Annotated in this window: 56 protein-coding genes and 2 pseudogenes (1 of these 58 cut by a window edge); 38 read left to right on the top strand and 20 right to left on the bottom strand. The window is 68.4% G+C overall.

Annotated elements, in window-relative coordinates:
- On the top strand, positions 1 to 387 hold the end of the coding sequence (locus ABZ412_RS31695) for an oxygenase MpaB family protein (RefSeq protein ID WP_357287617.1). It extends 900 nt beyond the left edge of the window; only the last 387 of its 1287 coding nucleotides appear in the window; its start codon lies beyond the left edge, outside the window; it ends in the stop codon at positions 385 to 387.
- A gap of 13 nt (positions 388 to 400) precedes the next feature.
- Entirely contained in the window at positions 401 to 1465 is a 1065-nt protein-coding gene (locus ABZ412_RS31690) for a lipocalin-like domain-containing protein (protein WP_357287615.1), read from the top strand.
- A gap of 31 nt (positions 1466 to 1496) precedes the next feature.
- Here ABZ412_RS31690 and ABZ412_RS31685 read toward each other — a convergent pair whose 3' ends face one another.
- From ABZ412_RS31685 to mptB, 4 genes are all read right to left on the bottom strand, one after another.
- Positions 1497 to 2432: a heme A synthase gene (locus ABZ412_RS31685; RefSeq protein ID WP_357287701.1), complete on the bottom strand. Its 936-nt coding sequence runs from the start codon at positions 2430 to 2432 to the stop codon at positions 1497 to 1499.
- A gap of 138 nt (positions 2433 to 2570) precedes the next feature.
- The gene (locus tag ABZ412_RS31680) at positions 2571 to 3353 is read right to left on the bottom strand and encodes an ABC transporter permease (protein ID WP_357287613.1); all 783 of its coding nucleotides are present in this window, start codon (positions 3351 to 3353) and stop codon (positions 2571 to 2573) included.
- Complete coding sequence (locus ABZ412_RS31675; protein ID WP_357287611.1) at positions 3350 to 4282, bottom strand: ABC transporter ATP-binding protein; 933 nt, start codon at positions 4280 to 4282, stop codon at positions 3350 to 3352. Before ABZ412_RS31675 ends, ABZ412_RS31680 begins: the two co-directional genes overlap by 4 nt.
- A complete protein-coding gene (mptB, locus tag ABZ412_RS31670) occupies positions 4279 to 5961 on the bottom strand; it encodes a polyprenol phosphomannose-dependent alpha 1,6 mannosyltransferase MptB (protein WP_357287607.1) in 1683 nt (560 codons plus the stop codon). Before mptB ends, ABZ412_RS31675 begins: the two co-directional genes overlap by 4 nt.
- 165 nt (positions 5962 to 6126) lie before the next feature.
- Here mptB and ABZ412_RS31665 point away from each other — a divergent pair, with 165 nt between their 5' ends.
- The 5 genes from ABZ412_RS31665 (at position 6127) to ABZ412_RS31645 (ending at position 10012) form a co-directional block, all read left to right on the top strand.
- Positions 6127 to 8280 carry an MMPL family transporter gene (locus ABZ412_RS31665; protein ID WP_357287605.1) on the top strand — a complete coding sequence of 718 codons (2154 nt, stop codon included), beginning with the start codon at positions 6127 to 6129 and terminating at the stop codon, positions 8278 to 8280.
- Between the two features lie 118 nt (positions 8281 to 8398).
- Positions 8399 to 8668, top strand: coding sequence for a metal-sensitive transcriptional regulator (locus ABZ412_RS31660; RefSeq protein ID WP_357287602.1), 270 nt, complete (start codon positions 8399 to 8401; stop codon positions 8666 to 8668).
- A gap of 24 nt (positions 8669 to 8692) precedes the next feature.
- Entirely contained in the window at positions 8693 to 8929 is a 237-nt protein-coding gene (locus ABZ412_RS31655) for a DUF2892 domain-containing protein (protein ID WP_357287599.1), read from the top strand.
- Positions 8929 to 9324 (top strand): DUF302 domain-containing protein, encoded by a 396-nt coding sequence (locus tag ABZ412_RS31650; protein ID WP_357287597.1) that lies wholly within the window; start codon positions 8929 to 8931, stop codon positions 9322 to 9324. Before ABZ412_RS31655 ends, ABZ412_RS31650 begins: the two co-directional genes overlap by 1 nt.
- 94 nt (positions 9325 to 9418) lie before the next feature.
- A complete protein-coding gene (locus tag ABZ412_RS31645) occupies positions 9419 to 10012 on the top strand; it encodes a TetR/AcrR family transcriptional regulator (RefSeq protein ID WP_357287594.1) in 594 nt (197 codons plus the stop codon).
- 12 nt (positions 10013 to 10024) lie between these two features.
- Here the strand turns inward: ABZ412_RS31645 and ABZ412_RS31640 are convergent, their stop codons facing one another.
- A complete protein-coding gene (locus ABZ412_RS31640; RefSeq protein ID WP_357287591.1) occupies positions 10025 to 10921 on the bottom strand; it encodes a sigma-70 family RNA polymerase sigma factor in 897 nt (298 codons plus the stop codon).
- Between the two features lie 29 nt (positions 10922 to 10950).
- Between ABZ412_RS31640 and ABZ412_RS31635 the strand changes: the two genes are divergently transcribed.
- Both ABZ412_RS31635 and ABZ412_RS31630 read left to right on the top strand, forming a co-directional pair.
- Positions 10951 to 11388 carry a DoxX family protein gene (locus tag ABZ412_RS31635; RefSeq protein ID WP_357287588.1) on the top strand — a complete coding sequence of 146 codons (438 nt, stop codon included), beginning with the start codon at positions 10951 to 10953 and terminating at the stop codon, positions 11386 to 11388.
- Between the two features lie 73 nt (positions 11389 to 11461).
- Positions 11462 to 13204 carry a pyruvate dehydrogenase gene (locus ABZ412_RS31630; RefSeq protein ID WP_357287586.1) on the top strand — a complete coding sequence of 581 codons (1743 nt, stop codon included), beginning with the start codon at positions 11462 to 11464 and terminating at the stop codon, positions 13202 to 13204.
- A 13-nt stretch (positions 13205 to 13217) separates the two neighbouring features.
- Here the strand turns inward: ABZ412_RS31630 and ABZ412_RS31625 are convergent, their stop codons facing one another.
- Both ABZ412_RS31625 and ABZ412_RS31620 read right to left on the bottom strand, forming a co-directional pair.
- The gene (locus tag ABZ412_RS31625; protein ID WP_357287583.1) at positions 13218 to 14231 is read right to left on the bottom strand and encodes an LLM class flavin-dependent oxidoreductase; all 1014 of its coding nucleotides are present in this window, start codon (positions 14229 to 14231) and stop codon (positions 13218 to 13220) included.
- Between the two features lie 152 nt (positions 14232 to 14383).
- On the bottom strand, positions 14384 to 14719 hold the full coding sequence (locus ABZ412_RS31620; RefSeq protein ID WP_357287580.1) for an NAD(P)H-binding protein: 336 nt from the start codon (positions 14717 to 14719) through the stop codon (positions 14384 to 14386).
- A gap of 149 nt (positions 14720 to 14868) precedes the next feature.
- Here ABZ412_RS31620 and ABZ412_RS31615 point away from each other — a divergent pair, with 149 nt between their 5' ends.
- The 7 genes from ABZ412_RS31615 to ABZ412_RS31585 are packed head-to-tail and all read left to right on the top strand — an operon-like array spanning position 14869 to position 21244.
- Positions 14869 to 15711, top strand: a complete 843-nt coding sequence (locus tag ABZ412_RS31615; RefSeq protein ID WP_357287577.1) for a metalloregulator ArsR/SmtB family transcription factor — start codon at positions 14869 to 14871, stop codon at positions 15709 to 15711.
- The gene (sufB, locus tag ABZ412_RS31610) at positions 15708 to 17144 is read left to right on the top strand and encodes a Fe-S cluster assembly protein SufB (RefSeq protein ID WP_357287575.1); all 1437 of its coding nucleotides are present in this window, start codon (positions 15708 to 15710) and stop codon (positions 17142 to 17144) included. The genes ABZ412_RS31615 and sufB overlap by 4 nt, the downstream gene beginning before the upstream one ends.
- Positions 17144 to 18322: a Fe-S cluster assembly protein SufD gene (gene sufD / locus ABZ412_RS31605; protein ID WP_357287573.1), complete on the top strand. Its 1179-nt coding sequence runs from the start codon at positions 17144 to 17146 to the stop codon at positions 18320 to 18322. Before sufB ends, sufD begins: the two co-directional genes overlap by 1 nt.
- Positions 18323 to 18378: 56 nt before the next feature.
- Positions 18379 to 19152, top strand: coding sequence for a Fe-S cluster assembly ATPase SufC (gene sufC, locus ABZ412_RS31600; protein WP_357287570.1), 774 nt, complete (start codon positions 18379 to 18381; stop codon positions 19150 to 19152).
- A 2-nt stretch (positions 19153 to 19154) separates the two neighbouring features.
- Positions 19155 to 20408 (top strand): cysteine desulfurase, encoded by a 1254-nt coding sequence (locus tag ABZ412_RS31595; protein ID WP_357287567.1) that lies wholly within the window; start codon positions 19155 to 19157, stop codon positions 20406 to 20408.
- Between the two features lie 3 nt (positions 20409 to 20411).
- Positions 20412 to 20885, top strand: coding sequence for a Fe-S cluster assembly sulfur transfer protein SufU (sufU, locus tag ABZ412_RS31590; RefSeq protein ID WP_357287565.1), 474 nt, complete (start codon positions 20412 to 20414; stop codon positions 20883 to 20885).
- 2 nt (positions 20886 to 20887) lie between these two features.
- The gene (locus ABZ412_RS31585) at positions 20888 to 21244 is read left to right on the top strand and encodes a metal-sulfur cluster assembly factor (protein ID WP_357082950.1); all 357 of its coding nucleotides are present in this window, start codon (positions 20888 to 20890) and stop codon (positions 21242 to 21244) included.
- A 58-nt stretch (positions 21245 to 21302) separates the two neighbouring features.
- Here the strand turns inward: ABZ412_RS31585 and ABZ412_RS31580 are convergent, their stop codons facing one another.
- The gene (locus ABZ412_RS31580) at positions 21303 to 21893 is read right to left on the bottom strand and encodes a TetR/AcrR family transcriptional regulator (RefSeq protein WP_357287562.1); all 591 of its coding nucleotides are present in this window, start codon (positions 21891 to 21893) and stop codon (positions 21303 to 21305) included.
- A gap of 46 nt (positions 21894 to 21939) precedes the next feature.
- Between ABZ412_RS31580 and ABZ412_RS31575 the strand changes: the two genes are divergently transcribed.
- From ABZ412_RS31575 to ABZ412_RS31560, 4 genes are all read left to right on the top strand, one after another.
- A complete protein-coding gene (locus ABZ412_RS31575) occupies positions 21940 to 22281 on the top strand; it encodes a cytoplasmic protein (protein ID WP_357287559.1) in 342 nt (113 codons plus the stop codon).
- Between the two features lie 64 nt (positions 22282 to 22345).
- Positions 22346 to 23008, top strand: a complete 663-nt coding sequence (lexA, locus tag ABZ412_RS31570; RefSeq protein WP_357287556.1) for a transcriptional repressor LexA — start codon at positions 22346 to 22348, stop codon at positions 23006 to 23008.
- Between the two features lie 52 nt (positions 23009 to 23060).
- Entirely contained in the window at positions 23061 to 23519 is a 459-nt protein-coding gene (locus tag ABZ412_RS31565; RefSeq protein ID WP_357287554.1) for a DUF4189 domain-containing protein, read from the top strand.
- Between the two features lie 111 nt (positions 23520 to 23630).
- A complete protein-coding gene (locus tag ABZ412_RS31560; RefSeq protein ID WP_357287551.1) occupies positions 23631 to 24257 on the top strand; it encodes a hypothetical protein in 627 nt (208 codons plus the stop codon).
- A 2-nt stretch (positions 24258 to 24259) separates the two neighbouring features.
- On the opposite strand, the gene ABZ412_RS31555 is transcribed toward ABZ412_RS31560, so the two are convergent.
- From ABZ412_RS31555 to ABZ412_RS31540, 4 genes are all read right to left on the bottom strand, one after another.
- Entirely contained in the window at positions 24260 to 25261 is a 1002-nt protein-coding gene (locus ABZ412_RS31555) for a hypothetical protein (RefSeq protein WP_357287549.1), read from the bottom strand.
- A gap of 276 nt (positions 25262 to 25537) precedes the next feature.
- Positions 25538 to 26029 (bottom strand): hypothetical protein, encoded by a 492-nt coding sequence (locus ABZ412_RS31550; RefSeq protein WP_357287547.1) that lies wholly within the window; start codon positions 26027 to 26029, stop codon positions 25538 to 25540.
- 30 nt (positions 26030 to 26059) lie between these two features.
- Complete coding sequence (locus tag ABZ412_RS31545; protein WP_357287544.1) at positions 26060 to 26638, bottom strand: GNAT family N-acetyltransferase; 579 nt, start codon at positions 26636 to 26638, stop codon at positions 26060 to 26062.
- A 31-nt stretch (positions 26639 to 26669) separates the two neighbouring features.
- The gene (locus ABZ412_RS31540) at positions 26670 to 27569 is read right to left on the bottom strand and encodes a Ku protein (protein WP_357287541.1); all 900 of its coding nucleotides are present in this window, start codon (positions 27567 to 27569) and stop codon (positions 26670 to 26672) included.
- A gap of 89 nt (positions 27570 to 27658) precedes the next feature.
- Here ABZ412_RS31540 and ABZ412_RS31535 point away from each other — a divergent pair, with 89 nt between their 5' ends.
- Positions 27659 to 28783, top strand: coding sequence for a sulfite oxidase (locus tag ABZ412_RS31535; protein ID WP_357287538.1), 1125 nt, complete (start codon positions 27659 to 27661; stop codon positions 28781 to 28783).
- A 16-nt stretch (positions 28784 to 28799) separates the two neighbouring features.
- Here ABZ412_RS31535 and ABZ412_RS31530 read toward each other — a convergent pair whose 3' ends face one another.
- Complete coding sequence (locus tag ABZ412_RS31530; protein ID WP_357287535.1) at positions 28800 to 29789, bottom strand: diiron oxygenase; 990 nt, start codon at positions 29787 to 29789, stop codon at positions 28800 to 28802.
- A gap of 292 nt (positions 29790 to 30081) precedes the next feature.
- Here ABZ412_RS31530 and ABZ412_RS31525 point away from each other — a divergent pair, with 292 nt between their 5' ends.
- Positions 30082 to 31677 (top strand): FAD-binding protein, encoded by a 1596-nt coding sequence (locus ABZ412_RS31525; RefSeq protein WP_357287532.1) that lies wholly within the window; start codon positions 30082 to 30084, stop codon positions 31675 to 31677.
- Entirely contained in the window at positions 31674 to 32030 is a 357-nt protein-coding gene (locus ABZ412_RS31520; RefSeq protein ID WP_357287529.1) for a ferredoxin family protein, read from the top strand. Before ABZ412_RS31525 ends, ABZ412_RS31520 begins: the two co-directional genes overlap by 4 nt.
- A gap of 281 nt (positions 32031 to 32311) precedes the next feature.
- Here ABZ412_RS31520 and ABZ412_RS31515 read toward each other — a convergent pair whose 3' ends face one another.
- Positions 32312 to 33820: a PucR family transcriptional regulator ligand-binding domain-containing protein gene (locus tag ABZ412_RS31515; RefSeq protein WP_357287526.1), complete on the bottom strand. Its 1509-nt coding sequence runs from the start codon at positions 33818 to 33820 to the stop codon at positions 32312 to 32314.
- A 164-nt stretch (positions 33821 to 33984) separates the two neighbouring features.
- On the opposite strand from ABZ412_RS31515, the gene uraD reads away from it, so the two are divergent.
- From uraD to ABZ412_RS31465, 10 genes are all read left to right on the top strand, one after another.
- On the top strand, positions 33985 to 34500 hold the full coding sequence (uraD, locus tag ABZ412_RS31510; RefSeq protein ID WP_357287524.1) for a 2-oxo-4-hydroxy-4-carboxy-5-ureidoimidazoline decarboxylase: 516 nt from the start codon (positions 33985 to 33987) through the stop codon (positions 34498 to 34500).
- 93 nt (positions 34501 to 34593) lie between these two features.
- Positions 34594 to 35466 carry an FAD binding domain-containing protein gene (locus tag ABZ412_RS31505; RefSeq protein WP_357287521.1) on the top strand — a complete coding sequence of 291 codons (873 nt, stop codon included), beginning with the start codon at positions 34594 to 34596 and terminating at the stop codon, positions 35464 to 35466.
- A complete protein-coding gene (locus ABZ412_RS31500) occupies positions 35466 to 35939 on the top strand; it encodes a (2Fe-2S)-binding protein (RefSeq protein ID WP_357287519.1) in 474 nt (157 codons plus the stop codon). Before ABZ412_RS31505 ends, ABZ412_RS31500 begins: the two co-directional genes overlap by 1 nt.
- Positions 35936 to 37288 (top strand): 8-oxoguanine deaminase, encoded by a 1353-nt coding sequence (locus ABZ412_RS31495; RefSeq protein ID WP_357287516.1) that lies wholly within the window; start codon positions 35936 to 35938, stop codon positions 37286 to 37288. Before ABZ412_RS31500 ends, ABZ412_RS31495 begins: the two co-directional genes overlap by 4 nt.
- Entirely contained in the window at positions 37285 to 39618 is a 2334-nt protein-coding gene (locus tag ABZ412_RS31490; RefSeq protein ID WP_357287513.1) for a molybdopterin cofactor-binding domain-containing protein, read from the top strand. Before ABZ412_RS31495 ends, ABZ412_RS31490 begins: the two co-directional genes overlap by 4 nt.
- 129 nt (positions 39619 to 39747) lie before the next feature.
- Positions 39748 to 41184, top strand: a complete 1437-nt coding sequence (locus tag ABZ412_RS31485) for an NCS2 family permease (RefSeq protein WP_357287511.1) — start codon at positions 39748 to 39750, stop codon at positions 41182 to 41184.
- 2 nt (positions 41185 to 41186) lie between these two features.
- Positions 41187 to 42302 carry an XdhC/CoxI family protein gene (locus ABZ412_RS31480; RefSeq protein WP_357287508.1) on the top strand — a complete coding sequence of 372 codons (1116 nt, stop codon included), beginning with the start codon at positions 41187 to 41189 and terminating at the stop codon, positions 42300 to 42302.
- 34 nt (positions 42303 to 42336) lie between these two features.
- Entirely contained in the window at positions 42337 to 42720 is a 384-nt protein-coding gene (locus ABZ412_RS31475) for a gamma-glutamylcyclotransferase (protein ID WP_357287506.1), read from the top strand.
- Positions 42717 to 43514, top strand: coding sequence for a TIM barrel protein (locus tag ABZ412_RS31470; protein ID WP_357287503.1), 798 nt, complete (start codon positions 42717 to 42719; stop codon positions 43512 to 43514). The genes ABZ412_RS31475 and ABZ412_RS31470 overlap by 4 nt, the downstream gene beginning before the upstream one ends.
- Positions 43511 to 43669, top strand: a complete 159-nt coding sequence (locus tag ABZ412_RS31465) for a hypothetical protein (protein WP_357287501.1) — start codon at positions 43511 to 43513, stop codon at positions 43667 to 43669. The genes ABZ412_RS31470 and ABZ412_RS31465 overlap by 4 nt, the downstream gene beginning before the upstream one ends.
- Positions 43670 to 43673: 4 nt before the next feature.
- Here the strand turns inward: ABZ412_RS31465 and ABZ412_RS31460 are convergent, their stop codons facing one another.
- A complete protein-coding gene (locus tag ABZ412_RS31460) occupies positions 43674 to 43979 on the bottom strand; it encodes a hypothetical protein (protein WP_357287499.1) in 306 nt (101 codons plus the stop codon).
- Between the two features lie 479 nt (positions 43980 to 44458).
- Between ABZ412_RS31460 and ABZ412_RS31455 the strand changes: the two are divergent.
- Positions 44459 to 44593 (top strand): annotated as a pseudogene (locus tag ABZ412_RS31455) (DUF397 domain-containing protein); the annotation flags it as partial.
- A gap of 101 nt (positions 44594 to 44694) precedes the next feature.
- Here the strand turns inward: ABZ412_RS31455 and ABZ412_RS31450 are convergent.
- Positions 44695 to 45114, bottom strand: coding sequence for a nuclear transport factor 2 family protein (locus tag ABZ412_RS31450; RefSeq protein ID WP_357287496.1), 420 nt, complete (start codon positions 45112 to 45114; stop codon positions 44695 to 44697).
- Positions 45115 to 45137: 23 nt separating this feature from the next.
- Positions 45138 to 45908 carry an SDR family oxidoreductase gene (locus ABZ412_RS31445; RefSeq protein WP_357287493.1) on the bottom strand — a complete coding sequence of 257 codons (771 nt, stop codon included), beginning with the start codon at positions 45906 to 45908 and terminating at the stop codon, positions 45138 to 45140.
- Between the two features lie 99 nt (positions 45909 to 46007).
- Here ABZ412_RS31445 and ABZ412_RS31440 point away from each other — a divergent pair, with 99 nt between their 5' ends.
- Complete coding sequence (locus tag ABZ412_RS31440; RefSeq protein ID WP_357287490.1) at positions 46008 to 46760, top strand: DUF1295 domain-containing protein; 753 nt, start codon at positions 46008 to 46010, stop codon at positions 46758 to 46760.
- 3 nt (positions 46761 to 46763) lie between these two features.
- On the opposite strand, the gene ABZ412_RS31435 is transcribed toward ABZ412_RS31440, so the two are convergent.
- Positions 46764 to 47870, bottom strand: coding sequence for a lycopene cyclase family protein (locus ABZ412_RS31435; RefSeq protein WP_357287488.1), 1107 nt, complete (start codon positions 47868 to 47870; stop codon positions 46764 to 46766).
- A 93-nt stretch (positions 47871 to 47963) separates the two neighbouring features.
- Between ABZ412_RS31435 and ABZ412_RS31430 the strand changes: the two genes are divergently transcribed.
- On the top strand, positions 47964 to 48974 hold the full coding sequence (locus ABZ412_RS31430; protein ID WP_357287485.1) for a hypothetical protein: 1011 nt from the start codon (positions 47964 to 47966) through the stop codon (positions 48972 to 48974).
- A 69-nt stretch (positions 48975 to 49043) separates the two neighbouring features.
- On the opposite strand, the gene ABZ412_RS31425 is transcribed toward ABZ412_RS31430, so the two are convergent.
- A complete protein-coding gene (locus tag ABZ412_RS31425) occupies positions 49044 to 49808 on the bottom strand; it encodes an SDR family oxidoreductase (RefSeq protein WP_357287482.1) in 765 nt (254 codons plus the stop codon).
- A 348-nt stretch (positions 49809 to 50156) separates the two neighbouring features.
- Here ABZ412_RS31425 and ABZ412_RS31420 point away from each other — a divergent pair, with 348 nt between their 5' ends.
- Positions 50157 to 51263 (top strand): LysR family transcriptional regulator, encoded by a 1107-nt coding sequence (locus tag ABZ412_RS31420; protein WP_357287480.1) that lies wholly within the window; start codon positions 50157 to 50159, stop codon positions 51261 to 51263.
- A 90-nt stretch (positions 51264 to 51353) separates the two neighbouring features.
- Here ABZ412_RS31420 and ABZ412_RS31415 read toward each other — a convergent pair whose 3' ends face one another.
- Positions 51354 to 54641, bottom strand: coding sequence for a protein kinase (locus ABZ412_RS31415; protein WP_357287477.1), 3288 nt, complete (start codon positions 54639 to 54641; stop codon positions 51354 to 51356).
- 164 nt (positions 54642 to 54805) lie between these two features.
- Between ABZ412_RS31415 and ABZ412_RS31410 the strand changes: the two are divergent.
- Positions 54806 to 55705: pseudogene (locus tag ABZ412_RS31410) on the top strand (IS5 family transposase).
- The last annotated feature ends 132 nt before the right edge of the window (positions 55706 to 55837 follow it).

The raw sequence follows: 55837 nt of genomic DNA, 5'->3' as shown, positions 1-55837 counted from the left end.
ACGATCGTCGCCAGATCCTACGATGCCGGAGCCCACGGCGCGGAGCTGATCGAATCGTATCCGGCGGCGTTCGCACCGCGTGCGAATCAGCATGGGCTGCAACGTGTGCGCGCCGCCTACGGCTACCGGATCAACTCCGTCTACGCGGCGATGTACATGGCCCCCGGCACCCGACGCCGCTACCGCATGCCCGCGGTGTTCCCGTGGATTCTGGTGCCGGTGGCGCGGTTTCCGCTGATCACCGCGATGGAAGTGGCGCGGCGGACCTGCCCGCCGTTCGCGCGGCTGCACGAGCGGGTCATGGTGCGCCACCGCGAGAACTGGTACCGCGCCCAAATGCTGGGCCGGGAAGCGCAATTCGACGCCACCGGCGCGTTGCGGCGCTGAAAGGAGCCGGACAGTGACGAGTATCGGGATCACCGAGGTCTGGAACGGACCGGGACGTCGCGACGGCGTCCTCACGACCGTCGAACCCCACCACAACGGATGGCATCCATCGCCGAGCCGAATGGCGTTCGAGCACTGGTACTTCGACGCGCAACTGGACAGCGGCCACGTCGTCGTCGGCTTCCTCATCAAACGCCGCCCGGAGGACCTGCCGTGGGCGCGGCCCTGGGTCGAATTGATCGTCTACACGCCCGACGGCGACCGGCTGCAGACGTCCAAGCGGTATTCGCCCGCGGCGACCAGCTTTTCGGCCGACCGGTGCGATGTGCGCATCGGCGACAATCGCGCCTGGTCGGAGGTCGCCGCCGATGGGCTGCCCAGGCATCATGTGCGCCTGGCGGAAGAAGGCCTGGCCTTCGAACTGACCTTCGAGAACGAGACGCCCGCGTGGATGCCGGGCAAGGGCGAGACTCGCTTCGCCGGTGGCGAGAGCTTCGGGTGGATGGTCGGCGCACCGCGTGCAAGAGTGCACGGCACGCTGGAAATCGATGGGCGACGGTCGACGGTGACCGGCCGCGGCTACGCCGACCACAACTGGGGCACCGGCGATATGAAACGCATCATCGATCGCTGGCATTGGGGTCGGCTCTACACCGACGACTACTCGCTGCTGTACGCGCAGGTTCTGACCCAGCCCAGGCAGGGCTCGCACGCCATCGCGCCGTTGATGCTCGCGTGTCAGGACGAAGTTGTGTTGTCCACGGGCGAGGCGGTTCTCACCGAGGGGCCGAAACGCCACGACCCGATCGCCGGGCGCGACTATCCGGAATGGATCGAGCTGCGCGTACCGGACCAGCTGGATTTACGTCTCACCGTCGACGCGGTCATTCACGCTCACGACCTGCTCGACGATGTCCCGGTCGTGCGATCGCGTGCCCTGCGCCCACTCCTGCACAGGCTGATCGGCCACCCGGCCTACTTCCGGTTCCGGTCTACCTTCGAGTTGACCGTCCACGACGGCGCCGCGCCCTACCGCGAATCCGGTACGACGCTGCACGAACTGGTCGCCCTGCACTGAACCGCGCGGCAAGTGGCCGAGATTGCGAGACCTACACGGCGCTCTGACCCGCCGGCATCGGCGCCGAGGCGGGTAGCGGTTCGCGGGTGCGCATCGCCGCCCACAGGGCGGCGGTGGCCGCGATGCAGGCAGCGGCGCCGCCCACGTGGACGACGACCAGCACGGCGGGCACGTGGGTGAAGTACTGGACGATGCCGACCAACGCCTGCGCGCACACCAGCGCGATCACCAGGATCATCCGCTGACGAAGGGTCTTGTTCATACCGATCGCTGCCAGCCCGCACGCCAGGCCGACCAGCAACGCGAGATAGGCGACGAGAAGTTCGGCGTGCAGGTGCACCAGGGTCACGATCTCGACCTGGAGCCGCTCGACCTGTCGCTCGGCACTCTTGTCACCCGCGTGCGGGCCCGCGCCCGTGACCAGCGTGCCCGCGATCAGGGTGGCGGTCATCGCGACACCGCTCAGTGCGGTGAGCAGCCGCAGCGGCCGGGGCACTCGCACGGTGTCGATGCCGTCGTCGGGTTCGCCGACCTTGGCCCACAGCAGCGTGGCCAGCCACACCATCAACATCGACGCCAGCAGGTGCACCGCGACCGTCCACCACAGCAGCCCGGTGCGCACGGTGATACCGCCGATCACCGCCTGCAGCACGGTGCCGCCCGGCATCAGCCACGCGTAGATCTGCACCTCACGCCGCCGTCGTGCCCGAGTGACCGCGAGCACGATCGCCGCGGCGGCCAGCGACACCACGAAAGTCAGCATGCGATTGCTGAATTCGACGACCTGATGCACCACCGGCACCTCGGCCACCGCGGTCGGCACGAAGCTGCCGGGGAAGCATTGCGGCCAGGTGGGGCAGCCCAGGCCCGACGCGGTGACGCGGACGACCGCACCGGTCACCGAGATTCCGGCCTGGGACAGGATGACCAGGAAGGCGATGAGCCGCTGCACCCGCAGGGAGGGCATCGGGAACAGGTCGGCAAGTCGCTGGAAGGCGCGAGACAGCACGCACCGATGGTAGCGGGGGCGTATTTCGCCCCGTCACCCGCCCTACTACAACGTGTCGTTAAACACCCGGTCGCGGACCGGGTTTCGCCGCCCGTCTCAGTCGAACTTGAAGAACCGGGTGGCCAGCCACCCCGCGAGACCACCCCAGCCCGCGAGCACCGCCAGCCCGTACCAGTCGACGCTGGTGCGCATCGCCCGATCCAGACACTCCGACAGCGCCCCGGACGGAATGATCCGCGCGATCACGCTCACCGCGCGCGGCAGATCGTCGGACATGAACACCAGGCTCGCGGTCCCGAGCATCACGAACCACAGGATGTTGGCCAGCGCCAGCACCACCTCGGCCTTGAGCGTCCCGCCCAGCAGCAGCCCCAGCGCCGCGAAGGTCGCGGTCCCGAGCCCGATCACCACCGCGCCCAGCAGCAGCCCGCCCAGCGACGGCCGCCAGCCCAGCGCGGCCCCGATGCCGCCCAGCAGGATCGACTGCAACACCACCACGATCAGCACCGCCGAGCACTTGCCCGCGACGATGCCCCACCGCGGCAGGGGAGTCGCCCCGAGCCGCTTCAACGCGCCGTATCGGCGATCGAAGCCGACCGCGATGGCCTGCCCGGTGAACGCGGTCGACATGATCGCCACCATCATCACCGCGGGCACGACCCGATCCACCCGATGCTCGCCCAGTCCGCTGACCGGCAGCAGCGTCAGCCCGATCAGCAGCGTGATCGGAATGAACATGGTGAGCAGCAGCTGTTCCCCGTTGCGCAGCAACAGGATCAGTTCCATGCGCGTCTGCGCCGCCAGCATCTTCGCGCGCGTGGTCGGCTGCGGGGCGGGGGAGAAGGTGCCCGCCGCGAATCGGTTCTCGGTCTCGGTCACCCGCGCAGCTCCCGCCCGGTCAGTTCGAGGAACACGTCTTCCAGCCGGCGCTGGTCGATGCGAATGTCGGTGGGCAGCACGTCGATTCGCGCGCACCACGCGGTCATGGTGGCCAGCACCTGCGGGGTGATGTCGCCTTGCAGCAGGTAGGAGCCGGGCGCGGTCTCGCGCGGGGTGAACCCTTCCGGCAGCGCGGCTTCCAGCAGCGACAGGTCGAGTTTCGGGGGCGCGGTGAACGCCAGCCGCCCTTCGGCGCCGTGCGAGGTGACCTCGGCGGGCGTGCCCTGGGCGACGACCCGTCCGTGGTCGATGATGACGAGCTGGTCGGCGAGCTGTTCGGCCTCGTCCATCATGTGCGTGGTGAGCAGGACGCTGACCCCGTCGCGGCGCAGCGCGTCGATGAGCTCCCACACCAGATGCCGCGCCTGCGCGTCCAGTCCGGCGGTCGGCTCGTCGAGGAACACGATCTCGGGCCGCCCGACCAGCGCGCACGCCAACGCGAGCCGCTGCTGCTGCCCGCCTGATAGTCGCCGATACGGCGTCCGGCGAGCGTCCTTGAGCCCGAGCGTGTCCAGCAGCCAGGCCGGGTCGAGCGGATTCGCGGAGTAGGACGCGACGAGATCGAGCATCTCCCCGGCCTTGGACCCCGGATACGCCCCGCCGCCCTGCAGCATCACCCCGATGCGCGGTCGCAGCTGATCGGAGTCGGCGATCGGGTCGAGCCCCAGCACCCGCACGCTCCCGGCATCGGGCGACACGAACCCCTCGCACATCTCGGTGGTGGTCGTCTTGCCCGCCCCGTTGGGTCCGAGCAGGGCCAGCACCTGCGCGCGTTCGATGTCGAAGCTGATGCCGTCGACCGCGGTGGTCTCGCCGTAGCGTTTCACGACGCCGTCGACGCGTACGGCGGGTCCGGATGCTGCGGTCACGAGGACACACCGTAAGGCGTGGGCTGCTGTGACCGAGCCGACACCCCCGGCTGATTGCGCCACGGCAGCACATTTCGGGTGAGGAAGATCAGGGAGCCGCCGACGATCAGGGTGGCGATGGCCGATTCGACGATCTGGAAGACGTAGAAGTCGGCGCCGCGCGGCATCACCATCACCGAGACGATCACCGACAGGACGACCGCGGGGACCCGGAAGGCGGGGCGGTTGGCCCACGCGGCGAGGGGGACGATCGCCCACAGCAGGTACCAGGGTTGAACGACCGGGAACAGCAGCACGATCGCGCCGAGTGAAACGCCCAGTGCGCCGATCGGATTCAAGCGTCCTGTCCAGGCGGCGATGAGCATGCGCAACGTCACGAAGCCCGCGACGGATTCGGCGATGGGCCGGGTGATGTCGAGCAGCGCGGTGGTGTGGTCGCCGAGCCCGAGCAGCACCCCGCCGAATCCGGTGATGATCCCGATCGCCGTTGGCAACGACAGGTAGCTGCGCACTGCGGTTGCGGTGCCTACGGTATTGACCCACCCGAACCCCAGACCGCTGGCGAAACTCACGAACAGTGTCGTAACCAGCGCGACCGAGCCGAGTACCGCACCCGCGAGCAGCACCTGTTTGAGTCCACGCCCCCAGCGCCGGGCCAGCGCCATGCCCACGAACCCGAGGCACACCAGCGAGGTGATCTTCACCGCCGACGACAGCGTGATCACCACGGTGCCGAATATCAGCAGCGCCCACGCCCGCCGATCGAATTCCGGTGAGTCGTCGATGGCTCGCAGGCAGAACTCCAGGCCCGCCAGCATCAGCCCGAGCATGAGCGCGTCATTGTGCACCCCGCCGACCAGGTGGAACAGCACCAGCGGATTGGCTGCGCCCAGCCACAGCGCGCTCACCGGCGCGACCCCGCACCGGCGCGAGAGCCGCGGCAGCGCCCACACGATCAATGCGACGCCCGCCAGCGCGAGCGCCCGGTGCAGCCACACCCCGAGCACGATGTTGTCGCCGGTGATCTGCGCGATCCCGCGACCCATCCAGAGGAACAGCGGCCCGTAGGGCGCGGCGGTGGAGCGCCAGATATTGGGCACGTTGTTGGTCAGCACATTGTCGAGCCCGAGCCCGTCGACCGGTCCCACCGAATAGGGGTCCAGGCCGCGGTTCGCGATCTCGCTCTGCGCCAGATACGAATACACGTCATTGCTGAACATGGGCGGCGCGACGCTGAGCGGAATGATCCACAGCAGCAGCGTCCGATCCATCTGCGAGCGGCTGAGCCGGTGCCGCGGATCCCCGCCCCACCCGCCGACCGCGAAGCGTCCCAGCAGCAGCCACGCCATGATCACCAGGACGGTGCCGATCATGCACATGGCCAGCGTGGAGGTGCCGGCGCGGGCGAAGAAGCCGAGTACCCGCAGCCCGGAGGTCGGGTTCTGATGCACCGGCTGCGCGCCGACGCCGAGCGCCGAAATCGCCATGATGACCGCGCCGGTCGCCCCGAGCAGCCGGATTCGCATCAGCTGCAGGGTTTCTCGCCGGTCCAGGCCGGGCACGTCGTGGTCGACGCTGTGCAGCACGGCGACGGTGTGATCGGCGGCAGGGACGTCCAGGCCCAGGGCCCGGCGTCCGATATCGATGACTCTGCGCCCCGCGCCTTCCGCTACCGCCACAGGACCGAAGCCTAGTCCGGAGCCGCGGGTCGGACGCCGATCGCATGGCCATAGCGGGGGGTCGAGGGTGTGCCCGGTAGTTGCCATCGGTCACACCCGCTTGCTTCTGATACCCCTGGGGGTATAGTCGTGCCATACCCCTGGGGGTATGGAAGGGAGTCTCAGATGCGAAGTACGACAGTCGGCGTCGCCGACGCTTCTCCGAGCACGGCCGCCCCCGGCGGTCTCCTGGGCCGCCTCGGTGCGGTCATGGCCGACCACGCCCGCTGGGTGTTCGGTTTCTGGCTGATTCTGTCGGTGGCGCTCGGCGCGGCCGCGCCGTCGGTGTTCGACTCCCTCGCGGGTGCGGGCTGGCAGGCCGACGGCTCCGAATCCGTGCAGGTCCGCGACCTCGCGCAGGAACACTTCGGTGGCAACTCGGCTGCGGCCGTGCAGGTGGTGATCCACTCCGATACCGCGACCATGGACAGCCGTGACGCACAGCGCCTGGTCACCGACATCACGGCGATCCTGCAGGCGGACAGCCGTTTCGGCGCGATCGTCGCACCCACGCCCGGCCAATCGGTGAGCCGCGACGGCCACACCGGCATCCTGCTGGCGGGCGCGAACGCGAGCACCGACGATATGGTCACCGCGGTCACCGACCTCGGCCCGAAGCTGAAGAACATCTCCGCCGAGGGCTTCGACATCTACCCGACCGGCTCCTCCGCGCTGTGGAGCGACTTCAACAAGGCCAACCACGACGCGATGATGAAGGCCGAGATGTTCTCCTGGCCGGTCACTCTGGCGATCATGGTGCTGGCCTTCGGCTCCCTGGTGGCCGCCGGTCTGCCGCTGCTGCTGACCCTCACCGGCCTCGTCGCCTCCGCGGGCGGGCTGGTCCTGCTCAACCAGATCACGCCGATCTCGGTGTGGGCCATGAACTTCGCCATGATGTTCGCCCTGGCCCTGGGCATCGACTACGCGTTGTTCCTGGTCTCGCGCTTCCGTGACGCGATCCGCGGCGACACCCCACCGCGCACCGCGGTGGCGGTCACCATGGCCACCGCGGGCAAGGCGGTCCTGCTCTCCGGCCTGACCGTGCTGGTCAGCCTGTCGGCCGTGCTGGTGGTGCCCGCGCCCGCCGTGCGCACCATGGCGGTCGGCATCATGTTCGCGGTCTCATTCGTCCTGCTGGCGACGCTGACCCTGCTGCCCGCCGTGCTGGGCGCACTGGGCAAGCGGGTGAACGCGGGCTCGCTGCCGTATGTGGCGCGCCAGCAGCATCGTTCGCCGGTCTTCGCCAAGTGGGGCCAGCTGCTGCACCGCCACCCGTGGCCGTTCGCCATCGGTTCGCTGCTGGTGCTGATCGCGCTCGCGATTCCGGTGACGAGCCTGAAGGTGGCCATGCCCTCGATTCAGGTGGTGCCCGCGGATTCGTCCGTGCGCCAGGGCTACGAGCTGGTGCAGCGCGAATTCGGGCTGGGCGCTCCGGGCATGCTGCAGATCGTGGCCCCGGCCTCCGACGCCGCCGATGTCACGCGAATCGCGGCCTCGGAGAGCCGGATCGGTATGGTCTCGCCGCCACAGCCCGCGGGCGACGGCAGTGGACTGGTTCTGATCCAGGCGACTCCGACCGTCGATCCCTCGGATCCGGCCATGGGCGACATCGTCGACTCCCTGCGCACGGCTCTCCCGGCCGACGCGTTGGTCGGTGGCGCGGTCGCCGAGAATCTGGACCTGCAAAAGGCCCTGAACGACTACCTGCCTTTGGTCGTCGGCATCATCCTGGTGCTGGGCTTCCTGCTGCTCCTGGTCGCCCTGCGCGCACCGCTCATCGCGCTGCTCGGCGCGGGTGTCAGCCTGCTGTCCACCGCGGCCGCGTTCGGCGTGGCGAAGCTGGTGTTCCAGGACGGCCATGGCGCGAGCCTGCTCGGCTTCACCCCGCAGGGTTTCCTGGACGGCTGGGGCCCGGTGTTCTTCTTCGCCATGATCTTCGCGATCGCCATGGATTACACGGTCTTCCTGCTGGCCACGGCGAAGGAGCATTACGAGCGCTCGGGTGATCCCGCGGTGGCCCATATCGACGGCATCGCGCATTCGGGCCGGGTGATCGCGGCCGCGGCGGCGGTCATGGTGGCGGTGTTCTTCACCTTCGCCCTGGCCGATCCGCTGCCGCCGAAGGAGATGGGCATCATCCTCGGCGTGGCCGTGCTGCTGGACGCCGTGCTGATCCGCTTGATCCTGCTGCCGGTGCTGTTGCGTCTGACGGGGCACGCCGCCTGGTGGTCGCCGCGCTGGTTGCGCAAGGTGCTGCCGGATATCAGCTTCGCGCACTGAGATATCGGCGTCGCGCACCGAACGGTGGGGGCCGTGGGAAAACGGTGAGCCTGCTCTCACGGCCCTCACATACCCCCAGGGGTATGATGGAGTCATCGAACTCAGGGAAGGAACCCTCATGATCGGCGACGAAGACAGCATCGCACTGGTCCTCAACCGCCTGCGCCGCGCACACGGCCAGCTCGCGGGCGTGATCTCCATGATCGAGCAGGGCCGCGACTGCAAGGACGTGGTCACCCAGCTCGCCGCGGTCTCGCGGGCGCTGGACCGCGCGGGCTTCAAGATCGTCGCCACCGGTCTGCGCGACTGCCTGACCGGCGAACAGGCCGAGGGTTCGGAGCCGATGACGATCGAGGAACTGGAGAAACTCTTCCTGGCGCTCGCCTGACGCCGGGATCGAAAGGAAGTCATGATGACCGCGACCCGCCGCTGGACCATCGACCGCATCGTGCCGGTCCTGGCCGCAACCATGGTGCTGCTCAGCATCGCGCTGGTGCTCGCGTTCTCGCCCTGGTGGCTGCTGCTGACCACGTTCGTGGCGGCCAACCTGCTGCTCTACGGGTTCGCCGGCTGGTGCCCGGTGACCCTGCTCCTGCGACGCCTGGGGGTGCCCCGGACGGGCAGCCCCGCAATGGAAAGGACCGCGTGATGACCCTCGCCCTGTCGACCACCCTCTACACCGATTTCGCCACCGCGGTGGAGCGCACCCGGAAGGCCCTGTCCGAGCAGGGTTTCGGCATCCTCACCGAGATCGACGTCACCGCCACCATGAAGCAGAAGCTCGACGCCGACCTGGAGAATTACCTCATCCTCGGCGCCTGCAACCCGCCGCTGGCCCACGCCGCCCTCGAGGTCGACCGCCAGATCGGGCTGCTGCTGCCGTGCAATGTGATTGTGCGCGATGACCGTTCACGCGCGGGCGCGGTGCTCGTCGAAGCCATGGACCCGCAGCTGATGGTGCAGGTCGCGGGCGATCCCGGGCTGAAGGAGGTGGCCGACACCGCCGCCGCCAAGCTCGGTGCCGCCATCGCCGCCCTGGGCTGATCCCGCCCGGATCCGGGCCGCTCACGCCCGGTTGCTCCACTGCCCGAACACGATTCGCCCTGCCGGTGTCGGACCCCGCTCATACTCTGGATGGATGGTGTCCGATTCGAAACGGCGAATCGAGGCGGCCGCGGCCGGGTTGCTAGCCCGGCACGGCTACCACGGATTCGGGCTGAAGAAGTTGAGCGAGGCGGCGGGGCTGCCGTATGGGTCGATCTACCACCACTTTCCGGGCGGCAAGGAGGAGATCGCGGTCGCGGCCATCACCGGCACGGGGGTGCTGTTCGGCCGCATGATCCGGCAGGCGCCCGGCGATGTGTTCGACACCGCGGCAACGCTGTTCGATTTCATGGCCGGGAGGCTGGACGAGACCGACTGGACCACCGGCTGTCCGGTCGGCACGCCTGCCCTGGACGGTGGCAGCGATGTCGAATCGGTGCGCACGGCGTGTGTTTCGGCATTCGACGCCATGACGCGCGGTTTCGCCGAACTGCTGATCGAACTGGGGCTGGAGCCGGGGGAGGCGCGGGGGTTGGCCACCACGGTGGTCGCGGCCTACGAGGGCGCGACCATCCTGGCCCGGGTGCGGCGCACCGACGAGCCGCTGCACACGGTGTCGGAGGCCATGGCCCGGCTGCTGCGCCTGAGTCTCGCCGAAGCCGTTGCCGTCGAGGCGCATTCACCCTGAGTGCGGTTCCCATCAAGCGGTGAAATCGGGCACCGTCAGCCGCAGGCGGGCCAAGACCTCCGGCTCGGCGATCACGTCGATGGCGGTGATCCGCTCGGCGGCGATGGTGAAGACCATGACCTCCGGCGATTCGCCGTGCGACACCACGAGCGCGCCCGGCCGCCCGTCGATCAGAATGATCGCCGAGAACTCCTCGCGCCGCGCGAAACCGGCCGCCAGCCGGGCCACCACATGCGTGCCCTGTGTGGTGACCGGCACGGATCCGGGCGCGGCCACCCGATCGGCGGACACCATGATCTCCGGATCCAGCACGGTCAGCGCCGCCTCGATGTCTCCGGCCCGGACCGCGGCCAGGAAGGCCCGCACGATCCGGTCCTCCCGCAGCGCCTCGGGCCGCAGCCCGTCGCCGTCGTCGAGCACTCGGCGCCGGGCTCGGCCGGCCAGCAGTCGCGCCGCGTTCGGTGTCCGGTCCAGGATCTCGCCGATCTCGTAGAACGGCACCGCGAACATGTCGTGCAGGACGAACGCGACCCGTTCGGCGGGCGGCAGTCGCCGCAGCAGCACCAGTACCGCCCGTTCCAGTTCGTCGGTGAGAATCGCCCGGTCCTCCGGGGTTTCCAGGATCGCGGCCTCGGGAAACGGCTCCGGCGCGCCGGGCCCGAGCGGGAACCGGTCGTCGACCCGGCGGCCGCGCAGCACGTCCAGGCAGATCCGGGAGAGCGCGGTGGTGAGCCAGCCGTCCAGATTGCGGATGGTGTCGATATCGGTGCGGCTCAAGCGCATCCACGTGTCCTGCACCGCGTCCTCGGCCTCGCCGGACGCGCCGAGCATCCGGAAGGCCTGGGCGGTCAGGCGGGCCCGCCGCCGCTCGAATCGGGCTGCGGGGGGTCCGGAGTCGCTGACCGACATATTTCGTGCTCGCCGAACGTCGCGGTGACATGACTACACACACCATCGTCACACGAATCGTTCCCTACCGCGCCCTCCTCTACTGGACCTCGACCGTGCTGGTCGCCGCCGAACTGGCGGTGGGCGGCTGGTGGGATGTCGCCCGGATCGCGACTGTTCGCGAGGTCGTGGCGGCCCTGGGCTATCCGACCTATTTCCTGGTCATCCTGGGCGTCTGGAAGCTGCTGGGCGCGGTGGCGCTCCTGGCCCCGCGGCTGCCACTGGTGAAGGAGTGGGCCTACGCCGGGACCTTCTTCGTCTATTCGGGAGCCATCGCCTCGCACCTGACCACCGGGGAGAAGCTCATCGAGGTGCCGATCCTGCTCGTCATGGCCACGCTGACCGCCGTCTCCTGGGCGACCCGTCCCGCCGATCGCCGATTCGTCAATGCCGAGCCTGCGGAAACGGATGCGTCAGCAACTATCTAGCTACCAGAAGGCCTGAATTCGGTTACAGTGACTTTCGATCATGCTCGGTCCCGGCACGGCGAACGGAGCGATGATGGGCCGCAACTCGGTTGCCAGTCAATTGGTGGACGCCCTCGTCGCCGCCGGAGTCCAACGGGTGTACGGCCTGGTCGGCGACAGTCTGAACCCGTTCGTCGACGCGCTGCGCCGCACCGAGGGCATCGACTGGGTGCACTGCCACAACGAGGAGAGCGCCGCCTTCGCCGCGGGCGCGGAATCGGTCCTCACCGGACGCCTCGCCGCCTGCGCGGCCAGCTGCGGACCCGGCAACACCCACCTCATCCAGGGCCTCTACGACGCGCACCGCAATGGCGCCTCGGTGCTGGCAATCGCCTCGCACATCCCGAGCCACGAGATCGGCACCGGCTTCTTCCAGGAGACCCATCCCGAACGACTCTTCGTGGAATGCAGCCACTTCTGCGAAATGGTGAGCACCCCGGCCCAGATGCCGCGCCTGGCCACCATCGCCATGCAGACCGCTCTGGGCCGTCATGGCGTCTCGGTCCTGGTCGTCCCGGGTGACGTGTTGAGCGCGGACGCCGAGAACCGTGGCCGCCCCTCGGATCTGGTGACGTCCGCGGCCACCGTGGTCCCGCCCGCCGAACAGGTGGACCGTCTCGCCGAAGCCGTCAATGACGCCGACACCGTCGCGCTGTTCGCGGGCGCGGGTGTGCGCGGCGCGCACCGGCAGGTCATGGCCCTGGCCGAGCGGCTGCACGCCCCGATCGGCCACGCCCTCGGCGGCAAGGAATGGATCCAGTTCGACAATCCCTACGACGTCGGCATGAGCGGCCTGCTCGGGTACGGCGCGGCCTACGAGGCCACCCACGAAGCGGATCTGCTGATCCTGCTCGGCACCGACTTCCCCTACGACACCTTCCTGCCGCAGGACGGCCGGGTCGCCCAGATCGACCGTGACCCCGCCCGCATCGGCCGCCGGACGATCGTCGACGTCGCCGTGCACGGCGACGTGGCCGCGACCATCGACGCGGTACTGCCACTGCTGCACCAGAAACCGAGTCGCGCCTTCCTCGACGACATGCTGCGCCGCCACGCCTCTTCCCTCGAGAGTGTGGTCGACGCCTACACCCACGACATCGACCACCACACGCCCATCCACCCCGAGTACGTGGCGTCGCTGATCGACGAAATCGCCGACAGTGACGCGGTTTTCACCGTCGATACCGGCATGTGCAATGTCTGGGCCGCCCGCTATCTGACCCCCAACGGCCGCCGCCGCATCATCGGCTCCTGGCGGCACGGCACCATGGCCAACGCGCTGCCGCACGCGATCGGCGCGCAGTCGGCTTTCCCGGGGCGGCAGGTGATCTCGCTGTCCGGCGACGGCGGCCTGGCCATGCTGATGGGGGAGTTGCTGACGGTCTGGCGGCACCGGCTGCCGGTGAAGATCGTGGTGTTCGACAACTCCACCCTGGGCATGGTGAAACTCGAGATGCTCGTCGACGGCCTGCCCGACTACGGCACCGATCAGGAGCCGGTGAACTACGCCGATATCGCCGCGGCCGTGGGCATGCCGGCGATCCGGGTCACCGATCCCGCCCAGGTGCGCGGCGCGCTGGCCAAGGCGTTCGCCGAACCCGGACCGATGCTGGTCGACGTCGTCACCGACCCGAACGCGCTGTCGCTGCCGCCGAAGATCGATGCGGCGCAGGTGAAGGGCTTCGCCCTGGCCGCCGGGAAGATCGTGCTGGCGGGCGGAGTCGGGCGCATGGTCGAGATGGCCCGCTCCAACCTCCGCAATATCCCGCGCCCCTGACGCGGCGCTCCGATCAGCTTCGGGGCGTGACGGATTCGCGGGCGGCCACGGCCGCGCCGGTGAGCTCCACCGACCGCACCCGATCCTCGATGCCCTGTGCGTGGTGGGCGAGAATCAGCTCGTCGGCGTCGATCCCGGCCGCGAATTCCTCGAGGTAGTCGACGACGTCGTCGGGCGTGCCCACCGCGGTATAGGTGGTCATCGCCGCCAGGTGACGGCCGTTGGGCGAGGCCAGGAACGCGTCGATCTCCTCGTCGGAGAAGTCCATGCCCGCCGCGCCGCGCTTGATGAAGGCCCGCGTGCGCGCCCGATAGGAGATGGTCTTCTGCTCCTCGGCCGCCTCCCGATCCGCGGCGGCGAACACGTTCGCGCCCGCCATCACATACGGCTCGGCCAACTGCTCCGAAGGGCGGAACCGCTCCCGATACTCGGTGACCGCCTGGTGCAGCGCGTCCGGCGCGAAGTGCGAGGCGAACGCGTACGGCAGTCCCAGATGCGCGGCCAGCTGCGCCCCGAACAGCGACGACCCCAGAATATAGAGCGGCACAACGCCTTCCGCCCGCGGCACCGCCTGCACCCCCGGAATCCGGCTCTTGCCGGTGAGGAACCCCTGCAATTCGAGCACGTCCTGCGGGAAGGTATCCGCCGAGGACGGATTGCGCCGCAGCGCCCGCATGGTCTCCTGATCACTGCCCGGCGCCCGCCCCAGCCCCAGGTCGATCCGTCCCGGATACAGCGATTCGAGCGTCCCGAACTGCTCGGCGATCACCAGCGGCGAGTGATTGGGCAGCATGACCCCGCCCGCGCCGAGCCGGATGCTGTCGGTGTGCGCCGCCACGTACCCGATGAGCACGCTGGTCGCACTCGAGGCGATCGACTTCATATTGTGGTGCTCCGCGTACCAGACCCGCCGATACCCACTGCGTTCCGCCGCCCGCGCCAGCGCCACGCTGTGCTGGAAGCTGTCGCGCGCGGTCTGCCCGGGCGCGACCGTCGCCAGGTCGAGGATGGATACGGCGAAGGGCATGCTGGCACCGGCTTTCGTGGATCGGCTGTTCGTCGGACGGCGGGCAGGGTGCGCCCGCCTCTCAGTACTAATTCGATCGGCGTCGAACTTATGCCCGTCCGCCGAATCTCTCGTGCCCGCGCCCCGACCCGCGCCGGCAAGCGACCGGTCGGCTACCGGAATTCCGCCGCGTGCTCCACGGCCCAGTCCCGGATATCGCGGGCCGGTCTTCCAGTGAGGTCGGAGACCAGCCGCCGATCCGGTCCGCTCAACGCCCGCACGGCGCGTTCGGCGTTCTCGGTGTCGTGGAACGGCCAGATGAGTAGGACGGACTCGACCCCGCCGGTGGCCGCCGCCGGCGAGCCCGGATCGGCCAGATCGCCGCGCACCACGTTCACCTCCGGCGGAAGCCCGGCGGCTGCCGGATCCCGGACCAGGGCCCGGGTCCGCATACCCGCCACTGTCAGATCCGCGACGACTTTTCGGCCGACATTTCCCGTCCCGCCCACTACGAGCACACTGTTCACACCGTCCAGAACCCCTCATGACCGGCCCTGATTTCCGAATTGCCGGGATGTATATGGTGTGCCAGCTCACATGCGATGCCATATTCCCAGGTCGCGCATTTTCGGTCAGGGGACCCTTACTGGATCGAGGAATGGAATTCCGTCACACTTGTGTTGTGAAAACCGTGGGTTTGCGGAACGCGGAACAAACCGGGCACCAGCACGACGGTGCCCGGTCTGTTGTCGTGTCCGGGCCGGCGGGTGAGGGACACACGCGCGAAGCCGTCGTCAAGCTGCTGTTGGAGGAGGGCCCGATCACCGCGACCGCCATCGGCGAGCGGCTGGGTCTGAGTCCGGCGGGCGTGCGGCGGCATCTGGACGCGCTCATCGAGTCCGGTGAGGCGCAGGCGACCAGGTCGGCGCCGTGGCAGCAGAAGGGCCGCGGCCGTCCCGCCAAGCAGTACCAGCTGACGGCCACCGGCCGGGGCCGCCTCGCGCACGCCTACGATGACCTCGCCGGAGCGGCCATGCGGCAGTTGCGGGAGATCGGCGGCGATCAGGCCATCGCCGATTTCGCGCGCAAGCGGGTGGCGGCCATCGTGGCCGGGGTCGGCGATCTCGCCGTCCACGCCCCGGCCGAGACCGAGGCCAAGGCGGAGGAGATCGCGGAAGCGTTCACCGACGCCGGGTTCGCGGCCTCGACCCGGAAGGTCGGCGCCGGGGTGCAGATCTGCCAGCACCACTGCCCGGTCTCGCACGTCGCCGAGGAATTCCCGGAGTTGTGCGCGGCCGAGCTGGAGGCCTTCCGCGCGATTCTCGGCACGCATGTGCAGCGCCTGGCGACCATCGCCAACGGTGACTGCGCCTGCACCACGCACGTTCCTCTCATTGCTTCGCCCGCTATGCCCGATACCGCTCCCGAAAGTTCCGCCCAGACCCCCGTTGCGCAGCCCGCAACGACTTCTACACATGACTCCGGAAGGAGTGCCGAATGACGACGACCACCGACCAGGTGCAGCCGCTGTCCCAGGAAGAGACCATCGCGTCCCTGGGTACCTACGAGTACGGCTGGGCCGACAAGGATGTCGCCGGTGCCGCTGCCAAGCGCGGACTGTCCGAGGACGTCGTGCGCGACATCTCGGCCAAGAAGAGCGAGCCCGAGTGGATGCTCGACTTCCGCCTCAAGGCACTGCGCATCTTCGACAAGAAGCCCATGCCGCACTGGGGCTCCAACCTCGGGGGCATCGACTTCGACAACATCAAGTACTTCGTGCGCTCGAGCGAGAAGCAGGCCGCGTCCTGGGAAGAGCTGCCCGAGGACATCAAGAACACCTACGACAAGCTGGGTATCCCGGAGGCCGAGAAGCAGCGTCTCGTCGCCGGTGTCGCCGCCCAGTACGAGTCCGAGGTCGTCTACCACTCCATCCGTGAGGACCTGGAGAAGCAGGGCGTCATCTTCCTCGACACCGACACCGGTCTCAAGGAGCACCCGGAGCTGTTCCAGAAGTACTTCGGCTCGGTCATCCCCTCGGGTGACAACAAGTTCTCCGCGCTGAACTCCGCGGTGTGGTCGGGTGGCTCGTTCATCTACGTGCCGCCGGGCGTGCACGTGGACATCCCGCTGCAGGCGTACTTCCGCATCAACACCGAGAACATGGGTCAGTTCGAGCGGACGCTGATCATCGTCGACGAGGACGCCTACGTCCACTACGTCGAGGGGTGCACCGCGCCCATCTACTCCTCGGACTCGCTGCACTCGGCGGTCGTGGAGATCATCGTGAAGAAGGGCGGCCGCTGCCGCTACACCACGATCCAGAACTGGTCGAACAACGTCTACAACCTGGTGACCAAGCGCGCCAAGGCCGAGGCCGGCGCGACCATGGAGTGGGTCGACGGCAATATCGGCTCCAAGGTCACCATGAAGTACCCGGCCGTGTGGATGACCGGCGAGTACGCCAAGGGCGAGGTGCTCTCCATCGCGTTCGCCGGTGAGGGCCAGCACCAGGACACCGGTGCGAAGATGCTGCACCTGGCGCCGCACACCTCCTCGAACATCATCTCCAAATCGGTGGCGCGCGGCGGTGGCCGGGCTTCGTACCGCGGCCTGGTGCAGGTGAACAAGGGCGCGTACGGCTCGAAGTCGACCGTGAAGTGCGATGCGCTGCTGGTGGACAACATCTCCCGCTCCGACACCTACCCCTACGTCGACATCCGCGAGGACGACGTGACCATGGGCCACGAGGCGACCGTCTCGAAGGTGTCCGAGGACCAGCTGTTCTACCTGATGTCCCGCGGTCTGACCGAGGACGAGGCGATGGCCATGGTGGTGCGCGGCTTCGTGGAGCCCATCGCCAAGGAGCTCCCGATGGAGTACGCCCTGGAACTGAACCGACTGATCGAACTGCAGATGGAAGGAGCCGTCGGCTGATGGCCGTCGACAATGTTGCCGAGGCCGCTGAGGCTCGTACTCCCGCGTTGAACAAGGGTGAGGTCTTCGCCTCGTTCGACGTCAACGCCTTCGAAATCCCTTCGGGCCGTGACGAGGCGTGGCGCTTCACTCCGATGCGCCGCCTCAACGGCCTGCACGACGGCACCGCCGTCCGTGACGGTCAGGCCACCGTCGAGGTGAGCGCGCCCGCCGGCGTCACCGCCGAGACCGTGGACCGCACCGACGCTCGCCTGGGCCAGGGCGGCACCCCCACCGATCGGGTCGCCGCTCAGGCGTACTCCGGTTTCGAGGCCGCCACCGTCGTGTCGGTCGGCTCGGAAACCGAAGTGGCCGAACCGGTTACCGTGACCATCACCGGTCCGGGCGCGGGCAAGGTCGCCTTCGGCCACACCCAGATCCGCCTGGGCAACTTCGCGCGCGCCACGGTGGTCGTCGACCAGCGGGGCAGCGGAACCTACGCGGAGAACGTGGAGTTCATCCTCGGTGACAGCGCCGCGCTGAACGTGATCGTGGTGCAGGACTGGGCCGATGACGCCGTGCACGTCACCGCGCACCACGCCATGCTGGGTCGCGACGCCGTGTTGCGCCACACCAATGTCACCCTCGGCGGCGATCTGGTGCGCCTGACCGGCAATGTCCGCTACGCGGGCCCGGGCGGCGACGCCGAACTGCTGGGCGTGTACTTCGCCGATGACGGCCAGTTCTTCGAGCAGCGCCTGCTGGTCGATCACTCGCAGCCCAACTGCAAGTCGAACGTGCAGTACAAGGGTGCGCTGCAGGGTGATCCGACCTCGGACAAGCCGGACGCGCACACCGTGTGGGTCGGCGACGTGCTGATCCGAGCGGCCGCCGAGGGCACCGACACCTACGAGCTGAACCGCAACCTGGTGCTCACCGACGGTGCGCGCGCCGACTCGGTGCCGAACCTGGAGATCGAGACCGGCGAGATCATCGGGGCCGGACACGCCTCGGCCACCGGCCGTTTCGATGACGAGCAGCTGTTCTACCTGCGTTCGCGCGGCATCCCGGAGGAGGTCGCCCGCCGTCTGGTGGTGCGCGGCTTCTTCTTCGAGGTGCTGCAGAAGATCTCCGTCCCCGAGGTCCGGGAGCGGCTCGAGGCGGCCATCGAGGCCGAGCTCGCCGCTGTCGGAGCTTGATGGGCGCCGTCGGCGCCTGACACCAACTTCCCATCCCCGCAAAGGAATCCGATTCGATGACCACCCTGGAAATCAAGGACCTGCACGTCGAGGTCGCCAGCCCGGACGAGAACGCCGAGCCCATCAAGATCCTCAAGGGCGTGAACCTGACCATCAAGTCGGGCGAGACCCACGCCATCATGGGCCCCAACGGCTCCGGCAAGTCGACCCTGTCCTACGCCATCGCCGGGCACCCCAAGTACACCGTCACCCAGGGCTCGATCACCCTGGACGGTGAGGACGTGCTGGAGATGTCGGTCGACGAGCGCGCCCGCGCCGGCCTGTTCCTGGCCATGCAGTACCCGGTCGAGGTGCCCGGCGTCTCGGTCTCGAACTTCCTGCGCACCGCCGCCACCGCCATCCGCGGCGAGGCCCCCAAGCTGCGCACCTGGGTCAAGGAAGTCAAGGAGGGCATGGCCGAGCTGGAGATCGATCCGGCCTTCGGCGAGCGCTCGGTCAACGAGGGCTTCTCCGGCGGTGAGAAGAAGCGCCAGGAGATCCTGCAGCTGAGCCTGCTCAAGCCGAAGATCGCCGTGCTCGACGAGACCGACTCGGGCCTCGACGTCGACGCGCTGCGGATTGTTTCCGAGGGTGTGAACCGTTACAAGGAGCGGGAGACCGGCGGCATCCTGCTGATCACCCATTACACCCGCATCCTGCGCTACATCAAGCCCGACTTCGTGCACGTGTTCGTGGGCGGCAAGATCGTCGCCGAGGGCGGCGCCGAGCTGGCCGAGGAACTCGACGCGAACGGCTACGTGCGCTTTACTTCAGCTGCTGTAGGAGCCTGAATATGACCAGCACCGTGGGGACTCTCGACATCGCCAGGATCCGGGCCGACTTCCCGATCCTGAGCCGGACCGTGCGTGACGGGAAACCGCTGGCGTACTTGGATTCCGGTGCGACGTCGCAACGTCCGCTGCAGGTGCTCGACGCCGAGCGGGAATTCCTGCTCGAGCACAACGCGGCCGTGCATCGCAGCGCGCACCAGCTCGCCGAGGAGGCCAACGAGGCCTACGAGGCGGCGCGCGCTGCGATCGCGGCGTTCGTCGGCGCCGGCCCGGACGAGATCGTGTACACCAAGAACGCGACCGAGTCGCTGAACGTGGTGGCCTACGCCTTCTCCGACGACCGCTTCCCGTACCACGTGGGTCCCGGTGACGAGATCGTCATCACCGAGCTCGAGCATCACGCGAATCTCGTTCCGTGGCAGGAGCTCGCGCGCCGCACGGGTGCGACGCTGAAGTGGTACGGCGTCACCGACGACGGCCGCATCGACCTGGATTCGCTCGAATTGTCGCCCGCCACGAAGGTGGTCGCGTTCACGCATCAGTCGAATGTGACCGGCGCGGTCGCCGATGTCGCCGAATTGGTGCGCCGGGCAAAGGAAGTCGGCGCGATCGTCGTGCTGGACGCCTGCCAGTCGGTGCCGCACATGGGCGTGAACTTCAAGGAACTGGGCGTCGACTTCGCCGCCTTCTCCGGCCACAAGATGCTGGGCCCCTCGGGTGTCGGCATCCTGTACGGCCGCCGGGAGCTGCTCGAGGACACCCCGCCGTTCATCACCGGCGGCTCCATGATCGAGACCGTGTTCATGGATCACTCGACCTTCGCCCCGCCGCCGCAGCGGTTCGAGGCGGGCTCGCAGATGATCTCGCAGGTCGTCGGATTGGGCGCTGCCGTCAAGTATCTCGGCAATGTGGGTATGGAAGCCGTTGCGGCGCACGAGCACACGCTCGTCAGCGCGGCCCTCGAGGGTCTCGACGCGATCGACGGTGTCCGGATCATCGGCCCGACCGAGAACGTGAACCGCGGTGGCGCGGTGTCGTTCCTGGTCGACGGTGTCCACGCCCACGATGTCGGCCAGATCCTCGACGACCAGGGTGTCGCCATCCGTGTCGGTCACCACTGCGCGTGGCCGCTGCACCGCCGTTTCGGTATCGCCGCTACCGCCCGGGCCTCCTTCGCGCTGTACAACACGCTCGACGAGGTCGATCAGCTGGTGGCCGCGGTGCGGAAGGCCCAGAGCTTCTTCGGAGTTGCATAGACCATGCGCATGGAGCAGATGTACCAGGAAGTGATCCTGGACCACTACAAGCACCCGCACCACCGGGGGCTGCGTGAGCCCTTCGGCGCCGAGGTGCACCACGTCAACCCGACCTGCGGTGACGAGGTGACCCTGCGCGTGCACATCGACGGCAACGGCGATGTGCGGGACGTGTCCTACGACGGTCAGGGCTGCTCGATCAGCCAGGCCTCCACCTCGGTGCTCACCGATCAGGTCATCGGCCTGCCGGTGCAGCAGGCGCTGAAGGTGGTCGAGGAGTTCGACGCGATGATCACCGGCCGCGGCACCGTCGAGGGTGACGAGGACGTGATCGGCGACGGTGTCGCGTTCGTCGGCGTCGCCAAGTACCCCGCCCGCGTGAAGTGCGCGCTGCTGGGCTGGATGGCGTTCAAGGACGCCGTGGTGCGGATAGCCTCGGCCGAGGAAGCCAAGAAGACGATGGGCAACGGGGAGTAGCGATGAGCGAGACAGAGCAGCAGACCAAGGAACTCACTCCCGAGGAGCTGCAGCACCTCGACGACATGGAGGAGGCGATGCGTGACGTCGTCGACCCCGAACTCGGCATCAATGTCGTCGATCTGGGCCTCGTCTACGGCATGGCCTTCGAGGACGGCATCGCCAAACTCGACATGACCCTGACCTCCCCGGCCTGCCCCCTCACGGACGTCATCGAGGACCAGTCCCGCAACGCCCTGGTCCGCTCCGGCCTTGCCGAGGACCTGCAGATCAACTGGGTCTGGATGCCCCCGTGGGGCCCCGACAAGATCACCGACGACGGCCGCGAGCAGCTGCGCGCACTCGGCTTCACGGTGTAGACAGAACGCACTCCGACGATGCGGACCGATCCCTGGTGGATCGGTCCGCATCGTCGTTTCAGCGTCCCAGCGCCTCGTTCAGGAGGGCTCTGGCTGTGGCGCAGAGGATTTCGGCGGCCTCGGGGTGTGGGAGGGCGGCCACGTCGACGAGCCAGATGAAGGATTCGATGCCGGTGGCGGATCGGATGGCGATGGCCAGGCGGTGGACGTCGATGTCCGGGTGAGTGATTCGCAGAGGTTCCAGCGCGTGTTCGAGCCAGCCGATCACCCGGCCGCGGCGGAGTGGGGAGGGGTTGCCCGCGGCGGGGTCCAGGGACAGGCGCAGGGAGGTGCGTAGCTCGGGTTCCCACTCCAGGTTGATGCGGACGCATTCGCGCATGACGAGGTCCAGGCGTTCGCGCGGGTCGGTGGGGGCGGGATCGGGGAGCAGGGTTTCCCGGTCGATCTCGGGGCGTACGGCCGCCAGGAGGGCGCGCTGGTTGGGGAAGTAGCGGTAGGCGGTGGTGCGGGAGATGTCGGCGGCCTGCGCGGCGTCCTCGACCGTCGGTATCGCGCCCTGCGCCAACAGTTTCCGGGTCGCGGTGATCAGGGCCGTGCGGGTGCGGGATTTCTGGTTGGTGCGCCCGGTGTTCTCATATGGTACGGCCATGCCCATGATGGTACTCTGATCCCATATCGAGTCCCGGAGGGCTGCTATGAGCACCGATCCCGCTGTCGTGAATCCGGACCTGTACCGGGTCGTCTTCGAGAACGAGCGGGTGCGGGTGCTGGAATACCGCGACAAGCCCGGTGACCGCACATCGCCCCACAGTCATCCCGACAGCGTCCTGTACCCCTTGAACTCCTTCCGACGTCGGATCACCGCCAATGGGGAGCAGGTGGAGGTGGAGCTCACTGCGGGGCAGGTGCGGTGGCTCGGAGCGCAGGAGCATTCGGGTGAGAACATCGGCGAGGGGGAGACCCACGCGCTGTTCATCGAACTCAAGGAGCCCGCGCCGGCGGCCGGGGACACGGTGCTCGGGCCTTCCGGGATGTAGCGCGCTGGCGTGTTCCGGCCGGTCGTGCCGGGGTTGGAGCGGCGACTCACCGTACGATTCTTCGGTGACCTATGACGACTTCGACGGATTCGAGCATCTCGACACCTCCACGTTGCCCGAACGCCAGCAACGCATTCTGTGCAGCATTCGGGATTGGGTGCAGCGGCACGGGTATTCGCCGAGCACTCGGGAGATCGGGGACTCGGTCGGCCTGAAGTCGGCGTCATCGGTCTCGAGACATTTGCGTGAGCTGGAGGAGCGCGGGTTCCTCAAGCGCAGTGAGTCGGTGACGCGTCCCATGGACGTGCGGCTGTTCCTGCGGGCGTCCGCGCCCGCGCGGCAGCGGGACGATAACTCGGTGCCGGTGCCGGTCGTCGGCGATATCGCGGCCGGTACCCCGATCCTGGCGGAGGAGCACACCGACGATGTGCTCTCGCTGCCGCGGGAGCTGGTGGGCCGCGGCACCGTGTTCGGTCTGCGGGTGCGCGGCGACTCCATGGTCGACGCCGCCATCTGCGACGGAGACATCGTCGTGGTGCGCAAACAGCACGAGGCGCACACCGGCGAGATCGTGGCGGCCATGATCGACGGCGAGGCCACGGTCAAGGTCTACAAGCGCGCGAACGGGCATGTCTACCTGGAGCCGCGCAATCCCGCGTACCCGGTGATCGATGGTGACAATGCCCAGGTACTGGGTAAGGTCGTCTCGGTCATGCGCCGGGTCTGAGCGTCTGGCATGATGACCGCCGTTATCACCATCCATCCCCGGGGAGTATCGAATGTCGTTGCTGCGCAAGGCCGGTGTCGGCCTCGCCGTTACGTCGATGGCCGCGATGGGCACCGTGTCCGCCGGATCCGCCTCCGCGGCGGAGAACGGCGAGCCGGTCTTCATCGTGACCTCCGGTGACCTGTACGGCGCGCTGGCGCTGTCCAAGAGCACCGGGAACGTCGCGTATGCCGTGAACTACGGCAGCTGGGACGCCGCGGACTCCTCCGCGGTCAGCCAGTGTGGCGGCGGCGACTGTGCCGTCGTCGTGCACTTCGCCAACGCTTGTGGCGCGGTCGCCCAGGGCGCCGACACCCGCTTCGGCTGGGCGTGGGCGCCGTCCAAGGTGGAGGCCGAGTCGGCCGCCATCAATGTGCTCGGCAAGAGTGCGCCGGGTTTCCCGGACACGGGTTCGTCCTCGCCGCGTCAGGCCAAGGTCATTCTCTCGGCCTGCACCGACAACGCGAGCTGACGTTTCGCGAAACACCCATGCGCCACACCGGATTCGTCCGGTGTGGCGCTGTTTTGTTTGCGGGAGTCCATTTTCCAGCAACACGCCGGGCTCGGCGGCGATGATTTCCCCGTGGACGACATCACCTACGAGGACACCCGCTTCGCGTTGCACGCGGCGGCCGAACTGCTGATCGCCGGTCCGCAGTATCGCCGGTTCGGCAGCATCCGCATGCGCATCGTGCTGGGTGGATTCACCGGCATGAAGTGGCCGGTGTCGGTGACGGGCACCGATCTGGTGTGGCCGCAGGGCCGGACCCGCCTGCACGGCACCTACAGTGACCTCGCCTCGACCGCCGGTTTCGAGGCCGACGGCCCGCCGGACGGGCTGTATTCCGACGGCACCCGGATGGATCCGGACGAGCCGTTCAAGGTCGACTCCGAGGCCGCCACCGCCGTACACGACTGGTTCGCGGTGGGGGACACCGCATTACGCCGCTTCGCCGCCGAACAGCAGCCGGTGCTGTGGCCCGAGCACTTCGACCTGTCGGTGGCGGTCGACGAGGTGAATTACGGTGTCTCCCCGGGCGACTGGGACAACCCGACGCCGTACGCCTACGTCGGCCCGTGGACCCGCCGTCGCGGCGAGTTCTGGAACGCGCCCTTCGGAGCCGTGCGGCCCCGCGCCGAAGTGGCGACGGTGCAGAGCCTCATGGATTTCTTCCGCGAGGGCAGAGCCCATGCGGCACAGGACGACTGACGTCAGCGGTAGTGGACTTTCAGGACGTCCCCGCCCTCGGTGCCGAGCACGAGCGTGCGTGCCGGGGCCGGGGCGACGGCCACGGAGGTGAGCGGCTGGCCCGACAGCAGGGTGCAACTGGTGTGCGCGACCGGATCCGCGAGCACCAATTGCCCGCTGCCGGTGGCGATGTAGAGCAGCCCGTCGACGATCGCGAGGTCGTCGGGGAGCAGTGGGCCGGACAGGGGAGCGGGGGCCAGATCCACGGCCACCGTCGCCCGCGTGGGATCGTCGATCGGCAGGGCGACGATCCGCGCGGTCGGGCTCTCCAGCAGCGTCACGTAGAGGATGCCGTTCGCGGCGACGATACCGTCGGCTCCGAGGCCGAGGGCCGCCAGCGCCGTGTGGCTGCGGGCGGTCCAGTCGGCGTCGACGCTGCCGTCCGGCCGGATCCGCACCACGGAGTTCGCGGAGGTGTCGGCCACGTACAGGGCGCCATCGGGGTCGAAGGCCGCGCCATTGGCCTGACCGAGCCCGGACGCGAACACCTCGGGCGTCGGGTCGGTGGCGGCCGGATCGAACCGCACCACCCCGCTGCCTCCCGAGAGACCGGAGAGCGGCGAATTGCCGAAGGTCACGTACATCAGCCCGTCCGGCCCGCGCCGGACCGCGCCGGGACCCCGGACCGGCACACTGGCGACCAAATGGGCGTCCCCGTCGTACTTCTCCACCACATCGCGCTGCGCGCGCGAGACCCAGAAGCTCTCGGTCGCCTCGTCGAACGTCAGGTTCTCCGACCAGTCGAGCAGCGGAGCGCGGGTGGGCAGCGCCACCCGCGCCTCGGTGGGCGCGCAGGAAACCGATCCCGCGATGGGTGGTGGCGCGTCGGCGGCGGCCCGGGTGCCCGTTCCGACCGGCCCACTCGCCACGGCCGTCATGGCCAGCAGGGTGGCGGCACCCGCGACGAGGCGGCGTCCCCGAGAGTCCGACTGCGGTGCAACCGCTTTCGGTAGCCGATCGGGCATCGAAGCACTTCCCTTCGTCGGGCGATGATCGCGGCCAGCGTATATCGGCCATTCCGGTCCAGCAATGCAGGTCGGGGCCCAGCGAGTCGAACCGGCCCAGCGACCTGAATTGTCGAGCGGTGGGGCCCGGCCGGTTGTCGCGACCGTGGGGTGGTCGCGGCTACCCGCCGTGGTTTCCGCCGTGCGAGTGCTCGAGCGGGTTGGTGACCCCACGGGTGGCCGGGCGGCTCCTTGGTGGTGCCGTCGTCGACCAGCTCGCAGTTGACGTATGTGCCGCTACGCGGATGGGTGCGTGGGCAGCGGTTCGGTGGACTGATCGGCCAGCGCGGCTTCGACATTGGCGAGTCCGGCGCGCACGCCGAGGCCGTAGCCGTCCTCGTCGAGCGCGTCCAGGCGGGCGTGGGCGGCGGTCAGATGCCGCCGAGCGGTGTCGAAAGCGCCGAGCCGGCGGTAGTTGTCGGCCAGATTGAGGTGGAGCGAGGGGTAGAAGCCACGCACGCTCAGGCCCGCGTGATGGGCCTGAGCGCGTTCGTCGGTGAGCGAGTCGGCGGCGTCGAGGGCGCGGATGTCCCAGGTGAGGGCGTCGGCCGCGTGGTCCTGCAGGTCGGCCAGGAAGTGCGCCAGCGACACTCGGTGCAGGGGGTCGCCGCCCGCCCCGATCTCGTCCCACAACGAGGTCAGCTGTTCGCGAGCCGTCGCTGGATCACCTTGGCGTCCAAGGGTTACGGCGTCGTTGATGGCGGTCATGGTCGGATCGGGGGCGGTCATGACGGCGACCGTAGCGGGAGGGACCGACAACTAGCGGGCGGGCCGCCCGTGGCGTCCGTCGCCGGTGATGCGGCCGCGCCGGATGAGGTCGCGTTTGGTGCCGGGGCCGAGGGTGATCTGTTCGTCCTCGCCGGCCACGCGGTCGTCGGGGTTGGGGCACACGAACAGTGTGACGGTGGTGCCTTCGGAGAATCCGTTGCGGCGCATCATGGCCGCGGAGGCGGTGTTGTGGATCTCGACGTCGGTGACGATGCGGGCCGCACCGTGCCGGAACAGCAGGTCGCAGCAGGCGGTCATGAGCTTGCTGGCGACACCGCGCCCCTGCACCTCGGGGGAGACGGCGATCCACTCGAGGTACGCCCAGTCCTCGCGGAGCTCGAATTCCATGGAGGCCAGCACGAATCCGACCACCTGATCCGAATCCACCGCCACCCAGCAGGATTTGCCCGCGCTGTCGAGGTGTTCGGCGACCGAGGTCAGCGACCACGACGTGTAGGGCTTGGCCTGGGTGTCGAACACCTGGTAGCCGAGGTCGATGACCTGCCGCAGATGTCCGAGCCCCATGGGCACGATGGCGATGTCCGGGTGGATGGATATGTCGGGATCCATGCCGCTAGTTTGCCAGGTGGGTGCTGGAGGGTCAGGCACCCTTGCGGGCCTGCTTGGCCGGAGCCTTCTTCGCGGCTTTCTTGGCCGGCTTCTTCTCGGCGGCCTTCTTGGCGGGGGCGGCCTTCGCGGCCGGGGCCGATCCGGTCTTGCGCCCGGACGCCTCGAGGCTGCGCTGCAGGGCCGCGACCAGGTCGACGACCTCGGCGTCCATCTCCGGGGCGGCCGCTTCCGGCGCCCGGGTGACCTTGCTGGAGCCGCTGGCGATGGCCTCGTCGAGCAGCTTCTTCAGCTCGATCTGGTATTCGTCCACGTAGAGGCCGGGATCGAAGTCGTCGGACAGCGTGTCGACGAGGGTCTCGGCCATCTTCAGTTCCTGCGACTTGGGTTCGGCGACGCCCTCGAGCTTGTCGAAGGCCACCGACCGCACCTCGTCGGGCCACAGCAGGGTCTGCAACACCATCACCCCGTCACGGACGCGCAGCGCGGCCAGCCGCGTCTTCTGCCGCAGGGTGAAATGCACCAGCGCCACCCGGTCCACTCGTTCGAGGGTCTTGGCCAGCAGCACATACGCTTTGGGCGTGGTGGAATCGGGTTCCAGATAGTAGCTCTTGTCGAAGAGAATCGGATCGATCTGTTCCGAGGGCACGAATTGCAACACTGGAATTTCGTGCTTCTCCGCGGCCGGCAGTTTCGCGAAGTCCTCATCGGTGAGAATCACCCGATCACCGTCGGGCGATTCATAGGCCCGATCGATATCGGAATACTGCACCGGCTGCCCGTCGACGGTGCACAGCCGCTCGTATCGAATCCGCCCGCCGTCCGCGGCGTGCACCTGGTGGAACTTGATGTCGTGGTCCTCCGTGGCGGTGTACACCTTCACGGGGACATTGACCAATCCGAACGCGATGGAGCCCTTCCAAATGGACCGCATAGTCCGATCGTAACTTGGGCAGCGGTTTCAGACCGGGAATGCCATTGACTCCCGCCACGATCGAGGCGTGCGGGCGCGATAATGAGCCGATGGGTCGTCGACTCGCTGATTCGAGCACCCGCGCTCGGCTGGCCGCCCCCGACGAGGGCATCGGCCTGGATGAGCTCGCGCTCGCGGGCCGCAATCACGGGCTGCCGCTCGAGGCGCTGCGGTACGACGTCACCCCGCAGGGCCTGCATTACGTGCTGACGCACTTCGACATCCCCTTCGTCCCGCCGAACGAGCCCTGGCAGCTGAAGATCGCGGGCCGGGTGCGGCGTCGGTTGCGGCTGGATGTGGCCGCCCTGAAGGCGCTCCCGCAGGTCACCACGCGGGTGACGCTCGAATGCGCGGGCAATGGCCGGGCCTTGCTGACACCGCGTCCGGTGAGTACGCCCTGGCTGCTCGGGGCGGTCGGCACCGCCGAGTGGACAGGTGTGCCGTTGCGGCTGTTGCTGACGGAGGCCGGTGTGGAGGCGGACGCGGTCGAGGTGGTCTTCACCGGCGCGGATCACGGGGTGGAGTACGGGGTCGAACAGGACTATCAGCGGGCGCTGCCGGTCGAGGTGGCCCTGGGTGCCGAGCCGGAGGTGCTCGTCGCCTATGAGATGAACGGGGCGCCGCTGCCGCCGCAGCACGGCTATCCGGTCCGGCTGATCGTGCCCGGCTGGTATGGCATGGCGCACGTGAAGTGGCTGCGGGAGATCACGGTGACCGACACTCCGTTCACCGGGTACCAGCAGGCGGTGGCGTATCGGATACGGCAGGAGGCCGGTGAGGCGGGCGAGCCGGTGACCCGGATCGTGCCGCGCGCGCTGCTGGTTCCGCCCGGCTTCCCGGATTACATGTCGCGATCGCGGGTGGTGCGACCGGGCCCGGTGCCGCTCGAAGGGCGCGCCTGGTCGGGCCGGGCGCCGGTCACCCTCGTCGAGGTGAGTACCGATGGCGGGCAGAGTTGGCGGGAGGCGCGGCTGGATCCGGACCAGGGCCGCCGATGGGCTTGGCGGCGCTGGCATTTCGACTGGATAGCGGCCCCGGGCGACTATGTCCTCAGCGCCCGGGCGACCGATGCCGATGGCAACACCCAGCCGCTGGAGCCGCCCTGGAATCACGGCGGATTCGTCGTGAATCCGGTCCAGCGGGTCCCGGTGCTGTGCCTGGAGGCCAACGAGTGACCGGAACCCGTCGGGGTCAGGCGACCCGGCGGTCGGGTTCGCTGCGGTAGCGCGAGTGGTCGCCGTCGATGCCGAGGGTCTTCCACAGCCGCTTGGTGACCGGGTTCATCAGGCCCAGTTCGTCCGCGAGGGAACGCATGTCGCCGAAGTAGCCGGTCAGGATCTTCGACGCGGTCGGGGACTGCCAGAACGCTTCCTTGATGACCTCGCGCGGAATGTCGAAGGTGCGCGCGAATTCCGGCGGCGGGGCCATGATCTCCCCGGCGAGCCAGCGCATGGCGAGCGGGAAGGCGATGCCGCAGAGATTCTGGTACATCGGGCTGCGTCGCGGGATGTGCCGTTTCAGGAACTCGTTGGCGAAGGAGATGTGCCGGGCTTCCTCGGCGATATGGATCTCCATGCAGCGCACCACCGCGGGCGGCAGATTCGCGCCGTTGCGGATGACGGCCTTCTGATAGTGGTCGATCGGTTCCTCGCCGCCGAGAATGCCGATGAACAGAATCGGCCAGGCATATCCGCCGGCAACTCCGATGAGCGGTGAGAGTTTCCGGAAGAAGGGCCGCATTCCCGGAACATCGACGCCGATCCGGTTCACCAGCTCCTGGAACATCTGGATGTGGTTGCACTCCTCGGTCATCTCGTGGAGGCAGTAGCGAAACTCCGGCGACCCGTTGGGCAGCTTCATGATGTACTGCATCATTCCGCGGATCAGGATGCTCTCGAAGGCCGCGCCGACCTTGATGGCATTGGCGATCCGCCACTTGCCGATCTCGATCTGCCGTTCGATCGGCTGGTCCCGATACCACCGGGTCGCGCCGAGCGGGTCGATATCGGGTTGCAGCACCCAGCGCGGATCGTGCGGGTCGATCGCGAATTCGGGGGAGTCCCAGGGGATGTCGAGATACGGATCGAACCGGCGGTACACCGATCCCTCCGACAGGGTGTGCAGCACGTCCGCGTATTCACGTGCCTCGGTTCCGGTGCCCGACCTCGTCGTCAGAGCCATCATTGCCTCCTCGTCTGTGTACCGCGCCGCCCGGGCGTCGGGCGGGGGCCGTTCCTGTGCGGCGCGACACACTCAACGGTAAGTGCTAACCACGGTTACATACAACCCTGAATGTATGCGTGTCCGCGTGGCGGTCGATCGTGTGCTGGTCGGGCAGCCGCGCCGAGCGCAAGCGGTTTGCCACGATGTGGGAAATTCGGCCGCCAAAGGATCGGCCTGATCGCAACCCTTCGGCGAGGGTGATCGGCCGTCTTACCGTTCCGGCACCAACTCTCCCGGGAGGACTGTGCCGATGAGCGAACCATGGCAGACCAGGACCGACGTGCTGGTGATCGGCGGCGGACCCGCCGCGTGCTGGGCGGCGGTGCACGCCCGGGAAGCGGGGGCGGAGGTGGTGCTGGTCGACAAGGGCTACTGCGGAACCAGTGGCGCCACAGCGCCTTCGGGTACCGGCGTCTGGTACGTCGCCCCCGAGACCACCGCCCGCGCCAAGGCGAAGGCCAGTCGCGAGGCGCTGGGCGGGCATCTGGCCGACCACTATTGGATGGACCGGGTCCTCGATCAGACCTACGTGAACATGAACCGGCTCGCCGTCGAGGGCCGCTATCCGTTCCCGGCCGATCCCGAGACCGGCGAACCCTTGCTCACCGGCGTGCAGGGCCCGGAGTACATGCGGCGCATGCGCGCCTGGGTGAAACGGCTCGGCGTGCGGATCCTGGACCACGCCCCGGCACTGGAACTGCTGGTCGATGCCGACGGCGTGGTGCGCGGGGCCGCCGGATATCAGCGGCATGCCGAGCGGGATTATCGCGTGGTGGCGGGCGCGGTCGTGCTGGCCACCGGTGGCTGTGCCTTCCTGTCCCGGGCGCTGGGCACCAATGTCGACACCGGTGACGGCGCGCTCATGGCGGCCGAGGCCGGGGCGCGGTTCTCGGGCATGGAGTTCTCCAACGCCTACGGCATCGTGCCCAAGGGCTCGACCATCACCAAGACCGCCTATTACGGCTACGCGACCTTCTTCCACGCCGACGGCCGGGTGCTCGAGGGCGCGGGGTCGGCGCAGGGGCGGTCGGTGATCGCCCGGACCCTGTTGTCGGAGCCCGTCTTCGCGCAGCTGGACCGGGCCGACGCCGACGTGCGGGCCAGGATGCGACTGGGGCAGCCCAACTTCTTCCTCCAGTTCGACCGCCGGGGGATCGACCCGTTCACCGAGCGGTTCGAAGTGGACCTGCTCGCCGAGGGCACGGTGCGCGGCACCGGCGGGATCGATGTCGTCGACGACGACTGCGCGACAACGGTTCCCGGCCTGTACGCGGCGGGCGACGCGGCGACCCGGGAGCGGATCTGCGGCGGATTCACCGGCGGCGGCAGCCACAATTCGGCGTGGGCCATGTCGTCGGGGAGCTGGGCGGGCGCGGGCGCGGCGCGGTTCGCGCTCCGCTCCGGTCGGGTCGATTCTGCCGCAGTCCAGGGCATCGGACGGGTCGGACTGCGGCCCGAGACAACCGAATCGGTGTCCGCGGACGAGGTCGTGACGGACGCGCAGCACGAACTGATCCCGTTCGAGAAGAACTATCTGCGCCACGGTGACCGCATCAGGCCCGCACTGGCCGAACTCGACGCCCTCTGGGAGCGGGCCGCGCGTGGCCTCGGCGGCGGGTCCGGCGTGGACCGGGTCCGCGCCCGGCAGGCCGCCGCCATCACCGCGGTCGGTCGCCTGATGTACCGATCCACCTTGGCGCGCACGGAGACTCGCGGTATGAGCAAACGCGCGGACCATCCGGAGCTGGATCCGGGCCAGCACCACCACATCCTGTCCGGCGGTCTCGGCGAGGTGTGGACCGCGACGTCGGCGACCGCACCCGTATCGGCGGCGGTGGCGTCATGATCGAGTTGGTGCGCGCCGAGGACTGCATCGCCTGCGACAAGTGCGTCGACGTCTGCCCGACCGACGTCTTCGACCGCACCGAGAGCGGAATCCCGCTCATCGCAAGGCAATCCGACTGCCAGACCTGCTTCATGTGCGAGGCGTACTGCCCGGCCGACGCCCTCTACGTCTCGCCCGACGCCGCCCCGCTCGCGGACCGCGACGCGATCCCCGAATCCCACATCGGCCGCTACCGCGAGCAGCTCGGCTGGGGAAAGGGCCGCGCCCCGGGCAGTCTCGTCGCGGTCGGCCCGGCTCTGCCGCACGGCGCACTGCCGCCCCGGCTGATCGAGCCCGGACGATCGTCCACATGACCGAGACGTCGCCGATGCCGAACGTCCTCGCCGCCCTCGGCAGCTCGAACCCGGCAGCGGACAGGGTGCTGTAGCCGAGATCAGCACTGGCGCAACCAGATACACGCGCCCGTCGAGGCCATCGCCGGAATGCCGATTATCCGGCGGCGGCGCCAGGACACCGCGCCGGCCACCCTCGCGTAGTGCCCTGAGTTTTCGGTGCAGCCACATCCGCGTCGCTGTGACTGCCTCCAATGCCGGGCCGCCCGCCCTCGCAGGCGCCCGGTGCGGCCGGCACGGGTTCAGCGCAGGGCCAGAGCCAGGAAGAAGTCGACGCGGTCTTCGAGGCGGGACAGATCACGGTTGGTGAGTTCCTCGATGCGCTGGACGCGGTAGCGCAGTGTGTTCACGTGGACGTGCAGTAGATCCGCGCACTTGGTCCAGGAACCGGAGACTTCGAGGAAGGTCTCGAGGGTGTGGACCAGGTCGGCGCGGTTGTCCTGGTCGTAGACGCGCAGGGGGTCGAGGAGGCGCACCCGGAACATGCGGCGGACCTCGTCGGGGACGCTGGCCAGCAGCAGCATGTGGGTGGCGAGTTCGTCGTGGCGGACGACGCTGGTGGGTTGCTGTCGTTCGGCGGCCATGCGGCGGGCGTAGCGGGCCTCCTCGACCGCGCCGCGCAGCCCCTCACCGTCGACCGCGCCGCTGATGCCGACGGACAGGCGGCTCAGTTGCAGCCCGGGTTCGAGGGCCTCGATGGCGCGGTGGATGTGGTCGTCGAGGGCCTGTTCGTCGCCGAGCGCGACCAGCAGGATGACCTCGCCGTCCACGACGCCGATGGCAGGGCTTCTGCCGTACAGGATTTCGCGCAGCACCGCGCGCAGTTCACCGGGCCGCACCGCCCCCGAGTCGGCGGTCGCGGCGACCGCCAGGTAGCGGTCGGACAGGCCCAGCCCGGTCAGTTCCAGCCGCGAGATGATGTCGGCGGACTTGGCCTCGGACATGATCAGTTCGATCAGTTCCTGCGCGAGGCGGCCCTCGGCGCTGTGCCGGTCGTCGTGGCGGGCGCGTTCGAGCGACACCACCGCCGCGAGCTCGCCGATGAGTGCGCGGCGTTCCTCGGGCCAGTCCTTGAAGTCGCTCTCGAAGACCAGGAACCAGTCCGCGATCCGCGAGGTCGCGTCGGCGTCGACGGCGAACAGTGTGTACCGGATCTCGTTGTAGGACAGCACATGTGGCAGCCGCCGCGCGGTCAGGAAGGCCGATCGAACCTGCGCGGGCAGGTCGCGCGTGGGTCCGGCGACCACCCGCCCGATGGACGACACCACCCAGCAGCGGGTGCCGAGTGTGCGGTGGACCAGGTCGAGGACCGAATCCAGCCCGCCGCCGGAGACCAGCTGCCGATGCCGGTCGAGGATGGCGCTCAGGTCCGCGGCCCGTCCCGAGGACAGCTTCCGGTTGATGGTCTCGGTGACGGTCGCGAACGCGATCTGCTCCTCGACCCGGAACAGCGGGATTCGGTGTTTCTTACACGCCGCGACCAGATCCTCGGGCGCTTCCCCGTAGAGGGCGTCGCCCGCGGCGAGCGCGGCGACCCGGGCGCGGGCGAGGGCCCCGACGAAGGTGTCGCTGTCCTCGGGGCCGTGCCGCCATTGCAGCCCGGTGAGCACGAATTCCCCGCCGGACAGATACCGGCCCGGATCGAGCATGTCGGTGGTTACGACCCAGCGTACGAAGCGGTCCAGCTCGTCCTCTCCGGAGACGAGCCGCAGGCCCAGATCGTGCATGGTCAGCAGGGAACGTAACCGCATGATTCTCGAGGCTAACAGTGAGTGACGCGACGGTTACCGAACTTGGATGTAACTACGAACGCGCCCCTGTGAAGCAGACCACAGGTTCGGAGGTCTCGTCCTATCGGGCATGACCACCCCCCGGGTTTAGTGATTGACACACGCTGAACACGGATGGAGGTCGGATGTCGAGTCGCCTGGAATGGCTCGGGTCGCTGCCCCTGGAAGAAGCCGAGACGCACCTGCTGACCTGCAACGCGTCGCGGACCTGGGCTCGCAAGATGGTGGCGAACCGGCCGTACGCGGACGAGTCGAGTCTGATCGCCGCGGCCGTGGCCGGGGTTGCCGAACTGAGTTGGGCCGATGTCGAGGAAGCGCTCGACGCGCACCCCCGCATCGGTGAGCGCGAGGCGGCCCGGCACCAGTCCGAGCGTGAGGCGCGGTGGTCGGCCGACGAGCAGTCCGGAGCGTCCGAGGCCGACGCCCGGGTGCTGGCCGAACTGGCCGCCGGGAACCTCGCCTACGAGGAACACTTCGGCCATGTCTTCCTGATCCGGGCCGCCGGCCGCAGCGCCGCGGAGATGCTGGCGGAGCTGCGGCACCGTCTGGGCAACCCGGTGGCCGAGGAACACCGCGTGGTGCGCCGGGAACTGGCCGACATCACCGGCCGCCGGGTGCGCAAGCTCCTGGAGGAGCGATGAACGACCCCCGTAACTGAGTCCCTACTCCTTCTCTACGTACCGGGGCAGCCGAGGCTGTCGTACCTGCGCAGAACCGATATCTAGAGGAACGCAATGGATTTCCTACAACCGGGCAGCTGGGCCGAGGCGCTCCAGCTGAAAGCGGAACGCCCCGACGCGGTTCCGATCCAGGGTGGCACCGATGTGATGGTCGAGATGAACTTCGACGTGCACCGCCCGGACGCCCTGCTGGACCTGAACCCGTGCCGGGAGCTGTTCGGGGTGGACGAACAGGCCGACGGCCGCATCCGCCTCGGCTCCGGTGTCCCGTTCGTGAAGATCATCAACCGGTACCAGGATCGCCTGCCCGGTCTGGCGCAGGCCTCGCGCACCGTGGGTTCCCCGCAGATCCGCAACCGCGGCACCGTGGGCGGCAACCTGGGCGGTGCGTCGCCCGCCGGTGACGCCCACCCGGCGCTGCTGGCCGCGAACGCCGTGGTCGAGGTCGAGTCCGCCGCCCGCGGTACCCGCATGATCGACATCGACGACTTCTACGTGTGGGTCAAGAAGAACTCCCTGGAGCCGGACGAGCTGATCCGCGCGGTGTGGCTGCGCCCCGCCTCGGGCCCGCAGTACTTCTCGAAGGTCGGCACCCGCAACGCGATGGTGATCGCGGTGTGCTCGTTCTCGGTTGCCCTGCACGCGGATTCGCGCACGGCGGGTGCGGGCATCGGCTCGGCCGGTCCGACCCCGATCCGTCCGGTCGAGGCCCAGGACTTCCTGGCCGCCAACCTGGACTGGGACAACGGCGGCGCGCTGAACGAGGAGCTGGCCCACGAGTTCGGCCGTCTGGTCGGCGCCGCGGCCAAGCCCATCGACGATGTGCGCGGCACCGCCGACTACCGCCGGCACGCGCTGTCGGTGATGGCCCGCCGGACCCTCGGCTGGGCGTGGAACGACTACACCGCGGAGAGGAGGGCGGCCTGATGCGTATCGACTTCACCGTCAACGGATCCCAGGAAACCGCCGACGACGTCTGGGAAGGCGAGAGCCTGCTGTACCTGCTGCGCGAGCGGGTCGGCCTGCCCGGCGCGAAGAACGCCTGCGAGCAGGGCGAATGTGGTTCCTGCACCGTCTATCTGGACGGCACCCCGGTGTGCTCGTGCCTGGTGGCCGCCGGTCAGGTGCAGGGCCGTTCGGTCCGCACCGTCGAAGGTTTGGCCGAGGGCGACAAGCTCGACCCGATGCAGCAGGCGTTCGTCGAGGCGGGCGCGGTGCAGTGCGGCTTCTGCACGCCCGGCCTGATCGTGCAGGCGCACGACCTGATCGAGCGCGTCCCCAACCCCTCCGATGTCGAGATCCGTGAGGCTCTCGCCGGAAACCTGTGCCGCTGTACGGGTTACGAGAAGATTCTGGATGCCGTGCGCATGGCGGCCGAGCGGAAGGCGGCGGCGAAATGACCAAGCTCGTCATCGAGAACGCCTATATCGCACCGGTCGTCGGTGCCGAAATCCCCAACGGCTATCTGATCGTCGGCGACGACGGCCGGATCGAAGCTCTCGGCGCAGGACCTGCGCCGATGGTGGTGGGTGCTGAACGCCTCTCCGGCACCGGCTGCCTGGTGACCCCGGGCCTGGTGAATACCCACCACCACCTCTACCAGTGGGCCACCCAGGGCCTGTTCCAGGACGCCACCCTGTTCGAGTGGCTGACCGGGCTGTACCGCCTGTGGGCCACCATGGACGCCGAGATCGTCTACGGCGCGGCCTCGGCCGGCCTGGGCTGGCTCGCGCTGACCGGCACCACCACCTCCACCGATCACCACTACGTGTTCCCCAAGGGCCGTGGCGATCTGTTCGACGCCGAGGTGCGCGCCGCCCGCGAGCTCGGCATCCGGTTCCACCCTTGCCGCGGTTCCATGGACCGCGGGCAGTCGCACGGCGGTCTGCCGCCGGACGAGGTGGTCGAGAACCGCGAGGAGATCCTCCTCAACACCGAGGAGATCATCAACAAGTACCACGACGCGTCGTTCGACTCGATGCTGCGCGTGGCCGTCGCCCCCTGCTCGCCGTTCTCGGTGTCGGAGGGCCTGATGGTGGAATCCGCCGCCCTGGCCCGTCAGCACGGCGTCCGTCTGCACACCCACCTCGCCGAGACCCTCGACGAGGAGGAGCACTGCATCGAGCAGATGGGTTGCACGCCCGTCGAATACATGGAGAAGCTGGGCTGGCTCGGTGACGACGTGTGGTTCGCGCACGCGGTGCACCTGCACGACAAGGACATCGCGGCCTTCGCCAAGACCGGCACCGGTTCGGCGCACTGCCCGACCTCCAACGCGCGGCTCGGAGCGGGCATCGCGCGAGTGATGGACCTGCTCGCCGCCGGTGCGCCCGTGGGCCTCGGCGTGGACGGCGCGGCCTCCTCCGAGCTCACCTCGATGGCGGGGGAGATGCGGCAGGCCATGCTGTTCCAGCGCGCCGTGCACGGCCCCCGCGCGATGACCGCCCGCCAGGCCCTCGAGGTCGGCACCCTCGGCGGTGCGCGGAACCTGGGCCGCCAGAACGAGATCGGCTCCCTCGAGGTCGGCAAGCTCGCCGATATCGCGGTCTGGAAGGTGGACGGCTTCCGCGCCGCCATCGAGGACCCGGTGTGCGCGCTGGTGTTCGGCCCGCAGCCGCCGCTGGCGCGCCTGCTGGTGGGCGGCCACACCGTCGTGGAGAACGACGAGCTCAAGACCATGCCGCACGATCAGGTCGGTCAGAACGGCGTGGCGGCGCGTCAGCGAATCATGAAGCAGGAGAACCGATGACCATCGCACGCACCACTCGGTTCCCCGAGGACGTCGCGATCCCGGGCGCCGGCGGCATCGGTGAGAGCCCGCTGCGTCCCGACGGCACCCTCAAGGTGAAGGGCGAGTTCGCCTACTCCTCGGACCTGTGGATCGACGGCATGCTGTGGGGCGCGACCCTGCGCAGCCCGCACGCCCGCGCCCGGCTGATCGGCATCGACACCAGCAAGGCCCTGGCCATGCCCGGCGTCCACGCCGTGCTCACCCACGAGGACGTGCCCGGCCGCAAGGTCTACGGCCTCGACCACACCTGGGACCAGCCCGTGCTGGCCTTCGGCGAGGTGCGCCACCACGGTGAGGCCATCGCCCTGGTCGCCGCCGACCACCCCGAGATCGCGCGCCGCGCCGTGGCCGCCATCGAGGTGGAATACGAAGTGCTGGAACCGATCACCGACCCGATGGCCGTGATCGAGGACCCGGTCGGGCTGGCCGTGCAGGAGCGCGGCGGCATCGCCCGCTACCAGCCGGTGCGCGCCGGCGACATCGAGATCGGCAAGGCCCTGGCCACCGTCGTGGTGAGTGAGGAGTTCGAGGTCGGCATGCAGGACCAGGCCTTCCTGGGCCCGGAGTCCGGCATGGTCATCCCCAACGAGGACGGCACCCTCGACTTCTACGTCGCGACCCAGTGGCTGCATTGGGATCTCACCCAGATCGGCCCCTGCCTGGGGTTGAACGAGGACCAGATCCGGATGACCATGTCCGGTGTCGGCGGCGCGTTCGGCGGCCGCGAGGACCTGTCCATGCAGATCCACGCGGGCATGCTGGCCATGCGGACCGGCAAGCCGGTCAAGATGATGTACAACCGCCAGGAGTCGTTCTTCGGGCACGTGCACCGGCATCCGGCGCGCATGCGTTACGAGTACGGCGCGACCGCGACCGGAAAGATCACCTACGCCAAGGTGCTCATCGTCCTCGACGGCGGCGCGTACACCTCGGCCACCCAGAATGTGATCGGTAACGCCGCCTCCCTGGCGCTGGGCCCCTACGAGGTCCCGCACCTGGAGATCGACGCCTACGGCGTGTACACCAACAACCCGGTGTGCGGCGCGATGCGCGGATTCGGTGTCGTGCAGGCGTGTTTCGCGCACGAGTCGATGATGGACAAGCTCGCCGAGGCCCTGGACATGGATCCGGTCACGGTCCGTCAGGTCAATGTGGTGTCGCAGGGTTCCACGCTGGCCACCGGTCAGATCGTGCACGCGCCAACTCCGCTGGTGGAGATGCTCGACAGCCTGCGCGAGATGGAACTGCCGGAGTCCGTCGATACGTCGGATATTCGGAACCTGCCCGGCGGCGCGTCCCAGACCACCCACGGCGAGGGCGTGTACCGCGGCGTCGGCTACGGCGTCGGCATCAAGAACATCTGCTTCTCCGAGGGTTTCGACGACTATTCGACCGCCCGCGTGCGGCTCGAGGTGATCGGCGGCGAGCCGGTCGCGCTCGTGCACACCGCCGGCGCGGAGGTCGGTCAGGGTCTGATCACCCTCGAGGCGCAGATCGCACGCACCGAACTCACCATCGACCGCGTGGTCAGCCACCCGTCGGACAACAATGTCGGCAGCTCCGGCTCCTCGTCCGCCTCGCGCCAGTCGTACATGACCGGCGGCGCGGTGATGACCGCCTGCCGCGCGGTCGCCGACGAGCTGTTCGTGCTGGCGCGCAAGAAGTTCGACGTCCACGGCTTCATGCACCTCGACGGCGGCAAGGTCGTCAAGAACAACGGTGAGGTGGTCGCGTCGATCGCCGACGTCCTCGGCGACGACGTGATCGACCTGACCCGCGAATACCACCACCAGCCCACCACCGGTATGGACAAGATCACCGGTCAGGGCTCGAGCCACACCCAGCTCGCGGTCTGCGTGCACCGGGCAGTGGTCGATGTGGACACCGAACTCGGGCTCGTGAAAGTCGTTGCCCTGGACGCCGTCCAGGACGTCGGCAAGATCATGAACCGGCTCTCGCTGGAAGGCCAGATCCACGGCGGCTCCATTCAGGGCCTGGGTCTGGCGGTTATGGAGGAAATTCAGGTCACCAACGGCAAGGTGCGGAACCCGTCCTTCACGGACTATCTGATCCCCACCACTCTCGATACACCCCCGCAGAAACTGGAGATTCTGGAGAACCCGGACCCGCACGCCCCCTATGGCTTGCGTGGCGCGGGCGAACCGCCGACTCTCTCCTCCACGCCCGCGATCGCCGCAGCGATTCGCGACGCCTGCCGCAAGCGGGGCGGCACCGGAAACATCAACCGCGTGCCCGTGCGTCCGGAAGACATCATCCGGAACAGTTGACTAACAGGGGCAGACCGCGCCTCCCGCGACAAGGGAGCGCGGTAGGGACCCCACAACACCGAATCCGCGGCCCGGGGATTACCCAGCACCCCCGGGCCGTTGGTCGGCTACGCCCATAGGAGGGCAGCCATGACCCAGACTCAATCACCGATCACCACCCCGGAAACCGGGGGGTCCGCGCTCGAAAAGTTCTTCAGGCTATCGGAGCGCAAGACCACCATAACCCGTGAAATCCGTGGCGGCATCACCACATTCGTCGCTATGGCGTATGTCATATTGCTGGTCCCGCTAATTCTCGGCGGCGTCGCCGACTCGCACGGTGACAAGCTGAGCATCGCGCAGCTGACCACCACGACCGCCTTCTCCGCCGGTCTGACCACCGTCCTCATGGGCCTGGTGGGCAATGTGCCCCTCGCATTGGCCGCCGGACTCGGGCTGGTCCCCGTCGTCGCCTATCAGGCCGCGCCGCACATGACCTGGCCCCAGGCCATGGGTCTGGTGGTGCTGATGGGCATCGTCATCGTCATCCTGGCCGCGACCGGTCTGCGGACGATGATCATCAACGCCATTCCGCTGGCCATGAAGAACGCCATCGGGGTCGGCATCGGCATGTTCATCGCCATGATCGGCCTGGTCTCCTCCGGGGTCGTCGGCCACGGCGCGCCCGGCGGTCCGCCGGTGACGCTCGGCGTGGACGGGCATCTGGCCGGTTGGCCCACCGTGATCTTCGCGATCGGCCTGCTGCTGATGCTCGCGCTGTTCATCCGCAAGGTGCCGGGCGCGATCCTGATCAGCATCGCCATCGCCACGGTGCTCGCCATCGTGGTCAACGCCATGGCGAAGATCGATCCGAAGGCGTGGGGGACCGTCGTCCCCGAGAAGCCCACGTCGCTGTTCGCCTCTCCCGATTTCGGTCTGATCGGTCACATCGACCTGTTCGGCGGCTTCGCCACCGCGGGCGCCGTGACCGCCACCGTGGTGCTGTTCACGCTGGTGCTGACCGGCTTCTTCGACGCCATGGGAACCGTTTTCGGCGTCTGCGACGAGGCGGGCCTGACCGACGAGAAGGGTCAGGTGCCCGGCATGGGCAAGATCCTGACCACCGACGGTGTCGCCCAGATCGTCGGCGGCCTGTCCGGCGGCGCGGGTTCCACCGTGTACGTCGAGTCCGCGACGGGTGTCGGTGAGGGCGCCCGTACCGGTCTGGCCAGTGTGATCACCGGCGGATTGTTCTGCGCCGCCATCTTCTTCACGCCGATCGCGGCCGTGGTGCCGATCCAGGCCGCGGCTCCCGCGCTGGTGCTGGTCGGCGCGCTCATGATGACGCAGGCCCGCAAGATCGACTGGAACGATCTCGAGGTCGCGGTGCCGGCCTTCATCACGATCGTGCTCATGCCGTTCACCTACTCGATCACCAACGGTGTCGGCGCGGGCCTGATCGCCTACACCGTCATCAAGCTCGCTCGCGGGAAGTACCGCGAAATCCATTGGCTGGTGGCCGTGGTCAGCGTCGTCTTCGTCGCCTACTTCGGTATCAACGGCATCGAATTGGCCCTGGGAGGCTAGCCATGCGCGACATCGCGGCACAACTACTGGACTGGCACGCGGCGGGCAAGGACTACGCCGTGGCCTCCATCATCGGGATCGGCGGCTCCGCGCCGCGGCCGATCGGCGCGGCCCTGGCCGTGGACGCCGACGGCACCGTCGTCGGGAGCATTTCCGGCGGCTGCGTCGAGGGCGCGGTCTACGAGTTGTGCCGTGAGTCGCTGGCCACCGGCGCCACCATCCGGGAGACCTTCGGCTACAGCGACACCGACGCCTTCGCCGTCGGATTGACCTGTGGCGGAACGATTCAGGTGTTCGTCCAGTCGGTGACCGACGCCAACCGCGACGCGGTGGAACAGGTCCTGCGAGCTGAGGGGGAGGCCGTGGCCATGGTCCGCGACCTCGACAGCGGCGCCGTGATGGCGCTGGGCACCTGGTGGAGTTCCGGCCACGAATTCGACGATCGCGTGATCGCCGAAGCCCAGGCCATGCTCGACGCGGGCACGACCGCTGTGCGCACCATCGGATGCGGGTCCGATGAGGTCACCGTGTTCGTGGAATCGCATGTGCCGCCGCCGCGGATGATCGTCTTCGGGGCGATCGACTTCGCGGCCGCGGTGGCCCGGATCGGCAAGTTCCTCGGCTACCACGTCACGGTGTGCGACGCGCGGGCGGTCTTCGCGACCCCCGCGCGCTTCCCCGACGCCGACGAGGTGGTCGTGGAATGGCCGAACAAATATCTGGCCCGGACCCGGGTGGACGCCCGGACCGTGGTCTGCGTACTCACCCACGACGCCAAATTCGATGTGCCGCTGCTGGAGGTGGCGCTTCGCCTGCCGGTGGCGTTCGTGGGTGCGATGGGATCCCGGCGGACGCACGAGGACCGTCTCCAGCGGCTCCGTGCGGTCGGGATGACGAATGCCGAACTGGCGCGGCTGAAGTCGCCCATCGGACTGGATCTCGGCGGGCGTACCCCGGAGGAGACGGCTGTCTCCATCGCCGCCGAGATCGTGGCGGTCCGCCGTGGGGGCACCGGAGTGCCTCTCGGTACCCACGGCGGACCCATCCACCGCGACGCGGTCGTGGTGCCGGAGGTGATCGTCCCGGACTCCCCGGATGCCCTGCGGATCACCGCCTGAACTGTGACGTCCGACCGAGAAGGAGCCCACGGCTATGCCTCTGATCTTCCTGAACGGGGGTGCCATGCGCGGCGAACCCCTGAACTACCTGCTCGAGGGCGCGCCCTGCGCAGGGGAGGCCAGCACCGCGCCGCAGTACCGCTTCTACTCGGTCGGCAACCGCTTCCCCGGCCTGCACCCCGTCGCCTACGGCGGGGCGCCCATCACCGGTGAACTGTTCGACGTGCCCATGGAGGTGCTGCGCAACCGGCTGCTCCCCGCCGAGCCGCCGGAACTGGAACTCGGTGTGATTGCCTTGGACGACAGCCGCTCGGTGCTGTCCATGCTGCTGCGGCGACCCGTCATCTCCGACCCGCAGCTGATCGACATCACCGATTACGGCAGCTGGCACACCTACCGGGAGGCATCGACACGATGAAATACACCGCCGACGGAGCTCTCCGGAAATTCGACGCGCACTGCTCGATCCTGTTCGCCGATCTGCCGTTGCTGGAACGTCCGGCGGCGGCGAAGGCGGCCGGGTTCGACGCCGTCGAATTCTGGTGGCCGTTCGGCGAGAACCCGGTGCCGGGCGACAAGGACGTCGACGCGTTCGTCTCCGCTGTCTCCGACGCCGGTGTGCAGCTCATCGGTCTCAACTTCATCGACCTGGTGCCCGTGGGCCGCGGCCTGGTCTCGGTGCCCGGGCGGGAATCCGAGTTCCGGGACAATATCGACGTCACCGTCGGCATTGCCGAACAGTTGGGCTGCCGGTCCCTGAATGCCTTGTACGGCAATCGGATTCCGGCTGTGGACCCGCGGGCGCAGGATGAGCTGGCTCTCGAGAACCTCCGTCTGGCCTCCGATGCCGCGGCCCGCATCGATGCCCAGGTCGTGCTCGAGGCGCTGAATTCGATCGAGTCGCCCGACTATCCGATCGTCTCCGCCGCCCACGCGGTACGGGTGATCGACGAGGTCGGTGCGCCGAACCTCCGCTTCCTCTGCGACCTCTACCATCTCGCCCGCATGGGTGAGGACCTCTTCGCCGTCATCGCCACCTACGCCGACCGCTTCGGGCACGTCCAGATCGCGGACGCCCCCGCCCGCAGCCGCCCCGGCACCGGGACCCTCGACTTCGAAGCCCTCTTCACCGCCCTCGACACCGCGGGCTACGACGGCTGGATCGGCCTCGAATACAAAGACCCCGACCATGATTGGAGCTGGATCGCATGACCACCGCCCCGGCCGCAGCCCTGCCGTGGACCCCGCACGGGCACTGCGGCACCGCGCTGCCCGCCGGCTGGGTGATCGAGCGCTTCACCGTCCAGCTTCCGGTCGTGGACGACCTACCGACCACTCACCCCGCGCAGGGAGCCGCTGACCGATGAGGGGTCAGCGGTTCCCGCGCTCAATCGACAACGCGTCGTCCAGGACCACCGAGTAAACCGCCGTGTCCCTAGGATTCGGCTCCACTCCGCCCAGGATCTCGTCCAGCAGCGGCGCCTGCACCAAACTCCCCGCGCCGTAATACCCGCCCGCCCGGGCGCTGGCCAGCACCGCGTGGATCACCGCCGCATACAACTGCGCACGCGGCGCCTTCACATACCCGCCCCCGCGCTCGTGGGCCCGCAACCGCTCCTCGACCGCGTCGATGACATCCCGGAGAACGCGAATCTCCACCTCGGCCATATCGTCCATCTCAATTCCCCCGGGGTGGTCGCCGACGTGGCCTGCCGGCCCGCATCAGATACGTCTTGGCCTGTAACTTGGCCGGGCACACGGTAATCGGACAATCCGCATGCTCCCGTAATGCCCGATTCGCCACATCCACACTCATCATCGCCAGGGCACTGTGCCCGGTCGCTGGAAGCCCGAACATCGTTGGAACCTCCCGTCATACGGGTATTGGACGAGATCCAGGAAACCACTGGCGACCGCATGGAATTGGTGATTTGGACGTTTCGGATGCATCTGGGTCCAAACAACCTGGATATGTTCCGATTCCGGTGTAGCCTTGCGGACCGCAATGGAATGCGCAGTGTTCTGAATTCCCGAGGACGGGAGTACCGCCACGGCCGATGACGAGCGACCGACGACACTCTATGGAGATTCGACATTCACCATGTACGTCGGTCTCGCCGCATCAGCACGCACGATCACCACCTACAAGGAGATCGTCGTCGGTCTGCAGCAGCGGCCAAACCGAGTGCGTCGAAGTAGCTTTCCTCGCGGACGGTCAGGTCGGAATCCGAGACTCGAAAACCCCCACCGGCCCCGCGCTGACTTTCACCCCCACCGAGGGGACCACCTTCACCACCGCCCCCACCACCAACCCCCTAACCCCTTCCGCCGAGTGGCACACCTGGAGGGGATTTGTCTGGTTCGCCGCCAGGATGTGCCACTCGGCGAGGCGTCAGCCGTTGGTGATGGAGCGGACCGAGACTCGCCAGCGGCCGTCGAGTTGGACCAGGGTGTCGTGGTATCTGCCCATGCCGATCAGGCGTGGGGCGGTGGTGGTGTCGGCGAAGAACTGCCAGACGGACTCTGCCCGTGCGGAATCGGGTCCGAGGAGGGTGATTGCCGTGCAGCTCGTCACGTGGCGGGTTCTGGTTCCCGGGCCGGCGATGCCGGCGTCGCGCCGGGCCTGGGCGCTGGCCGCGATCTCTGTTGCGCCACGGAAGATCTGCGGTGCGATGCCGGACTGGGGGTCGCCCTCGCGCTCCCAGACTGCGTCCGGGGTGTAGTGCTCGAAATACTCGTCGATCGGGCCCTCGTCGGCGAGATGGGAGAGGTGGGCGAGCAGGGATCGGATCTGCTCGGCGTGGTCGGTCATAGGGTTGTCCTCGTCCAGGGCGGTTAGACGCCGTAGCCGCCGTCGATGTCGAGCTTTTGGCCGCTGATGAAGTCGGCGCGGTCCGAGGCGAGGAAGCAGACCGCCTCGGCGATGTCCTGGGCGTCGCCGAAACGGCGCAGGGGGATGTTGTTCTTGGTGATTTCGAGGGCGTGGGCGTCCAGGTCGCCGGAGGCGATGAGGCGGTCGGCCATGCCGTCGGTCGTCATGCCGGGGCCGACGCTGTTAGCGCGGACGCCGAATCTGCCCTCCTCAGCGGCGATTCCGCGCACCAGCGCCTCGACCGCGCCCTTGGGAGCGATGGACAGGCCGTCGCGCACCGGGAACCGGGCCGTACCGGCGGTGGTGATGGCGACAATGCTGCCCTTGGTCTCGCGCAGGTGCGGCAGGGCCGCGTGGACGGCGTTGAAGAAGCCGGACACGTCGTCGAGGATCTGGCCGCGGAAGTCGGCGGGAGCGATCTTGCTCAGATGCCGCATGGGCACGTGCGGTCCGGCGGCGTAGACGAGCGTGTGGATGCCGCCGAACTCCGCGGCGACCTGGCCGACGACTTCGCCGGTCCGGTCGGCGTCGGACAGGTCGAGCTGCCAGGCCCGGGCGCGCGGGCCGGCGGTCTGCGCGGTGGTGAGGAGCCCATCGAGGGACTGTGGTGAGCGGAAGTAGGTCAGTCCGATGTGGCTGCCGCGATCGAGGAGCATCCGCGCGCACGCTCCGCCCAGCCCGCCGCTCGCGCCCAGGACCAGCGCCGCGCCTGCCCGGTGACTGAAGTCGTCCACGATTCCTCCTCGGTTGCTCCACTCTGTTCATAGCGAACAGGCTCAAACCAAGCAAGTGCTTGATTGTTTACTGGGATGAAGGGAGTAAGTACATACGTCATGCGGGATGTTTCTCACTTCGTGCTCGGATTTCTGATCGTCCTCACGGTGGTGACGTTCGCCAGCGGGTTCGGCTACACCAACCCGTATGGGCGGTTCGCCAAGGATGGTGAGCGTTTCGCGGTGCGGGGTCCGTGGGCCTGGCTGTTGTTCGAGAATCCGCAGTGGTGGGCGTTCACCGTCACCTTCTGGCTGGTCGTCAAGGATCCGCAGCCGCCGGCGGTGGTGTTGTACGCACTGTGGCAGGTGCACTATCTCTACCGCGGGCTGATCTATCCGCTGCTGCGGGCGTCCACCAAGGGATTCCCCGTGTACGGGATCGTCTTCGGAATGGTGTTCAACGCCGCCAACGGATTCGTCAACGGCTACGCCGTCGCCGATGCGCAGCACCTGCGGGACTCGGGGTGGTTCACCGACCCGCGCTTCCTCATCGGGCTGGTGGTGGCCGTGGCGGGGTGGGCGATCAACTTCCATGCCGACCGCGCTCTGATCGCCTTGCGCGGTGACGGATTCACCGGCTACCGCATCCCGTACGGCGGTGCGTTCCGCTGGGTGTCGAGCGCGAACTACTTCGGTGAGCTGGTGCTGTGGGTGGGGTGGGCACTCATGTCGTGGACGTGGGCGGGCCTGGTGTTCGTGCTGTTCACCGTGGCCAACCTGTTGCCGCGGGCGGTGTCCACGCATCGGTGGTACCGCGAGCGGTTCGAGGACTATCCCAGCGACCGCAAGGCGATGATTCCCTACCTGATCTGAGACCTATCGGGTCGGCAGGGCGACCCGGGCCGCGAGAACGCGCCGCAGCCGCCACGGCAGTGCCGCGAACAGCGCCGCCATGGCCGTCGCGGTGCCGCGCGGATCGTCGCGGCCGGACAGGTAGGCCCGCTGGGCGGTGACCGGCAGCGCGAAGAAGGTGTCGAAGAACAGCGGTAGCTCGGCGGGCGGAATCGCCAGCAGGACGCGTAGTCCCGCCTGGCGCAACAGGTGTACGGCTCGGGCCGAGGCGGGCCACGCCGATTCTCCGGCCAGGACGGCGTCGGCCAGGCGCAGTGATGTGGCGACGCTGTAACCGGTCGCGGGATGGGTGAAGGCTCCCGCCGCACCGAACGTCGACCGCTTCGGCTTGCCGCCGTGGACGGGGAAGCGGACGCGTTCGACGGGTTCGGCGCCGGTGAGAGTGATTCCGCGGGACCGCAATCGGTGGGTCAGACGGGCCTCGAGCGTGTTCTGGTCGAGGGCGGGGCGTCCGGCCAGGCAGGTCTCTTCCAGGAGGATGCGGTTGTCGTCCAAGGGAACCGCGTAGAGGAACGAGCGCGGGTCGGTGGGGGCCGCACCGTTGTCGTCACGCCAGTCCATGAACAAGGTGTCCGGGTCGGGGTAGTGGGCGCGGTCGGTGATCACGCCGTACGCCGTCTGCTCGGCCAGGGCGGGGGAGCGCGGGATGCCGCGCGCGTCGACGACCCGGCCCGCGGGGAGGGTGTGGCCGGAGGCGAGCCGTGCCGAGGGGAGGTCGAGTCCGTCGTGGCGGTGCCGGGCCGCGATGTCGATGGCGGTGACGGAGTCCTGGACCAGGCGGGCGCCGGAGATGTCGAGCGAATCCTGAAGTGCCGCAGTGTCGAACACTAGATAGGGTCGGTCGATCTCGACGCGGCGGGTCGTCCAGGCGACGGGCCGCTCGATCCTCGTCGCGATCGCCGCGTCGGCGACCCACGCCGGCAGCTCGTCCGCCCACGCCGCATAGGTGGCCGTCCACCGTCGGCGCGGGTGCGGATCGACCACGGTGACCGTCAGCCCGTGCGCCAGGGCGCGGTGGGCGAGGGCCCGTCCGGCCGGGCCCGCGCCGCAGATGAGCAGATCATCGGTCACCCCGTGATTGGATCATGCCGGATCGCCCGCATACTCTTCGGGAATCGAATGCCGGGCCGGGGAGGGCTCGGGCCGTCCGCGAAAGGTGATCAGATGACCTATCCACCAGCCGGATCCGGGGGCGATCCCACTGTCCACCGGCAGCCGCAACCCGGCGAGCCCGATGCCGCCTGGTGGGATCAGCCCGCCCAGGGGACCGGCGGACACCAGGTGCAGCAGCCCGGGTGGCCGGGACAGCAGCCGGTCGACCAGGGCTGGCAGCCGACGCAGACGAACTGGCCTGCGCAGCAGGGATATCCGCAGGCGGGCCAGCCTCAGGACACCGGGTACGGGCAGCCGCCGGGGTTCGCGCAGAGCCTGAGGTACGGCCAGCAGCAGCCGGACGGGCCGGGCTTCCCGCCCCCGCCCGGCTTCCCGCAGCAGCCGGGTTATCCGCCGCAGCAGCCGAAGTCGAACACCGGGCTGATCATCGGCGTGGTGCTGGGCGCGGTCGTACTGCTGGCGGTGGCGGTCGGCGCGATCGTGCTCGTCTCCGGGGGCGACGACGCCACCCAGGCCGACGCCACCTCCACCACGGAGAGCCCGACCCTGGTGCCCGCCACCTCGGCCCCGCCCCGCACCACCGCGACCACCTCCAAGGCCGCGCCCGGCGGCAGCCGCTTCAGCTACACCGAGTACGGCAAGGACTGGAACTTCAAGCTCGGTGACGTCGCCCTTCACGCCACCTACGTGACCGGCCAGGACTACGATTCCTGCGCCCCGATCGAGAAGGCCGGGAAGATGACCGGCCTGGGCTGCAAGCGCGCCTCGTCCATGGCGTGGAAGGCCGAGAGCGGCGGGCTCATGCTCACCCAGCTGGTCCTCACCATGTCCGACGACGCGAAGGCGTCCGCCGCGCACAACCAGTTCGAGGACACCGACCTGGAACTGCCCGACGGCAGCTACATCGCCGACTTCGAGACCGGCAAGTGGCGCGACGGCAGCCAGAGCAAGTTCGTCGTCGTCACCGTCGCCACCGCCACCGCCGCGGTCGACGAGGCCACCGTCAGCAAGTACCTGCAGTACCGCAACAGCGACACCATCGGCGCCCTCGCCTTCCGCTGACCTTCCCCCCGAAACGACCGTGCCCGGCACCGAATCCCGGTGCCGGGCATGTCTTTTCGATTCCGACTCTCAGATGCCGCCGGTAGCCAGCAGGCCGCCGTCCACCCGCACCGTCGTCCCGGTGATCCACGACGACTCGTCCGAGGCGAGGAACCCGATCAGCGCCGCCACATCCTCCGGCGACCCGAGCCGCTTCATCGGATACACCCCCGCCGCCGCCTCCTCGTCCGCCGAGTACAGCGCATCGGCGAACTTGGTCTTGATCACGCCCGGTGCGACCGCGTTCACCCGAATCTTCGGCCCCAGCTGCCACGACAGCTCCTCGGTGAGCCGGATGAGCGCCGCCTTGGACGCCCCGTAGGCGGCGATCACCCCGGTCGACCGCAGCCCCGCGACGCTGGCCACATTCACCACCGCACCCCCGTGCTCACCCATCCACGCCTTGTACGCCTCCTGCACATACCCCAGCGCCGCAACGACATTCACATCGAAGATCTTGCGCACGGCGTCGAGATCGGCCTCCATGAGCGACCCGTACACCGGATTGATCCCGGTGTTGTTGATCAGCACATCCAGCGACCCGAACTGCGCGACCGCGGTAGCGACCTGCTCGGCCCGCGCCGCGGCGTCCCCGGAGTTCCCGGCCACCGCCACGACCTTGCCCGCGTGCCCCAGCCCGCGCAGCTTCTCGGCAGCCTCCTCCAGCGGCTCGGGCTTCCGCGCGGAGATCACCACATTGGCCCCCCGGGCCAACAGCTCCGCCGCCACCGCGAACCCGATACCCCGGCTCGCCCCGGTGACCAGTGCACTCTTACCCGCCAAGTTCTCACTCATGTGATGGCACGTTACTTCAGTCCCTTGGCATGAGCGATCTCATGGTGGGTTGGGGACCATTCCGTCACCGCCGGCAGTCGAGACCATGGTGGCCGCAGCGCCGCGCCCACCTCGGTGGTCGGACCGAAAGACAGCGCAGCGCCGGTGGGCCTCGACCGAGCTGAACGGGTGTGGCCGCGACCGTCGCGCTTTTGCCCGTAGGACCACGGCTGGCGGATGTGCGGGCGTGCGCCGCCGAAGGCCCGCCCGGAAGAATAGGTATACCCCCCGGGTCATCCGACGGAGGTGGAACTACTCCGGACAGACGACGCTCAAACGAATTCACCAGCACCGTCCCGCGGAGGTTCCATGTCCCCACCGAATGTCCAGAACCCAGACGGTGCCGGCGACGACAACGCCGACCCCGACCGCGGCGACATTGCCGGCCATTCAGGTGAGAGTTTGGTGCGCAGACCGTTCAGGACGTCTGAGCGGCCTGGGTTGCCCCGGGTGGAAGTTCGCTGTCGACAGCTCGAGTACTTCATCGCGGTCGCGGAGGAGTTGAGTTTCACTCGGGCAGCCGAGCGGCTGCACCTGTCGCAGCAGGGCCTCAGCACACAGATCAAACTGCTCGAGCACGAAACGGACGTCACGCTGTTCTCACGGACCACCCGGCAGGTGGAGCTCACGGCGGCTGGTGCGGCGTTTCTGCGACATGTCCGGGACGCATTGACCAGCTTGGGTTCCGGGCTCGAAGAGGCTCGCGCAATCCATCGCGGTGAGCGCGGACGGCTCGTACTGGGCTGCCTCGAGGGGGCTGCCCTGACTTTGACGGAGCCGATTCTGGCCGCATTCCGGAAGCACCATCCCGAGGTCAGCATAGAGTTGAACCACTTCACCTTCGAGACCCCGTCGGCGGGCCTGGCAAGCGGCCAGTCGGATGTCGCGTTCGTGCGGCGGCCGTTCAACGACATCGGGCTGCGGTTCGAGCCGTTGTTCCAGCAGCCGCTGATGGTCATGCTGCCCACCAACCACCGCCTGGCCGACCGCGATGAGATCGTGGCGGCGGAACTGCTCGACGAGCCGATCCTCTCCTCGGCGGCCACCGACCCGACCTGGAACGCCTTCTGGCAGTTGGACTCCCATCGCGGCGGCAGCCCGGCACCGGTAGCTTGCCGCACGAAGACGCTGCTGGAGCAATTGCAGCAGGTGGCCACGGGAGCCGCCATCGCGATGACTGTGCCGTGCGCCGCCTGGATCAAATTCCCCGGCGTGCGGCTGGTCCCGGTGACCGACGCGGCCCCGAACGAGGTCGCCGTGAGCTGGCGCGCCGGGCACGAGAACACTCTGGTGCGTTCCTTCCTCGACATCGCACGCCGGGTCCGCGACGAGAATCCCGGCCTACTCGCCCGGCTCGAGACGCCCCGCCGCCGGGACCGGCAACACATACGTGCGTCGGCCGCGATATCCGCCTGACCAATTCGAGGCGGTCGAATCCCGCTGCGCCTCTTTGCATACAAGCCACCGCGCCCGCGCCCGCGCAACGCCGAAGCCACGGAGCAACGATCACGGATTCTGCCGTTTCGCACCTTCTGCGATCCATGCCGCGATCTGGGCGCGGGAGGTGAATCCGAGTTTGGTGAGGATGTGCTCGACGTGGCCCTGAGCGGTGCGTTGGGAGATCACCAGTTCGGTGGCGATCTGTTTGTTGGTCAGGCCTCGGGCGACGAGGTCCGCGACCTGGCTTTCACGCTTGGTCAGAGCCACACCCGGACCCGTTGGCGGCGAAGCGACGGCCGGTTGTTCGCCGAGTGCGTACGCGACGGCCGCGTCCATCCCCATCGCCCGGCCGCTGCGGACGGCCGCATCGAACTTGCGCGCGCCGAGGGCCGACCGGGTCAGCCGGAGACATTCGTCGTGATACTGCGGCACCAGCGGGACGATGCTCGCGACGGTACCGAGGGACCGGTCGAGCTCCTGCGCGACTCCCATCAGTACGGCCGCGCGCTCGGCATCACCGCCGGCGCACGCAGCCCAGGCCAATGCCTCGAGACTCACCGCGGCGATGAGCGGGCTGCGTATTCGCCGATGGACTCTCAGTGCCTTCTCGAGCAGCTCGGTGGCCTGGGACCGGTCGCCTTCCTGCCAGGCGATGGTGCCCAGGCCGTAGAGCGCGGTCGAACGGAAGAGGGTCTCGCCGCGCGCTTCGGCGATGGAGATCAGCCGCCGGTAGGACTCGGCCGCCCGTTGGGTGTCACCGGCAAGTCCGTGCACCAAGCCGAGCGCGAGCAAAGAGGCGAAGTACGCGAATCCAGGTGGATAGGAATCGAGCACCTCGACGGCGCGTTCGAGGCGCGAGGTCGCGAGGGCCAGGTCCCAACGGTAAACCGCCACCCCGCCGTCGGAGCTGTCCATCAGCGCCTGGTTCATCGGGGTGGGCTGTTGCTGGGTGAGGAGACGACCCTCCTCGACGAGTGCGGCCGCCGCCGGAACATCACCTCGCATCACCACCATGGCGCAACAGGCGTGGAGCGCTTTGACCCGGTCGGGTATGGACTGCCGGGCGGGGTGGGCGAGGGCGCGCTCGATCCAGCGACGACCTTCGCTGTACAGGCCCCGGAAAGTCCAGAAGCCCGCCAGTGCGGCGGTGGTCCGCAGTGCAGCTGCGGCCGCCTGATCGGTGTCCTCGGCCAGGCAGTACTCGAGCGCGCCGCGCAGATTCGGTTGTTCGCGGTCGAGCCGGGCTACCCAGTAGGGCTGCCGGTCGCTGATCCACTGGTCTTCCGCGGTCAGCGCCAAATCCTGGTACCACTCACGGTGCCGCCGGCACAGATCGGCGCACTCGCCGATCTCCTGGAGCTTGTGCCACCCGTAGTCGCGCACCGTCTCCAGCATCCGGAGCCGCACCACACCTTGCGTCTCGACCCGGATCAGGATCGACTTGTCCACCAGCGAGGACACCACATCCAGCACACTGTCGGTATCCAGGTCGGGGCCGCAGATCGCTTCGACAGCGTCGAGCTCGACACCACCGACGAACACCGACAGCCGCGCCCACAGCCGCTGTTCGACCGTGCTGCACAGCCGGTAGCTCCAATCGACACACCACCGCAGCGTCTGCTGCCGCGTCGGCGCGCTGCGATTGGCGCGGGTCAACAACGCATACCGGTCGTCGAGTCGGCCCAGGATCTGCTCGGGCGACATCGTCCGGACCCGCGCGGCGGCCAGTTCGATCGCCAGCGGCAACCCCTCCAGCCGCGCGCAGATCCGGGCCACCGTTGCCTTGTCGCTGTCGGAGAGCTGCAGGCCCGGCACCGCCGCAGTCGCGCGGTCGGCGAACAAGGTCACCGCGTCGTAGCGAGGCAGTTCTCGCAACGACGGCTCCCGCTCCGGATCCGGGACCGGCAGCGGCGGCACCTGGAGCACCACCTCTCCGCCGATATCGAGCGGTTCGCGGCTGGTGGCCAGGATCCGCAGGTTCGCACACGCCCGCAACCACGTATCGGCCAACCGCGAGACCGCTTCCGTCAGGTGCTCGCAGTTGTCCAGCACCAATAGCGACTCGCGATCGGCCAGGAACTCCAACACCACCTGCGGCAACGGCCGTGCCAAATCATCACGCAACCCCAGGGCGGCCGCCACCACGTCGACCAGCAGGGCGGGGTCGGACACATCGGCCAGCTCGACCAGCCACAACCCGTCGCCGAACCCCCGGCGCACCGTCGCCGCGGAATGCAGCGCCAGCCGCGTCTTGCCGACCCCGCCGATCCCGGTCAATGTCACCAGCCGCGCCGAGGCCAGCAGATTCTTCACCTCCGTCACCTCGTTGCGGCGGTCGACAAAACTGGTCAACTCCGGCGGCAGATCGCCCGCATCCGGAGAAGACGCTGACGTCGGCGCACGCCACCCCGACGCGACTCGGCCGCCGTCCCCGCGCTCGTGTGCCGGTTCGGCCTGCAACACCAACGCCATCTCCTCCACGGCGTACCCGTGGTGGCGCTGTGCCTGCCGGATCGCTTCCCCCAGCACCTGAGCAGACGGCCGCTCAGCAGGATCACGGCTCATCGCCGCCGCCACCAGCGCGGCGATGTCATCCGCAATACCCTGCTCACGCAGATCCGGCACCGGCTTGGTGGTGATTCGCAGAAACTGGGTCACCACGTTCTCCCCGCTGCGCCGTTCGAACGCCGCATACCCGGTCAACGCGCAGAACAGAGTCGCGCCCAACCCGTAGACATCCGCCGCGGGAGTCGGAGCCTCACCCTCGAGCACCTCCGGAGCCGTGAATGCCGGCGACCCGGTCACGGCGCCCGTCTCGGTCCGGAACCCGCCCGTGATACGCGCGATACCGAAATCGGCCAACGCGGGCTCACCAAAATCGGTCAAGAGAATATTGCCTGGCTTCACATCCCGATGCAGGATGCCCAACCGGTGCGCACTCTCCAAGGCCCCGGCGATCTTCACCCCTATTGACAACACCGCCTCCACCGGCATCGGACCCTGCTCGCGGATCCGGGCATCCAGCGAACCCAACGGGTGATACGGCATCACCAGAAACGGGTGCCCGTTGGCCGTGGCCCCCGCCTGCAGCATCGTGACGATATTCGGATGCCCCGTCAACCGGCCCATCGCCCGCTGCTCCCGGAAGAAGCGTGCCCGACTCCGGGCATCCAGATCGGAGGTCAGGATCTTCACCGCCACCGTCCGATCGAGCTCCTCCTGCGTGCACTGATACACCACACCGAAACCGCCCCGCCCGATCTCCTCCGCATCCTCGAACCCGGCCGCGGCCAATTCCTCCGTCACCGAATCGAACACGTCACGGACCGTCCAGAACTGAGCATCCTCACTCATCAGCTACATACCACCCGCCGGTAAGGCGCGATACGGCGCGGAGCCTCACCATGTGAACTCGTCGTTAACGTCCAGCGTATCCCCACCGGCCTCGGGGCCGAACTAGGTTCTGTCTCCCAATGAGGTGAATCGATCGGCCCCGTTGCCGGGGTCGATCGTGCATCATGGACGCCGCGGCGACCGCGAACGATGATCGATACCAGGTTCTGACCGACAAGCAGTGGGAGTTGCTGGAGCTACTGCTGCCGAAATCGCAAGGCCACGTGGGCCGCAACTTCGCCAACAACCGGCTGGTCGTGGAAGGCATGTTGTATCGGCTGCGGACCAGTGTGCCGTGGCGGGACCTGCCCGAACACTTCGGGCCCTGGCAGACGGTATGGAAACGTCACCGCCGCTATGCCGCCGACGGCACCTGGGATCGGGTGCTGACTGCGCTGGTCGCGTTGGCCGATACCACCGGCGACCTGGACTGGGTGGTGTCGGTCGACTCGACGATCGTGCGGGTGCATCAGCACGCCGCCGGCGCGACCGCAGACTCGGTGTCGGGGCTATGAACCTGCCGACCACGCGATCGGGCGTTCCCGCGGCGGGTTGACCACCAAGATCCACCTCGCCGCCGACGGCGCCGGTCGCGGCCTGGCGATGCTGCTCACACCAGGTCAGACAAACGATTCACCGTTGCTGCAACCACTGTTGGACGCGGTCGTCGTGCCGCGCCTGGAGGGTGGCCCGCCGCGCCGCAACCCGGATGTGGTGATCGCCGACCGCGCCTACTCTGCAGCATCGAACCGAACCCTTTTGCGCCGCAAGCGGATCCAGACCGTGATTCCGGAGCGCTCCGATCAGGTCGCCAACCGCAAACGCAAGGGCCGCGCAGGCGGGCGGGCACCGCGCTTCGACCAGCAGCTCTACAACGCCGCAACGTCATCGAACGCGCCTTCAACAAGGCCAAGCACTGGCGGGCGGTCGCCACTCGGTACGACAAGCTTGCGATCACCTACCGTGCCGGATTCGTCCTGGCCCTCATCGTCGAATGGCTCAAATCATTGGGAGACACGACCTAGTACTCCAGCATCACTTCGTGATGTTGTTGGGTAGCATAGGGTTTCGTGCTGGTTGATGAGGATCTGGCGGCGTGGACAGCTGGGCTTGAGGAGTTGTTCGCGCGGGTCGCGGGGCGGTTCCATCGGGCGGAG

The organism is Nocardia sp. NPDC005746 (genome assembly GCF_040630785.1).
Classification (GTDB): domain Bacteria; phylum Actinomycetota; class Actinomycetes; order Mycobacteriales; family Mycobacteriaceae; genus Nocardia.
Note: the sequence above shows the minus strand (reverse complement) of the source record. Positions and strands in the feature narration are given on the sequence as shown.

Bases quoted from the DNA above. Each gene is read 5' to 3' on its own strand.
- ABZ412_RS31545 (WP_357287544.1), bottom strand. From the start codon at position 26,638: ATGGATCCCGACATATCCATCCACCCGGACATCGCCATCGTGCCCATG.
- ABZ412_RS31495 (WP_357287516.1), top strand. From the start codon at position 35,936: ATGACCAAGCTCGTCATCGAGAACGCCTATATCGCACCGGTCGTCGGT.
- uraD (WP_357287524.1), top strand. From the start codon at position 33,985: ATGTCGAGTCGCCTGGAATGGCTCGGGTCGCTGCCCCTGGAAGAAGCC.
- ABZ412_RS31635 (WP_357287588.1), top strand. From the start codon at position 10,951: ATGACTACACACACCATCGTCACACGAATCGTTCCCTACCGCGCCCTC.
- sufU (WP_357287565.1), top strand. From the start codon at position 20,412: ATGCGCATGGAGCAGATGTACCAGGAAGTGATCCTGGACCACTACAAG.
- sufD (WP_357287573.1), top strand. From the start codon at position 17,144: ATGGCCGTCGACAATGTTGCCGAGGCCGCTGAGGCTCGTACTCCCGCG.
- ABZ412_RS31580 (WP_357287562.1), bottom strand. From the start codon at position 21,893: ATGGCCGTACCATATGAGAACACCGGGCGCACCAACCAGAAATCCCGC.
- ABZ412_RS31550 (WP_357287547.1), bottom strand. From the start codon at position 26,029: ATGACCGCCCCCGATCCGACCATGACCGCCATCAACGACGCCGTAACC.
- ABZ412_RS31450 (WP_357287496.1), bottom strand. From the start codon at position 45,114: ATGACCGACCACGCCGAGCAGATCCGATCCCTGCTCGCCCACCTCTCC.
- ABZ412_RS31650 (WP_357287597.1), top strand. From the start codon at position 8,929: ATGACCCTCGCCCTGTCGACCACCCTCTACACCGATTTCGCCACCGCG.
- ABZ412_RS31525 (WP_357287532.1), top strand. From the start codon at position 30,082: ATGAGCGAACCATGGCAGACCAGGACCGACGTGCTGGTGATCGGCGGC.
- ABZ412_RS31480 (WP_357287508.1), top strand. From the start codon at position 41,187: ATGCGCGACATCGCGGCACAACTACTGGACTGGCACGCGGCGGGCAAG.
- ABZ412_RS31615 (WP_357287577.1), top strand. From the start codon at position 14,869: ATGGAATTCCGTCACACTTGTGTTGTGAAAACCGTGGGTTTGCGGAAC.
- ABZ412_RS31630 (WP_357287586.1), top strand. From the start codon at position 11,462: ATGGGCCGCAACTCGGTTGCCAGTCAATTGGTGGACGCCCTCGTCGCC.
- ABZ412_RS31490 (WP_357287513.1), top strand. From the start codon at position 37,285: ATGACCATCGCACGCACCACTCGGTTCCCCGAGGACGTCGCGATCCCG.
- ABZ412_RS31535 (WP_357287538.1), top strand. From the start codon at position 27,659: ATGGGTCGTCGACTCGCTGATTCGAGCACCCGCGCTCGGCTGGCCGCC.
- ABZ412_RS31655 (WP_357287599.1), top strand. From the start codon at position 8,693: ATGACCGCGACCCGCCGCTGGACCATCGACCGCATCGTGCCGGTCCTG.
- ABZ412_RS31585 (WP_357082950.1), top strand. From the start codon at position 20,888: ATGAGCGAGACAGAGCAGCAGACCAAGGAACTCACTCCCGAGGAGCTG.
- ABZ412_RS31625 (WP_357287583.1), bottom strand. From the start codon at position 14,231: ATGCCCTTCGCCGTATCCATCCTCGACCTGGCGACGGTCGCGCCCGGG.
- ABZ412_RS31475 (WP_357287506.1), top strand. From the start codon at position 42,337: ATGCCTCTGATCTTCCTGAACGGGGGTGCCATGCGCGGCGAACCCCTG.
- ABZ412_RS31440 (WP_357287490.1), top strand. From the start codon at position 46,008: ATGCGGGATGTTTCTCACTTCGTGCTCGGATTTCTGATCGTCCTCACG.
- ABZ412_RS31565 (WP_357287554.1), top strand. From the start codon at position 23,061: ATGTCGTTGCTGCGCAAGGCCGGTGTCGGCCTCGCCGTTACGTCGATG.
- ABZ412_RS31415 (WP_357287477.1), bottom strand. From the start codon at position 54,641: ATGAGTGAGGATGCTCAGTTCTGGACGGTCCGTGACGTGTTCGATTCG.
- ABZ412_RS31430 (WP_357287485.1), top strand. From the start codon at position 47,964: ATGACCTATCCACCAGCCGGATCCGGGGGCGATCCCACTGTCCACCGG.
- ABZ412_RS31505 (WP_357287521.1), top strand. From the start codon at position 34,594: ATGGATTTCCTACAACCGGGCAGCTGGGCCGAGGCGCTCCAGCTGAAA.
- ABZ412_RS31460 (WP_357287499.1), bottom strand. From the start codon at position 43,979: ATGGACGATATGGCCGAGGTGGAGATTCGCGTTCTCCGGGATGTCATC.
- ABZ412_RS31640 (WP_357287591.1), bottom strand. From the start codon at position 10,921: ATGTCGGTCAGCGACTCCGGACCCCCCGCAGCCCGATTCGAGCGGCGG.
- ABZ412_RS31645 (WP_357287594.1), top strand. From the start codon at position 9,419: ATGGTGTCCGATTCGAAACGGCGAATCGAGGCGGCCGCGGCCGGGTTG.
- ABZ412_RS31520 (WP_357287529.1), top strand. From the start codon at position 31,674: ATGATCGAGTTGGTGCGCGCCGAGGACTGCATCGCCTGCGACAAGTGC.
- ABZ412_RS31660 (WP_357287602.1), top strand. From the start codon at position 8,399: ATGATCGGCGACGAAGACAGCATCGCACTGGTCCTCAACCGCCTGCGC.
- ABZ412_RS31485 (WP_357287511.1), top strand. From the start codon at position 39,748: ATGACCCAGACTCAATCACCGATCACCACCCCGGAAACCGGGGGGTCC.
- ABZ412_RS31530 (WP_357287535.1), bottom strand. From the start codon at position 29,789: ATGGCTCTGACGACGAGGTCGGGCACCGGAACCGAGGCACGTGAATAC.
- ABZ412_RS31500 (WP_357287519.1), top strand. From the start codon at position 35,466: ATGCGTATCGACTTCACCGTCAACGGATCCCAGGAAACCGCCGACGAC.
- ABZ412_RS31555 (WP_357287549.1), bottom strand. From the start codon at position 25,261: ATGCCCGATCGGCTACCGAAAGCGGTTGCACCGCAGTCGGACTCTCGG.
- ABZ412_RS31515 (WP_357287526.1), bottom strand. From the start codon at position 33,820: ATGCGGTTACGTTCCCTGCTGACCATGCACGATCTGGGCCTGCGGCTC.
- ABZ412_RS31470 (WP_357287503.1), top strand. From the start codon at position 42,717: ATGAAATACACCGCCGACGGAGCTCTCCGGAAATTCGACGCGCACTGC.
- ABZ412_RS31575 (WP_357287559.1), top strand. From the start codon at position 21,940: ATGAGCACCGATCCCGCTGTCGTGAATCCGGACCTGTACCGGGTCGTC.
- ABZ412_RS31540 (WP_357287541.1), bottom strand. From the start codon at position 27,569: ATGCGGTCCATTTGGAAGGGCTCCATCGCGTTCGGATTGGTCAATGTC.
- ABZ412_RS31465 (WP_357287501.1), top strand. From the start codon at position 43,511: ATGACCACCGCCCCGGCCGCAGCCCTGCCGTGGACCCCGCACGGGCAC.
- ABZ412_RS31425 (WP_357287482.1), bottom strand. From the start codon at position 49,808: ATGAGTGAGAACTTGGCGGGTAAGAGTGCACTGGTCACCGGGGCGAGC.
- ABZ412_RS31595 (WP_357287567.1), top strand. From the start codon at position 19,155: ATGACCAGCACCGTGGGGACTCTCGACATCGCCAGGATCCGGGCCGAC.
- ABZ412_RS31665 (WP_357287605.1), top strand. From the start codon at position 6,127: ATGCGAAGTACGACAGTCGGCGTCGCCGACGCTTCTCCGAGCACGGCC.
- sufB (WP_357287575.1), top strand. From the start codon at position 15,708: ATGACGACGACCACCGACCAGGTGCAGCCGCTGTCCCAGGAAGAGACC.
- ABZ412_RS31420 (WP_357287480.1), top strand. From the start codon at position 50,157: ATGTCCCCACCGAATGTCCAGAACCCAGACGGTGCCGGCGACGACAAC.
- ABZ412_RS31685 (WP_357287701.1), bottom strand. From the start codon at position 2,432: ATGCCCTCCCTGCGGGTGCAGCGGCTCATCGCCTTCCTGGTCATCCTG.
- sufC (WP_357287570.1), top strand. From the start codon at position 18,379: ATGACCACCCTGGAAATCAAGGACCTGCACGTCGAGGTCGCCAGCCCG.